At 61.6% G+C, this 57198-nt stretch carries 51 protein-coding genes and 1 pseudogene (1 of these 52 only partly in view); 16 read left to right on the plus strand and 36 right to left on the minus strand.

What is annotated here, in order from left to right; all coding sequences use genetic code 11:
• Both ACIP8I_RS22565 and hemE read left to right on the plus strand, forming a co-directional pair.
• On the plus strand, positions 1-1157 hold a 1157-nt coding region (locus ACIP8I_RS22565), incomplete at its 5' end, for an FAD-dependent oxidoreductase (protein WP_400764073.1).
• A gap of 240 nt (positions 1158-1397) precedes the next feature.
• Positions 1398-2465 (plus strand): uroporphyrinogen decarboxylase, encoded by a 1068-nt coding sequence (hemE, locus tag ACIP8I_RS22570; RefSeq protein WP_007952372.1) that lies wholly within the window; start codon positions 1398-1400, stop codon positions 2463-2465.
• Between the two features lie 176 nt (positions 2466-2641).
• Here hemE and ACIP8I_RS22575 read toward each other — a convergent pair whose 3' ends face one another.
• Positions 2642-3916, minus strand: coding sequence for an MFS transporter (locus ACIP8I_RS22575; RefSeq protein ID WP_400764077.1), 1275 nt, complete (start codon positions 3914-3916; stop codon positions 2642-2644).
• 118 nt (positions 3917-4034) lie between these two features.
• Here ACIP8I_RS22575 and ACIP8I_RS22580 point away from each other — a divergent pair, with 118 nt between their 5' ends.
• Positions 4035-4937, plus strand: a complete 903-nt coding sequence (locus ACIP8I_RS22580) for a LysR substrate-binding domain-containing protein (RefSeq protein WP_400764080.1) — start codon at positions 4035-4037, stop codon at positions 4935-4937.
• 105 nt (positions 4938-5042) lie between these two features.
• On the opposite strand, the gene ACIP8I_RS22585 is transcribed toward ACIP8I_RS22580, so the two are convergent.
• Complete coding sequence (locus ACIP8I_RS22585) at positions 5043-5480, minus strand: excinuclease (protein WP_400764083.1); 438 nt, start codon at positions 5478-5480, stop codon at positions 5043-5045.
• A gap of 297 nt (positions 5481-5777) precedes the next feature.
• Here ACIP8I_RS22585 and ACIP8I_RS22590 point away from each other — a divergent pair, with 297 nt between their 5' ends.
• Positions 5778-5981, plus strand: a complete 204-nt coding sequence (locus tag ACIP8I_RS22590; RefSeq protein WP_367082694.1) for a transcriptional regulator — start codon at positions 5778-5780, stop codon at positions 5979-5981.
• 109 nt (positions 5982-6090) lie between these two features.
• Here the strand turns inward: ACIP8I_RS22590 and ACIP8I_RS22595 are convergent, their stop codons facing one another.
• From ACIP8I_RS22595 to ACIP8I_RS22695, 21 genes are all read right to left on the minus strand, one after another.
• Positions 6091-6894: a hypothetical protein gene (locus tag ACIP8I_RS22595; RefSeq protein WP_400764086.1), complete on the minus strand. Its 804-nt coding sequence runs from the start codon at positions 6892-6894 to the stop codon at positions 6091-6093.
• 25 nt (positions 6895-6919) lie between these two features.
• Positions 6920-8146, minus strand: a complete 1227-nt coding sequence (locus tag ACIP8I_RS22600; RefSeq protein WP_400764088.1) for a beta-ketoacyl-ACP synthase — start codon at positions 8144-8146, stop codon at positions 6920-6922.
• Complete coding sequence (gene fabG / locus ACIP8I_RS22605; protein WP_400764091.1) at positions 8146-8874, minus strand: 3-oxoacyl-ACP reductase FabG; 729 nt, start codon at positions 8872-8874, stop codon at positions 8146-8148. Before fabG ends, ACIP8I_RS22600 begins: the two co-directional genes overlap by 1 nt.
• On the minus strand, positions 8867-9331 hold the full coding sequence (locus tag ACIP8I_RS22610) for a hotdog family protein (RefSeq protein WP_007967263.1): 465 nt from the start codon (positions 9329-9331) through the stop codon (positions 8867-8869). The genes fabG and ACIP8I_RS22610 overlap by 8 nt, the downstream gene beginning before the upstream one ends.
• Positions 9328-10524, minus strand: a complete 1197-nt coding sequence (locus ACIP8I_RS22615) for a beta-ketoacyl-[acyl-carrier-protein] synthase family protein (RefSeq protein ID WP_400764094.1) — start codon at positions 10522-10524, stop codon at positions 9328-9330. Before ACIP8I_RS22615 ends, ACIP8I_RS22610 begins: the two co-directional genes overlap by 4 nt.
• The gene (locus ACIP8I_RS22620; RefSeq protein WP_400764154.1) at positions 10521-11006 is read right to left on the minus strand and encodes a hypothetical protein; all 486 of its coding nucleotides are present in this window, start codon (positions 11004-11006) and stop codon (positions 10521-10523) included. The genes ACIP8I_RS22615 and ACIP8I_RS22620 overlap by 4 nt, the downstream gene beginning before the upstream one ends.
• Positions 11007-11131: 125 nt before the next feature.
• Positions 11132-11857, minus strand: a complete 726-nt coding sequence (locus tag ACIP8I_RS22625) for a class I SAM-dependent methyltransferase (protein WP_400764096.1) — start codon at positions 11855-11857, stop codon at positions 11132-11134.
• On the minus strand, positions 11854-13101 hold the full coding sequence (locus ACIP8I_RS22630; RefSeq protein WP_400764099.1) for an NAD(P)/FAD-dependent oxidoreductase: 1248 nt from the start codon (positions 13099-13101) through the stop codon (positions 11854-11856). The genes ACIP8I_RS22625 and ACIP8I_RS22630 overlap by 4 nt, the downstream gene beginning before the upstream one ends.
• Positions 13088-14251 carry a sodium:proton antiporter gene (locus ACIP8I_RS22635; protein WP_400764101.1) on the minus strand — a complete coding sequence of 388 codons (1164 nt, stop codon included), beginning with the start codon at positions 14249-14251 and terminating at the stop codon, positions 13088-13090. The genes ACIP8I_RS22630 and ACIP8I_RS22635 overlap by 14 nt, the downstream gene beginning before the upstream one ends.
• Entirely contained in the window at positions 14248-16587 is a 2340-nt protein-coding gene (locus tag ACIP8I_RS22640) for an MMPL family transporter (RefSeq protein ID WP_400764103.1), read from the minus strand. The genes ACIP8I_RS22635 and ACIP8I_RS22640 overlap by 4 nt, the downstream gene beginning before the upstream one ends.
• On the minus strand, positions 16571-17173 hold the full coding sequence (locus ACIP8I_RS22645; RefSeq protein WP_400764105.1) for an outer membrane lipoprotein carrier protein LolA: 603 nt from the start codon (positions 17171-17173) through the stop codon (positions 16571-16573). The genes ACIP8I_RS22640 and ACIP8I_RS22645 overlap by 17 nt, the downstream gene beginning before the upstream one ends.
• On the minus strand, positions 17170-17595 hold the full coding sequence (locus ACIP8I_RS22650; protein ID WP_003220936.1) for a thioesterase family protein: 426 nt from the start codon (positions 17593-17595) through the stop codon (positions 17170-17172). Before ACIP8I_RS22650 ends, ACIP8I_RS22645 begins: the two co-directional genes overlap by 4 nt.
• Positions 17588-19132, minus strand: a complete 1545-nt coding sequence (hutH, locus tag ACIP8I_RS22655; RefSeq protein ID WP_400764107.1) for a histidine ammonia-lyase — start codon at positions 19130-19132, stop codon at positions 17588-17590. The genes ACIP8I_RS22650 and hutH overlap by 8 nt, the downstream gene beginning before the upstream one ends.
• Entirely contained in the window at positions 19113-20060 is a 948-nt protein-coding gene (locus tag ACIP8I_RS22660; RefSeq protein WP_400764109.1) for a glycosyl transferase, read from the minus strand. The genes hutH and ACIP8I_RS22660 overlap by 20 nt, the downstream gene beginning before the upstream one ends.
• Positions 20057-20791, minus strand: a complete 735-nt coding sequence (locus ACIP8I_RS22665; RefSeq protein ID WP_400764111.1) for a glycosyltransferase family 2 protein — start codon at positions 20789-20791, stop codon at positions 20057-20059. The genes ACIP8I_RS22660 and ACIP8I_RS22665 overlap by 4 nt, the downstream gene beginning before the upstream one ends.
• A 128-nt stretch (positions 20792-20919) precedes the next feature.
• Positions 20920-22599 carry an AMP-binding protein gene (locus ACIP8I_RS22670; protein ID WP_400764112.1) on the minus strand — a complete coding sequence of 560 codons (1680 nt, stop codon included), beginning with the start codon at positions 22597-22599 and terminating at the stop codon, positions 20920-20922.
• On the minus strand, positions 22596-23141 hold the full coding sequence (locus ACIP8I_RS22675) for a hypothetical protein (protein WP_367082715.1): 546 nt from the start codon (positions 23139-23141) through the stop codon (positions 22596-22598). Before ACIP8I_RS22675 ends, ACIP8I_RS22670 begins: the two co-directional genes overlap by 4 nt.
• Positions 23138-23392: an acyl carrier protein gene (locus ACIP8I_RS22680; RefSeq protein WP_003220947.1), complete on the minus strand. Its 255-nt coding sequence runs from the start codon at positions 23390-23392 to the stop codon at positions 23138-23140. The genes ACIP8I_RS22675 and ACIP8I_RS22680 overlap by 4 nt, the downstream gene beginning before the upstream one ends.
• 9 nt (positions 23393-23401) lie before the next feature.
• A complete protein-coding gene (locus tag ACIP8I_RS22685; protein WP_400764115.1) occupies positions 23402-23662 on the minus strand; it encodes a phosphopantetheine-binding protein in 261 nt (86 codons plus the stop codon).
• Positions 23643-24452 (minus strand): lysophospholipid acyltransferase family protein, encoded by an 810-nt coding sequence (locus tag ACIP8I_RS22690; protein ID WP_400764117.1) that lies wholly within the window; start codon positions 24450-24452, stop codon positions 23643-23645. The genes ACIP8I_RS22685 and ACIP8I_RS22690 overlap by 20 nt, the downstream gene beginning before the upstream one ends.
• Complete coding sequence (locus tag ACIP8I_RS22695) at positions 24428-25147, minus strand: beta-ketoacyl synthase chain length factor (RefSeq protein ID WP_367082717.1); 720 nt, start codon at positions 25145-25147, stop codon at positions 24428-24430. Before ACIP8I_RS22695 ends, ACIP8I_RS22690 begins: the two co-directional genes overlap by 25 nt.
• A gap of 361 nt (positions 25148-25508) precedes the next feature.
• Between ACIP8I_RS22695 and ACIP8I_RS22700 the strand changes: the two genes are divergently transcribed.
• Positions 25509-26279 carry a ParA family protein gene (locus ACIP8I_RS22700; RefSeq protein ID WP_367082718.1) on the plus strand — a complete coding sequence of 257 codons (771 nt, stop codon included), beginning with the start codon at positions 25509-25511 and terminating at the stop codon, positions 26277-26279.
• A gap of 129 nt (positions 26280-26408) precedes the next feature.
• On the opposite strand, the gene trxC is transcribed toward ACIP8I_RS22700, so the two are convergent.
• A complete protein-coding gene (gene trxC / locus ACIP8I_RS22705) occupies positions 26409-26843 on the minus strand; it encodes a thioredoxin TrxC (protein WP_400764119.1) in 435 nt (144 codons plus the stop codon).
• Between the two features lie 193 nt (positions 26844-27036).
• Here trxC and ACIP8I_RS22710 point away from each other — a divergent pair, with 193 nt between their 5' ends.
• Both ACIP8I_RS22710 and ACIP8I_RS22715 read left to right on the plus strand, forming a co-directional pair.
• Complete coding sequence (locus ACIP8I_RS22710; protein WP_367082721.1) at positions 27037-27333, plus strand: type II toxin-antitoxin system HigB family toxin; 297 nt, start codon at positions 27037-27039, stop codon at positions 27331-27333.
• Positions 27330-27731, plus strand: coding sequence for a type II toxin-antitoxin system HigA family antitoxin (locus ACIP8I_RS22715; protein WP_108592757.1), 402 nt, complete (start codon positions 27330-27332; stop codon positions 27729-27731). The genes ACIP8I_RS22710 and ACIP8I_RS22715 overlap by 4 nt, the downstream gene beginning before the upstream one ends.
• A gap of 6 nt (positions 27732-27737) precedes the next feature.
• Here ACIP8I_RS22715 and selO read toward each other — a convergent pair whose 3' ends face one another.
• The 5 genes and pseudogenes from selO to ACIP8I_RS22740 form a co-directional block, all read right to left on the minus strand.
• On the minus strand, positions 27738-29201 hold the full coding sequence (selO, locus tag ACIP8I_RS22720; RefSeq protein ID WP_400764122.1) for a protein adenylyltransferase SelO: 1464 nt from the start codon (positions 29199-29201) through the stop codon (positions 27738-27740).
• A 48-nt stretch (positions 29202-29249) separates the two neighbouring features.
• Positions 29250-32603 carry a mechanosensitive channel MscK gene (gene mscK / locus ACIP8I_RS22725; RefSeq protein WP_400764123.1) on the minus strand — a complete coding sequence of 1118 codons (3354 nt, stop codon included), beginning with the start codon at positions 32601-32603 and terminating at the stop codon, positions 29250-29252.
• Between the two features lie 34 nt (positions 32604-32637).
• Positions 32638-34380, minus strand: coding sequence for a potassium/proton antiporter (locus tag ACIP8I_RS22730; protein ID WP_367082727.1), 1743 nt, complete (start codon positions 34378-34380; stop codon positions 32638-32640).
• Between the two features lie 315 nt (positions 34381-34695).
• Positions 34696-35568 carry a methyl-accepting chemotaxis protein gene (locus tag ACIP8I_RS22735; protein ID WP_371042268.1) on the minus strand — a complete coding sequence of 291 codons (873 nt, stop codon included), beginning with the start codon at positions 35566-35568 and terminating at the stop codon, positions 34696-34698.
• A gap of 30 nt (positions 35569-35598) precedes the next feature.
• Positions 35599-36351: pseudogene (locus tag ACIP8I_RS22740) on the minus strand (MCP four helix bundle domain-containing protein); the annotation flags it as partial.
• A 247-nt stretch (positions 36352-36598) separates the two neighbouring features.
• On the opposite strand from ACIP8I_RS22740, the gene ACIP8I_RS22745 reads away from it, so the two are divergent.
• From ACIP8I_RS22745 to ACIP8I_RS22755, 3 genes are all read left to right on the plus strand, one after another.
• Positions 36599-36829, plus strand: coding sequence for a hypothetical protein (locus ACIP8I_RS22745; RefSeq protein WP_007967306.1), 231 nt, complete (start codon positions 36599-36601; stop codon positions 36827-36829).
• Positions 36826-37128 carry a cell division protein ZapA gene (locus ACIP8I_RS22750; RefSeq protein ID WP_007967308.1) on the plus strand — a complete coding sequence of 101 codons (303 nt, stop codon included), beginning with the start codon at positions 36826-36828 and terminating at the stop codon, positions 37126-37128. The genes ACIP8I_RS22745 and ACIP8I_RS22750 overlap by 4 nt, the downstream gene beginning before the upstream one ends.
• A gap of 99 nt (positions 37129-37227) precedes the next feature.
• Positions 37228-39165: a methyl-accepting chemotaxis protein gene (locus tag ACIP8I_RS22755; protein ID WP_400764126.1), complete on the plus strand. Its 1938-nt coding sequence runs from the start codon at positions 37228-37230 to the stop codon at positions 39163-39165.
• A 91-nt stretch (positions 39166-39256) separates the two neighbouring features.
• Here ACIP8I_RS22755 and ACIP8I_RS22760 read toward each other — a convergent pair whose 3' ends face one another.
• Positions 39257-41059, minus strand: a complete 1803-nt coding sequence (locus ACIP8I_RS22760) for an acyl-CoA dehydrogenase (RefSeq protein WP_400764127.1) — start codon at positions 41057-41059, stop codon at positions 39257-39259.
• Positions 41060-41314: 255 nt separating this feature from the next.
• On the minus strand, positions 41315-45268 hold the full coding sequence (gene putA / locus ACIP8I_RS22765) for a trifunctional transcriptional regulator/proline dehydrogenase/L-glutamate gamma-semialdehyde dehydrogenase (RefSeq protein WP_400764130.1): 3954 nt from the start codon (positions 45266-45268) through the stop codon (positions 41315-41317).
• 457 nt (positions 45269-45725) lie between these two features.
• Between putA and putP the strand changes: the two genes are divergently transcribed.
• The 4 genes from putP (at position 45726) to ACIP8I_RS22785 (ending at position 50918) form a co-directional block, all read left to right on the plus strand.
• The gene (putP, locus tag ACIP8I_RS22770) at positions 45726-47210 is read left to right on the plus strand and encodes a sodium/proline symporter PutP (protein WP_086794202.1); all 1485 of its coding nucleotides are present in this window, start codon (positions 45726-45728) and stop codon (positions 47208-47210) included.
• 349 nt (positions 47211-47559) lie between these two features.
• Positions 47560-49575, plus strand: a complete 2016-nt coding sequence (locus ACIP8I_RS22775) for a type VI secretion system tip protein VgrG (RefSeq protein WP_400764133.1) — start codon at positions 47560-47562, stop codon at positions 49573-49575.
• On the plus strand, positions 49565-50269 hold the full coding sequence (locus ACIP8I_RS22780) for a DUF4123 domain-containing protein (protein ID WP_400764157.1): 705 nt from the start codon (positions 49565-49567) through the stop codon (positions 50267-50269). Before ACIP8I_RS22775 ends, ACIP8I_RS22780 begins: the two co-directional genes overlap by 11 nt.
• Before the next feature lie 331 nt (positions 50270-50600).
• Positions 50601-50918 (plus strand): hypothetical protein, encoded by a 318-nt coding sequence (locus ACIP8I_RS22785; protein ID WP_007967321.1) that lies wholly within the window; start codon positions 50601-50603, stop codon positions 50916-50918.
• Between the two features lie 68 nt (positions 50919-50986).
• Here the strand turns inward: ACIP8I_RS22785 and ACIP8I_RS22790 are convergent, their stop codons facing one another.
• Genes ACIP8I_RS22790 through ACIP8I_RS22800 form a run of 3 tightly spaced genes read right to left on the minus strand, consistent with a single transcriptional unit; the run spans position 50987 to position 52556 of the window.
• The gene (locus ACIP8I_RS22790) at positions 50987-51403 is read right to left on the minus strand and encodes a hypothetical protein (RefSeq protein ID WP_007967323.1); all 417 of its coding nucleotides are present in this window, start codon (positions 51401-51403) and stop codon (positions 50987-50989) included.
• Positions 51400-51972: a type VI secretion system amidase effector protein Tae4 gene (locus ACIP8I_RS22795; protein ID WP_400764136.1), complete on the minus strand. Its 573-nt coding sequence runs from the start codon at positions 51970-51972 to the stop codon at positions 51400-51402. The genes ACIP8I_RS22790 and ACIP8I_RS22795 overlap by 4 nt, the downstream gene beginning before the upstream one ends.
• The gene (locus ACIP8I_RS22800) at positions 51972-52556 is read right to left on the minus strand and encodes a PAAR domain-containing protein (RefSeq protein WP_007967327.1); all 585 of its coding nucleotides are present in this window, start codon (positions 52554-52556) and stop codon (positions 51972-51974) included. The genes ACIP8I_RS22795 and ACIP8I_RS22800 overlap by 1 nt, the downstream gene beginning before the upstream one ends.
• An 83-nt stretch (positions 52557-52639) precedes the next feature.
• On the opposite strand from ACIP8I_RS22800, the gene ACIP8I_RS22805 reads away from it, so the two are divergent.
• The gene (locus ACIP8I_RS22805) at positions 52640-52840 is read left to right on the plus strand and encodes a hypothetical protein (RefSeq protein WP_400764139.1); all 201 of its coding nucleotides are present in this window, start codon (positions 52640-52642) and stop codon (positions 52838-52840) included.
• Positions 52841-53156: 316 nt separating this feature from the next.
• Positions 53157-53996 (plus strand): 23S rRNA (adenine(2030)-N(6))-methyltransferase RlmJ, encoded by an 840-nt coding sequence (locus ACIP8I_RS22810; protein ID WP_204894362.1) that lies wholly within the window; start codon positions 53157-53159, stop codon positions 53994-53996.
• Between the two features lie 151 nt (positions 53997-54147).
• On the opposite strand, the gene msrA is transcribed toward ACIP8I_RS22810, so the two are convergent.
• Positions 54148-54813, minus strand: a complete 666-nt coding sequence (gene msrA / locus ACIP8I_RS22815) for a peptide-methionine (S)-S-oxide reductase MsrA (protein WP_108592094.1) — start codon at positions 54811-54813, stop codon at positions 54148-54150.
• A 210-nt stretch (positions 54814-55023) separates the two neighbouring features.
• A protein-coding gene (locus ACIP8I_RS22820) for a putative bifunctional diguanylate cyclase/phosphodiesterase (protein ID WP_400764143.1) crosses the window boundary here: on the minus strand, positions 55024-57198 show its 3' portion. 522 nt of this gene lie beyond the right edge of the window; only the last 2175 of its 2697 coding nucleotides appear in the window; its start codon lies off the right edge, out of view; it ends in the stop codon at positions 55024-55026.

Below are 57198 nucleotides of genomic sequence, written 5' to 3' on the forward strand. Positions count from 1 at the left end.
TCCAGACCAACACCCTGCCGGAAGTCTGCGGCCGGGTGTGCCCGCAGGATCGTCTGTGCGAGGGTGCCTGCACTCTCAACGACGGCTTCGGCGCGGTGACCATCGGTTCGGTCGAGAAGTACATCACCGACACCGCGTTCGCCATGGGCTGGCGCCCGGACATGTCCAAGGTCAAACCGACCGGCAAGCGCGTCGCGATCATCGGTGCAGGCCCGGCGGGTCTGGGCTGTGCCGACGTGCTGGTGCGTGGCGGCGTGACCCCGGTGGTGTTCGACAAGAACCCGGAAATCGGCGGTCTGCTGACCTTTGGCATTCCCGAGTTCAAGCTTGAGAAGACCGTGCTGAGCAATCGCCGCGAAGTCTTCACCGGCATGGGCATCGAGTTCCGACTCAACACCGAGGTCGGCAAGGACGTGACCATGGAGCAACTGCTCGCCGAATACGATGCGGTATTCATGGGCATGGGCACCTACACCTACATGAAGGGCGGTTTTGCCGGTGAGGATCTGCCGGGCGTCTATGACGCGCTGGACTTCCTGATCGCCAACGTCAATCGCAACCTGGGCTTTGAAAAGTCGCCGGAAGATTTCGTCGACATGAAAGGCAAGAAGGTCGTGGTACTCGGCGGCGGAGACACGGCGATGGACTGCAACCGCACCTCGATTCGTCAGGGCGCCAAGTCGGTGACCTGCGCCTATCGTCGTGACGAAGCGAACATGCCTGGCTCGCGCAAAGAGGTGAAGAACGCCAAGGAAGAAGGCGTGAAATTCCTCTACAACCGCCAGCCGATCGCGATCGTTGGCGAGGACAAGGTCGAAGGCGTGAAGGTGGTCGAGACCCGTCTCGGCGAACCGGACGCCCGTGGCCGCCGCAGCCCCGAGCCGATCCCGGGCTCCGAAGAGATCATCCCGGCCGACGCCGTGGTCATCGCGTTCGGTTTCCGTCCAAGCCCGGCACCGTGGTTCGAACAGTTCGAGATCCAGACCGACAGCCAGGGCCGCGTCGTCGCGCCTGAGCAGGGTCAGTACAAGCACCAGACCAGCAACCCGAAAATCTTCGCCGGTGGCGACATGGTGCGCGGTTCCGACCTGGTGGTGACGGCGATCTTCGAAGGGCGCAATGCCGCCGAAGGGATCCTCGACTACTTGGGCGTCTAAACAAACAACGCAATACCTTGTAGGAGTGAGCCTGCTCGCGATAGCGGTGTTTCAGTCACCTGATGCATTGACTGAAACACCGCTATCGCGAGCAGGCTCACTCCTACAGTTGTTTTGCGGTGTTGCAAAATCAGCATTCCAACGCAATAAATTGACCCGATAGACAAAAGGCTGACCTGCATCCGTGCCTTTTGCGTCGCGCTCTGAGAAAATGCCCGCACTTTTTTTCCGGATGCCGACATGACTGCCCTGAAGAACGACCGTTTCCTCCGCGCCCTGCTCAAGCAACCCGTTGACGTCACCCCGGTGTGGATGATGCGCCAGGCCGGCCGCTACCTGCCTGAATACCGCGCCAGCCGTGCCCAGGCCGGTGATTTCATGAGCCTGTGCATGAATCCGGAATTCGCTTGCGAAGTCACGTTGCAACCGCTCGACCGCTATCCGCAACTCGATGCGGCGATCCTGTTCTCCGACATCCTCACCATCCCCGATGCCATGGGCCAGGGCCTGTACTTCGAGACCGGTGAAGGTCCGCGCTTCAAGAAAGTCGTCAGCACCCTGGCCGATATCGAAGCCCTGCCGATCCCCGATCCGCACAAGGATCTCGGCTACGTGATGGATGCGGTCAGCACCATCCGCCGCGAGCTGAACGGCCGTGTGCCGCTGATCGGTTTCTCCGGCAGCCCGTGGACCCTCGCCACCTACATGGTCGAAGGCGGCTCGTCGAAAGACTTCCGCAAGACCAAGGCGATGCTCTACGACAACCCGCAAGCCATGCACCTGCTGCTGGACAAGCTGGCGCAGTCGGTGACCTCGTACCTCAACGGCCAGATCCAGGCCGGCGCGCAAGCGGTGCAGATCTTTGATACCTGGGGCGGCAACCTGTCGGCGGCGGCGTATCAGGAATTCTCCCTGGCCTACATGAAGAAAATCGTCAGCGGCCTGATCCGCGAGCACGACGGGCGCAAGGTGCCGGTGATCCTGTTCACCAAGAACGGCGGCCTGTGGCTGGAAAGCATCGCCGACGCCGGCGCCGACGCACTGGGCCTGGACTGGACCTGCGACATCGGCAACGCCCGCGCCCGTGTTGGCGACAAGGTCGCGCTGCAAGGCAACATGGACCCGACCGTGCTCTACGCCAAACCGGAAGCGATCCGCACCGAAGTCGGGCGCATTCTGGCCAGCTACGGCAAGGGCAGCGGCCACGTGTTCAACCTCGGCCACGGCATCACCCCTGAGGTCGATCCAGAACACGCCGGCGCCTTCCTGCGCGCGGTGCATGAGTTGTCGGCGCAGTACCACGAGTGATCGACGCGCAATAGAAAACGCCCGGCCAATGCCGGGCGTTTTTGTTTCCACAATTCAACGTCGGACTCGGATCAATTGTAGGAGTGAGCCTGCTCGCGATAGCGGTAAGTCAGTCGCCCGATGTGTTGGCTGACACACCGCTATCGCGAGCAGGCTCACTCCTACAGGGTTTTGTATCAGGCTTTGACACCCTGCAACGGCGGCAACTTCGCCAGTTTCAACGCCACCAGCAGCGCCACCAGCAACAGCGCACCAATGAACAGGCCAATCCCGTTCCAGCCGCCCAGATGCCAGAACACCCCACCCGCCGTCCCGGCAATGCTGGAACCTGCGTAATAGCTGAACAGGTACAACGACGACGCCTGGCCCTTGGCCTTCAGCGCCCGCCGGCCGATCCAGCTGCTCGCCACCGAGTGCGCGCCGAAGAAGCCGAAGGTGAAGATCAGCATGCCGACGATCACCAGCAACAGCGGCGTAAACATGGTCAGCGCAAGGCCGGCGAACATCAGCGCGATGGTTGCCCATAGCACCTTGCGCCGCCCCAGTTTGTCCGCCAGCGAACCGATCTTCGCCGAGCTGTAGATGCCCGACAGGTACACCACCGACAGCAAACCGACGAACACCTGGTCGAGGTTGTACGGCGCGGCCAGCAGGCGATAGCCGATGTAGTTGAACAGGGTGACGAACGCGCCCATCAGCACGAACGCTTCAAGAAACAGCAGCGGCAGGCCGGCGTCGCGAAAGTGCATGGTGAAGCCATCAAGCAGGCTGCGTGGGTGCAGCGAGCGCGAGCGGAAGTTGCGCGACTCGGGGAGGATTTTCCAGAACACCGCTGCCGCGACCAGCGCCAGGCCGCCGATCACCAGCATCGCCGTGTGCCAGCTGACGAAGTCGATCAGCACCCCGGTGATCAAGCGTCCGCTCATCCCGCCAATCGCGTTGCCGCCGATGTACAGGCCCATCGCCAGACCGATGTGCTGCGGATGGATTTCCTCGCTCAGATACGTCATCGCCACGGCCGCCAGGCCGCTCAGCGACAGCCCGATCAACGCGCGCATGATCAGCACACCGTGCCAGCTCGGCATCATCGAACTGGCGATGGTGCATAACGCGGCGGCGAACAGTGCCGCGACCATCACCGGTTTGCGCCCGACGCGGTCGGAGATCGGCCCGGTGATCAGCAGACCAAAGGCCAGCATGCCGGTCGCCACCGACAGAATCAGGCTGCTCTGCGCGGCGTTGATCGAATATTCGTGGGACAGCAGCGGCATCATCGGCTGCACGCAGTACAGCAGGGCGAAGGTCGCGAAGCCGCCGCTGAACAGCGCCAGCACCGTGCGCATGAACATCGGTGTGCCTTTTTCGATGTAGATCTCCTGCAGCTCGGCGACGACATCGTCTGCGGCGGCAGGCGGGACTTCATGGGCCAGGGGGGCGACAGCTGTTTTCACTTCAGACCTCGGAGGGCACGGCCAGGCAGGCAATGAAAAAATCATATAGCTGGCTAATGTTTCTATCCAATATATTGTTCGACCTGTTTGATAGCTTTAACGACCTAATGGGGTATCCATGGAATTGCGTCATGTGCGCTACTTCATCGCCGTCGCCGAAGAACTGCATTTCGGCCGCGCCGCACAGGTGCTGGGGATCTCCCAGCCGCCGCTGAGCCAGCAGATTCAGGCGCTGGAGCAAGAGGTCGGCGCGCGGTTGTTCGAGCGCACCAATCGTCGGGTCGAGCTGAGCGAAGCCGGCCGATTGTTTCTGCAGGAGGCGCGGCTGGTGCTGGCGCAGGTCGACAAAGCGGCGGACGTCGCCCGGCGTGCGCAACTCGGCGAACTCGGCGAATTGAAGATTGGCTTCACCTCGTCGGCGCCGTTCAACTCGACCATTCCCCAGGCGATTTTTGCTTTTCGTCAGCGTTTTCCGGCCGTGCACCTGAACCTGCGGGAGATGAGCAGCACCATGGTCGCGGACGCGCTGGTGGATGAGTCGATCGAAGTCGGCATCATGCGTCCGCTGGGCCTGCCGGATTCGCTGAGTGTGGTCGAACTGATGCGTGAGCCGCTGGTGGCGGTGCTCGGCTCCAAACATCCGTTGGCGCAAGGCAGCGAGGAAGGGCTGTTCCTCTCGGCGCTGGCGCTGGAGCCGTTTGTGTTTTTTCCGCGCAGCTACGGCAGCGGGCTGTATGCGCAACTGCTCAGTCTGGCGCGCGATGCCGGGTTCAGCCCGCACTTTGCTCAGGAGGCTGGCGAGGCGATGACCATCATCGGACTGGTCGCAGCGGGGCTGGGAGTTTCGGTGTTGCCGGCGTCGTATCAGCGGATGCGTATTGACGGTGTGGTCTATCGACCGCTGCTCGATCCGGAGGCGGTGTCGGCGGTGTGGCTGGTACAGCGCAAGGATCAGAAATCGCCGATGGCCAAGGCGTTCGTCGAACTGCTGACGCGTAAGGTTGAGCCTTCAAAAGCTTGATTGCTGCGCAATCAAATCGCGAGCAGGCTCGCTCCCACAGGGGAACGCATTCCAAGGTGGGAGCGAGCCTGCTCGCGAAGGCGTCAACTCAAACACCAACGCCCCTCAGGGCAACCGCACCAGATCCCCCTTCAACGCCACCCGCGTCACAAACACCCCGGCCCGGCACTCATAGGTATTCAAATCCTTGCGCACATGCTGGTCGTAATAACTGACGATATTGACCACCGCATTCGCCCCGACCCGCTTGGCGTCGGCCTGCAACTTGATCAGGTTCGACTGCAGCACCCACTCGCAGGAATCGTGATCACTCTTGTTGAAGCCGTTGGTCTTCAGATCACTGACCACATCCCGACGCAACAACTGCTGCGTGCCCTGCGGCCCGTTGCCGATCAGATAGAACTTCACACTGCCATCCAGCCGCCCGGCGCGAATCGCGTCCGAGAGCACCGTCTCGAACGGCATGTACATCAGATTGGTGGCGTGGCTGGCGCCGGGCAATAGCCCGAGGAGTGCGGCGGCGATCAGGGCTTTCACTTGCATGGTCATCTCCTTGACGGTGAAAGAGAACCGCGAGTGCAGGGCTGATAGGCTCGCCGTTCAAGCAGGCGCGGTGCGACGGCCTGTCAGGACGAGTGTAGAGCTGAAATGAGCAGGGCGCCGAATAGTGCCCTTGTGGCGAGAAAATTTATCCTCGCGTTATCGCGGATTTTAAGGTGATTGCGATCTGGACTACACAAGGTCAGTGCATTCCCTACAAAAACATCAGAAGTGATGTGCCTTGTGTGAATAACCTAAGGACGCTAATTTTCATAACGCCAGAAATCATCAAGAAAAAACATGATCGAAAAATTCACGAACTGGGACTCTATCGATTATTTGAAAAATGAAGAGGACTTGGTGAGCTATCTTGAGGTTTGCTTGGATGAAGCCGGGGGAGATCTTCGGTTCATCGCCAAAGTGCAAGAGACGATTGCCCGTGCCCGCCTCAAGATGTTGGGCGATGCCCAAAAATGTTCCCCCAAGGGGCTTGTGAGACTCTGAGGATCCTGGGCAACCAGCCATCACAGAGCCAGACAGGTGAACGGCGATGACAAGCCAACCTGTTTGTGAAAGGGCGCCGTAAGGCGCCCTTTGTCGTTTCTACTGTCAATCAATCAACGTGTGCCAAATCCCCACGCAACGCCACGCTCGACACCACAAGGCCCGCACGGCACTGGAATTTCTCGGTGTCTTTGTACAGGTCGCGCTGGTCGACGCTGGCGATGTTGATCACGGCGTTGGCGTCGGCTTTTTTCGCGGCGTTCTGCAAGGTGGCGAGGGCCGACTGCAGGGCCCAGAAGCAGGCGTCGGTATCGGATTTGTTCGAGCCGTTGGTCTTGCGGCTGCTGCTGACGGTGTCGAGTTTGCGCACCTGTTTTGGCAGGGTTTCGCCGGCCAGGTAGAACTTCACGCTGCCGTCCAGCAGGCCGGCGTCGGTGGCGCGTTTGACGCCCTCGCGAAAGCTCAGGTAGGTCGGTTCGTCGGCGCCTTGCTTGACGATGCCCAGGTCGTTGACGAACTCGATGTCCGGGTTGATCGACAGCTCCTTGAGTACGTTATCGCGCAGGCGGTTGACCCAGCGGTTGTAGTTGCCGTGGATCTTGCCGTCCTTGGCGTCGAGGCCGTAGCTGCTGCGGTAGTCGATTTCGAACGAGGTCGGGCTGAACGGGATGTCGACTTCGGCGTGGTGACGGCCGCGTACGGTAATCGCTGCCTTGATCATGCCCGGACGCACCGACTGCACCACCCACTGGCGATCATTGAGCGCGGTGACGATGGCGCGGCTCATCTGTTGCTGGGTGAAGCCGAGGCTGGGCGAGAACTCTTCCTTGGCGTTGTAAACCGGTTTGCTGGTGCAACCGCCGAGCACAAAGGCCAGGGCCAGCAGGGCGGCGATGCGGTGAAACTGAGTCATTCCCTTCACTCCAAACGTGTTGCGGTCAGTGCCAGCGGCGGAAAATCAACGAGGTGTTGACGCCACCAAAAGCGAAATTGTTGTTCATCACGTACTCGTGATGCATCTGGCGGAATTCGCCGCGCAGGTAATCGAGCTTGCCGCAGTGCGGATCGACCTCGTCGAGGTTGAGCGTGTGCACATACAGGTCGCGATTGAGCATTTCGATGCTGAACCACGACTCCAGCGCGCCGCATGCCCCCAGCGTGTGGCCGAGGAAACTCTTCTGCGAGCTGATCGGCATGTGTTCGCCGAACAGACTGCTGGTTGCCAGTGTTTCGGCAATGTCGCCCTGTTCTGTAGCGGTACCGTGACCATTGACGTAACCGATGGCGTCCGGCGCCAGCCCGGCGTCTTCCAGCGCCAGTTCCATGGCGCGGCGCATGGTTATCTGCTCCGGGCGGGTGGTGTGCTGGCCGTCGGCGTTGCTGCCGAAACCGACAATCTCCGCATGGATGCGCGCACCGCGCGCCAGCGCATGCTCCAGCTCTTCGAGCACCAGCATGCCGCCACCTTCGCCGATCACCAGACCGTCGCGGCCCTTGTCGTACGGACGTGGGCTGGTCTGTGGCGCGTCGTTTTTCAGGCTGGTGGCGTACAGCGCGTCGAACACCATGGCTTCAGTCGGGCACAGCTCTTCGGCACCGCCGGCGAGCATCAGCGGCAGCCGTCCGAACTTGATCGCCTCGTAGGCGTAGCCGATGCCTTGGCTGCCACTGGTGCAGGCGCTGGACGTCGGGATCAGGCGTCCGGTGAGGCCGAAGAAAATGCTGATATTGGCCGCGGTGGTGTGCGGCATCATCCGCACGTAGGAGTTGGCGTTGAGCCCCTCGGCCACCGAGTTCAGCAGCATGTTGCCGAAGGCCTTGATCTCGTCGGTGCTGCCGGTGGACGAACCACACGCCACACCCATGCGCCCGTCCTTGATCGATTCGTCACCGAGCAGGCCGGCGTCGGCCAGTGCCTGTTCCGCCGCGCCCACCGCCAGCCGTGACACCCGGCCCATGCTGCGCAGTTGCTTGCGGGTCCAGTGCGGCGGTACGACAAAATCATCGATCGGCCCGGCCAGGCGGGTGTTGAGTTCGCTGAAGCGGTCCCACTCGTCCATCCGGCGGATGCCGCTGCGGTTGGCCGCGAAGTTACCGGCGATGGTCTGCCAATCGCTGCCCAGCGAGGTGATGCCGGCCATGCCGGTGACGACAACGCGCTTCATCAGCACAAGCCTCCGTTGACCGCCAGGACCTGGCGGGTGATGTACGAGGCTTCCGCCGACATCAGGAAATTCACCGCAGCAGCGACCTCTTGCGGGGTGCCCATGCGTTGTGCGGGGATCATTTTCATCAGCTCTTCCACCGGCACGTTTTCGTCGAGCATCGCCGTGTCGATCAGGCCCGGCGCGACGCAATTAACCGTGATTTTGCGCTTGCCCAGTTCAATCGCCAACGCTTTCGCCGCACCGATCACCCCGGCCTTGGAGGCGCTGTAGTTGACCTGGCCGCGGTTGCCGATCAAACCCGACACCGAGGTGATGCAGACGATCCGACCGGCGGCGCGACGACGGATCATCGGCATCATCACCGGGTGCAGGACGTTGTAGAAACCATCGAGATTGGTGCGCAGCACCACGTCCCAATCGTCATCGCTCAGCGCCGGAAAAGCGCCGTCGCGGGTCAGCCCGGCGTTGAGTACCACGCCGTAATAGGCACCGTGGGTTTCGACGTCGGCTTCGAGGATGGTTTTGCAGGCTTCGCGGTCGGCGACGTCGAATTGCAGGATGCGCGCGTGACGGCCCAGCGCTTCGACTTCGGCTTTCACTGCCTGGGCTTCAGCCATGCCGCTGCGGCAATGCAGGACGATGTCATGCCCCGCCTGCGCCAGACGCAAGGCAATGGCGCGGCCGATGCCACGGCTGGAGCCGGTGACCAGTACGGATTCAGTCATCGTTCGACTCCCGGTTTTGTTCAAGGTATTGGCTGGGCTGCGGCGGGCGGAACACGTTCAAGCGTGCGCTGGCCTCGATGCCGGGCCCGTGGATGTGGCATTCGAACACGCCCATGCCGTTGTCGTCTTCCAGCGAGCGGATGCCGTGGATGGTCAGTTCGCTGCCGGCCGCAAACGCCTCGACGTTGCACTCGAATTTGCGCGTGCCGAGGAGGAAACCCAGCTCCACCGGATTGCCCTTCTGCCGCGCATGGCAACCGGCGAACGCGGCAACGCTTTGCGCCATCAGCTCGACACCGACCCACGCCGGCAGGCTGCCGTCGGGCAGGTTGAACAAGCCGTCGGGCTTGACCGTGAGGCGGGTGTGGATCTGTTCCTCGTCGAAACTGAGGATGCGGTCGATCAGAATCATGTCGCCAGCGTGGGGCAGCAGTTCGGCGAGCGGCCAGTCGTTCATGGGGCGTCTCCGATAATCAGGCTGACGTTGTTGCCGCCGAAGGCAAACGAGTTGCTCATCAGGTAGCGGGGTGCAATGGACGACAGGCGTTCGCTCGCGGTCACCCACTTCAGCGCCGGCAAGTCGGGGTCGGGCCGGGCGTCCCAGACGTGTGGCGGCAAGGCGTGCTGCGGGTTGTCGGTGCTCAGGCTCAGCCAGCAGAACGCCGCTTCCAGCGCACCGGCCGCGCCGAGGGTGTGGCCGGTCATCGGCTTGGTCGACGAGCAGGCCACGCCTTCAGGAAACAGCGTGGCGACCGCCAGACTTTCCATCGCATCGTTGTGCTGGGTCGCGGTGCCGTGCAGGTTCAGGTAGCTGATTTGCGCCGCTTGCAACTGTGCGCGGCTCAAGGCTTTCTGCATCGCTTGCAGGGCGCCGCGGCCGCTCGGTTCCGGGGCGGAAATGTGGTGCGCGTCGGAGCTGGCGCCGCTGCCGAGCAGGGCGATGGCCGGGCTGTCGCCGCGCTGTTTGCTCATCAGGAACAGCACCGCCGCTTCGCCGATATTGATGCCGTTGCGGTTGGCCGAGAACGGATTGCAGCGCTCGTCGGACACCGCTTCCAGCGCGCTGAAACCGTTGAGCGTCAGTTTGCACAGGCTGTCGACCCCGCCGCACAGCACCGCATCGCACAGGCCCAGATCGAGCAGGCGCTGCGCGCTCATCAACGCCCGAGCGCTGGACGTGCAGGCGGTGGAAATCACATAGGCCGGGCCGCTGAGTTGCAGCCAGTCGGCGAGAAAATTCGCCGGGGCGCCGAGTTCCTGTTGCCGATAGTCGTACTCGGTGGGGAACTGCTGCTCGCGAAGGTAATGCGCCAACCCGCGACTGGCTTCGTCGATCCCCGAAGTGCTGGTGCCGAGCACCACGCCGATGCGCTCGCGGCCATAGGTCTGGATCGCCCGGTCGATGTCCTCGCGAATCTGCAGCGCGGCTTCCAGCAGCAGTTGATTGTTGCGGCTGCTCTGCTCGGCCAGTTCCGCCGGAATCGCCGCCAGCTCACCGTGCACCGCCGCCACCGGCAGCTCACGCCCGGCCACCCAGCCAGACTCGCGGCGCATGCCCGAGCAGTCACCGGCAAACAGGTTGTGCGCGACCTGTTGCTTGTCGCGGCCCAGCGCGCAGATCACGCCGAGGGCATTGAGGTAGGCAGTCATGGCGTCGGTTCACCGAGGGGAGAAACCCGATAGTGCGGGCCTTGGGGCAGGTTCAATTCAAAACTCAACGGTTGTGCATAACGGATCGTCCAGCGCGGCGCCAGCGTGCGTTGCTTGCCCTGCTGCTGCGCGGCGGGGTAATTGCGCGCCAGTTCGCCGGACGGGGTCAGGGCGAACAGCAACGCGGCAAACAGCTCCCGGGCTTCCGGGTTGGGCGGCAGCAGCCCGTCGGCCTGCCAGTGCCCATCGATCAGTTGCTGACGGGCCTGGGGAATGCCCAGCGGATCCATCATCGACCAGCGGATGCCAGGGCCTTCGCGCTGGATCACCAACAGCCAGTCCTGGCGCTGATCGGCCTGTTGGCGTTCGATGTGCAGTTGCAGCGGTAACGGCAGCGTCGGACTGCTCGCGGGCAGCGGGGCCTGGCTGGCGCAACCACTCAGCAGCAGAGAGCAAAGCGCCAATATCAGCCACCCCAGAATCCCTGTGGGAGCTGGCTTGCCAGCGATGGCTTTGGCACATCCAAAATTGAGTCCGACTGACCCACCGCTATCGCTGGCAAGCCAGCTCCCACAGGGGGACAGGTGTGCAGGTCGATAGCGGTGCATCAGATATCACCTTGCAATGGCTTGCGCGCGACGACATTCACCAACGTTTCCTCACGCTCGCCAAACGGCTTCGGCTTGCGCACCCCAAACCGCTCCAGCAGTCCAAAATCCTGCGACCGGCTCCACCACAGATACGGGTACGAGACATTGCGTTCGTCGAACTCGAAACCCTGCAGGCGAATCATCTCCAGGTACTGCGCGGCGCTCTTCTGCACATGCATCGGATGGCGGAACAGCCAGCGAATCACCCAGGTATCAATGTAAGCCTCGGTGGACTCGGCGAACAGCAGATAACCGCCCGGCTTCAGTACGCGGTAGAACTCGGCGAGGGCTTTTTCCTGTTCGACCAGATGATGAAAGGTCTGGTGGCAGAACAGCAGATCGACACTGGCGTCCGCCACGTTGAGCGTCGCGCAGTCACTGCCGATCAGCTCCACATCGAAACCCTGACGCGCCGCTTCTTCGGCGCTCAATTCAAGGCTGTGCGGATCGGCATCGACGCCGATCAGACGCTGTGGGGCGAAGGTCTGGCGCAGGTGGCGGAACGATTTGCCCTGACCGCAGCCGGCATCCAGCACCACCGGATGGGCCGGCAGCGACTCGCTGAACAATCCGCGCAAATCGTTGATCGCCACGCGCAGCACGTGGTGCTGCCAGGTGTGGCTGCGCAGGAACCAGAAACCGAAGCGGGTTTCCTCGACGTAGCTGTCGCTCAAGTAATTCATGGGGCGTCCTTTGCACAGAGTTCGGAAATCATCTTCAGCCGGCGGCGTGCTTCGCTGACGAACGGATTGCGTTCATCCCAGGCGTAACCGGCGAGGATCGAGCAGATCATTCGGCGGATCTCCGCCTGACTGTCTTGATAAAAAATCACGTCCTGAAAGGTGCCGGCGTACCAACCCTCGACGTAGCAGCGGAAGGTATCGACGCCACGCTTGAGCGGGTCGGCGAACTCGCGCTGCCAATCGACGATTTCCCCCTGCAACTGCCGGTGCAGGACAGCGGCGGCCATGCTCGCCGAGCGCATGGCGATGGTCACGCCGGAAGAGAACACCGGGTCGAGAAACTCCGCGGCGTTGCCAAGCAGGGCGAAGCCCGGTCCGTGCAGGGTTTTCACATTGGCCGCATAACCGCCGAGGGTGCGCGCCGGGGTGTCCCACACCGCGTTGTTCAGCACGCCGGCGAGGCTCGGGGTTTCGCCGATGAAGCCGCGCAGGCAGGCGTCCAGATCGCTGTCGCGACCCTTGAAGTGTTCGGCGGCAGCCACCACGCCCACCGAGCAGCGACCGTTGCTGAACGGGATCGTCCAGAACCAGACGTCGCGGTGTTCGGGATGGGTGGTGACGAGGATCTTCTCGCGGTCGAAGGCCGGGTTGTCGATGTGATCTTCAATGTGGGTGAATACTGCCTGGCGCACCGGGAAATTCGATGGCGCTTCCAGCTCGAGCAAACGCGACAGCACGCGCCCGTAGCCGCTGGCGTCGAGCACGAAATCCGCTTCGACGCGGTACTCGCTGCCATCCTCGCGCAGCACGTCGAGCTGCGGTCTGGCCCGATCGAAATCGACGCGGACGATGGCGTCGCCGTAGCGGATTTCGGCACCCTGCAATTCGGCCTGATCGGCCAGCAGCTTGTCGAAATCGGCGCGCTGCACCTGGAACGTGGTGGGTTTACCTGCGGTGAAGGTGTCGCCGAAATCGAAGGCGCTGTAGCGCTCGCCCCAGGCGAACGCAGCACCGGTCTTGCGCTGGAAGCCGGCGGCGTTGACGGCGTCGAGCATGCCGGCTTCTTCGACGAAGTCCAGGCAATGGCTGAGCAGGCTTTCACCAATGGAAAACCTCGGGAAGTGCTGGCGCTCGAGCACCAGCACATCGTGGCCCTTGCGCGTGAGCAGCGCAGCGGCGATGGCGCCGGACGGGCCGGCACCGATGATCACTACCTGACGACGTTGCATTTCAACGGTTGGCACGTGAACTCCCGGGCGCAGTGGCGGTGGTTTTCAGGGGCGCGCGGTGCAGGCCGATCAGGGCCGGCAACAGCGTCGCGATCAGGCCCATCAGCATCAGCGCGAAGTACAGCGCCGGGCTGATGAGCTGTTGTTGCAGCAGCAGGTTGAGAAAAACGATTTCACTCAGCCCGCGAATGTTCAGCAGCACGCTTTCACGCCAGCGGCTGGCGCCTTCGAACGACGCACCGGCCCAGCCCAGCCCAAGCCAGTTGCCGAGCAGTTTACTGGCAATCGGCAACAGCAGCAGCGCCGCCCATTGCACCGCGCCGAGGCTGGCGAGGGCGCTGTGAACGTCGATCTGCACGATGCCGAAGGTGAGGATCAGCGGGATCGCGATCCATGTCTGCAAACGGCTCATCCACCGCGCCGGCAATGGCAGCACCAGCGGCACTTTCAGCAAGGCCATGCACAGCAGATAACCGATGCCGAAAATCAGCGCGTTGAGTTTGTAGTGCTCGGCCAGCACCAGCAGCGCAAAGAAACCGAGGCTGTAGGTCAGCGGTCGACGCACGCGCAGCAGATGCAACAGCAGCGGCACGCAGGCCAGTCCCAGCGGCAGCAACAGGCTGCTCAAGTGCAGACTGCCCTGAGCGAGGCCGAACAGCGTCCAGCAGGTCAGGTCGATGAGGATTGCGGTTTGCACCAGACGCCGGGTGGCGGCGGGCGGGTAATCGATGTGGCGCAGGTACAGGTACAGCACCGGGATCGCGGTGATCGCGAACACCAGCCCAATGGCCAGCGAGTTCAGCCACGGCTGCGCCGGCAGCAGCCAGCAGGCGGCGGCCAGTCCGCAGGCGAACGGCACGGCAAAACTCGGCACGGCGATTTTCACGCTCTGGCGGTCCAGCCGCAGGTCGATCACATCGCTGAGAATGTGCCCGAGCAACAGCGCGAAACTCAGGCTGTAGAGATCTTTCAGCCACCCCGGCGCGATCAGTTGAGCACCGCTGAGCTGCCAGCCCGGTTCGATCCAGAAGTACATCAGCAGCGGCAACCCGAAGCTGGCCAGCAGCAACTGGCTGACGATCGGGATCAGGCCGAAATGCCGACCGACACGGGTCGCCACAGCGAACAGCGCCAAGGCCATCAGCCAGAAGCCGACGACCATCACGCTGCCGGCTCCACGACGGCGGCGCGGTGGACGTGACGTCCGGCCCACGGCGCCAGAATGAAACTGAAGGCCAGCCCCAGGCTCACCGCCAAGCCGAAGTTGCTCACCGCTGGCGTACTGGACACCGCCAGCAGACCGAACGACAGCCAGGTCGTCAGCGCCGCCAGCAAGGTGCCCAGCAGGCTGACCGCCGCACCGCCAACCTGCTCACGCATGAGGATCGCGTAATCGACGCTGATCGCCGTCACCAGCAGCAGGCCGAACAGACTGAACAGGGTCAGCGGCTGACCGAGCCAACCGAGACTGGCCAGGCTGCACAGCGCCGCCAGCAACGGCAGCGAAACAATACGCAACGCGCCACCGAAGCCGAACGGCACGATCAGCACCAGCACAATCAACACGCAGGAGGCGAGTTTCAGCTCGGCGGCGCTGATTTGGGTCGCGGCGAATACGTTGTTCAATTCGCCGAGACGATCCACCAGCATCACCCCCGGCAAGTCCAGGGCCTGGACCCGCAGCAGTGACGGATTGTTCAGGCCTTGCAGGCTGGTCATTGCCGCCACACCGTCAGCGGTCGGGCCAAGCCACAGCGTGCGGTAAGGCTCGCCCAGCGGCCCGGCGAGTGCCGCGTCGATGTCCTCGGCGGGCAGGCTCTGCAATTGCTGCAACTCGGTCTGCAGCGCCGCGAGCGGTACGCCGAGGTCGAGCAATGGCTGCCAGAACTGCGGCAGTTTGCTCAGTGCTTCGCGTACCTGTTGTTGCTGGCTCGGCGGGCTGAGCAGTTGATCGAGGGCCAGATAGCCTTGCAGTTTGTCGAGGTTGACCAGTTGCTGCAAACGTTCGCTCAACGCGGCCTGACGCTCCAGCAGTTGCTGCTGATTGGCGCCGCGTACGAGGAAGAACTGGCTGGTCGGCTGGTAGCCGGTGATGCGCGCGATGGTCTGCGCTTCATCGGTCAGGCGTTGTGGCGCACCGACCCACTGGCGGATGTCGTTCTTGCTTTGCAGCTGCACCAGACCGCCGGCGCAGAAGGCGATCACCAGCGCCAATAGCACCGGCGTGCGCACATGTTCGAGCAGGTTTTCGCGCAGCTTTACCAGACGCTCGGCCAGGCGCAGCGGCCATTGCGCCGGCTGCAATTCCACGTTTTTCAGCAGGGCCGGCAACAAGCACACCGCCGACAGATATGCACCGAGCAAGCCGGCGGCAGAGAACACCGCGATTTGTGTCAGCGCCGGGAAGGGCGTCCAGGCCAGCGCCAGATAACCGATGGCGCTGGTGATCAGGCTCAGCGTCAGCCCGGAGAGCGTCAGGCGCAGCGCCGGCCAGCTGCGCCACGGCTTGAGACTCCAGCTCTTCGACAGATAGTGCAGCGGGTAATCCACCGCCACACCGATCAGGCTGGAACCGAGCACCAGCGTCATCACGTGCATGTGGCCGAACAGCGCCACGCAGGCCACCGCGCCGAACAGCATGCCCACCAACACCGGCACGAACGCCAGCAGCACCCGCCAGCGCCGAAACGCCAACAGCAGCAACAGCAGAATACCGAGGGTGGCGCCACCGCCGACCCAGGTCATTTCGCGGGTGGCTTGTTGCTGGCCGTTGGCGGCGTACAGCAGACCACTGGCAGCCAGCAGTTGCACGTCGGCTTTCGCCGCCTGCTCGCGACTGTGCTGCAGCAAATCGGCGACTTTCAGCGGCAGGTTCATGTCGAAGGCATTGCCGGTGGTGCGCGCGCGCAGCAGCACCCAGCTCTTGCCGTCGGCATCGGCGACCAGTGCGCCGCTGCCGATGTCCAGTTGCACCGCGCCGTGTTTCGGCTGACTGTTCTGGATGCGTCCGGTCAGGCCCAGCCAGTCGTCCTGGCTCGGCACCAGGGTGAAGCCGTTGAACGGATCGAACAGCGCCTGCACCCGTTGCTGAATGAACGCATCGGGATGCTCGGTCAACAGTTGCCGATCGTCCGCCGAGAGCATCGCCAGTCGCCCTTGCAGCAATTGCGAGCGCAGCGCCGGCAGATCCGCCTGCAGGTTCCACTGGACCTTTTCGAACAGCCCGCTGGCCTGCCATTGCTCGCCGAGGGTTTGCGCCATGGCCACCGCTTGCTGGCGATCAGCGTGGCCGACCAGCACCAGCATTTCCCGATTGAGCGGCTCCTGCATGCGCTGTTCTGCGCGCAGTTCGAGGGCGTCAGGGTTGGTTCCGGGCACCAGTTCCATGAGGTTGGCCGACAGCGGCGCACCGTCGCGCCACTGCCATCCGGCCAGCGCGATGACTGCCAGCAGCAGGATCAGGAACAGCCACGGCAGCCTGCGCTCACTCGGCAAAGTCATGTTGCTCCGCTTCGCTCAACGGTTGACCGGAGGTGCTGTCCTGCATGCGCAGCACGGTGCTGTCGCCCTGGGTTTCCAGCAGTTCGATGGTCTGCACCAGCTCACCGCCATCGATGTTGATCTGATTGAACACTTGCTTGAGCAGCACTGAACGCGGGGTCAAGGTGAGTTTCCACTGCTGTGCGTCGCCGCTCAGGGCCAGTTCGAAATCCCGTTGCAGACCGCTGCTGTCACCTTGCAGCACAGCGAGGAACAGACGGTTCTGCTCGGTACCGGCGCTCTTGTTTGGCAGCAGTTGCCACGTGTTGCCGTCGCGACGGGCGATGCCGTTGGCGGTGATGCGGTAATCCTGCTGCAGCGGGGTCTTGAGCAGCCAGAGCAGGCCGTGATTTTTCGCCAGGACGAAGTTGCCCTTGCTGATCAATGGCTGAGGCAGGGCGCGCAGGTGTTTTTCCTGAATGAACTGGCCGTGGATCACTTCCGGTTTCGCCAGTTGTTCGCTGAGCTGTTGCAGGTCGAAGGCGTTGGCCAGCATCGACACGGCGAGCAGCGCCATCGCGCCAAGGCATTTGCAGAACAGGTTCATCGCAGCATCCTTTCCACCGCATCGGTGAACACTTTGGGTGAGGCCAGTTGCATCTCGCGGCTGCTGATCTCGACCGCTACCTGCACCGAGCTGGCACGGGTCAGGCGTTCGCCGGTCTGCAGGTCGGTGATCAGATAATTGATCTTCAAGCGGTTCTCCCACTCCACCAGACTGGCGCGCACGTTCAAGCGCTGGCCGAACACCGCGCCACGCACATAACGCAGTTGCAGGTCGATGATCGGCCACGCGTAACCTGACTCGGACATCTGGGTGTAGTTATGACCGATCTGATCCAGCAGCGCGCAGCGCGCCACTTCCAGGTATTTGACGTAATGCCCGTGCCAGACCACGTGCATAGTGTCGATGTCAAAAAACGGCACGAGGATTTCCGTGTCGGCGTGCAGCACTCCGGCGCTACGCATGCAGCCTCCAGTGTTGCTCGGCGATGCGTTGCAGGCACAGGCGCAGTTCGCCTTCGAGTGCACGGTCTTCGATGACCGGCGGGAAGTCCTTGGCCAGCTCTTCGTGCATGGCGGCCAGCGAAGGTGGCAGCGCGCGTGCGTCTTCATCGCGACCACGCAGCCAGACGCCCTGATTGGCCGCGAGCAACGTGGCGGCGGCGACCTGTTCGGTCAGCTCCAGCACGCGGATCGCGTCACGGGCGGCGATGGTGCCCATGCTCACCTTGTCCTGGTTGTGGCACTCGGTGGAGCGCGAGAACACGCTGGCCGGCATGGTGTTTTTCAGCGCCTCGGCGGTCCAGGCGCTGGCGCCGATCTGCACGGCCTTGAAGCCGTGGTTGAGCATGGCGCGATCCGCCGGGGCGCCGGACAGGTTGCTCGGCAAACCATGGTTGTAGCGCTCGTCCACCAGCAGCGCGAGTTGCCGGTCGAGCAGGTCGGCGACGTTGGCCACCAGATTTTTCAGGCTGTCCATGGCGAACGCGATGTGCCCGCCGTAGAAGTGCCCGCCGTGCAGCACGCGTTCGGCTTCGGCGTCGATGATCGGGTTGTCGTTGGCGCTGTTGAGTTCGGTCTCGATAAACGAGCGCAGCCAGTTCAGGCTGTCGGCCAGCACCCCGAGCACGTGCGGGGCGCAGCGCAGCGAATAGCGATCCTGCAGACGATGCAGCGGCGCGGTCGGCGCGTCGATCGCCAGATCCTTGCGCAGCCACGCGGCAACCTGCATCTGCCCCGGATGCGGCTTGGCAGCGAACAGACGCTCGTCGAAGTGTTCCGGATTGCCTTGCAGCGCGACCACGTTGAGCGCGGTGATGCGCGTGGCGAGTTGCAGCAGATAATCGGCGCGGGCGAAGGCCAGGCACGCAAGGCCGGTCATCACCGCCGTACCGTTCATCAAGGCCAGCGCTTCTTTCGGGCGCAGCACCAAAGGCGTCCAGCCTAGCTCGCGATGCACGTCGGCAGCCTGGCGATGCTCGCCACGAAACAGCACTTCGCGCTCGCCGGACAAGGTCGCGGCGACGTAGGACAGTGGCGTCAGATCGCCGCTGGCGCCCACCGAACCTTCTTCGGGGATCAGCGGCAGGATGTCGTGTTCGAGGAAGGCGTGCAGGCGCTCCAGCAATTCGATTCGCACCCCGGACACGCCGTGGCACAGCGACTGCAAACGCGCCGCCAACACCGCGCGGGTGGCTTGCGCGTCGAGCAGTTTGCCGAGGCCGCAGCCGTGGAAGGTGTAGAGATGACGCGGCAGTGCCTCGACGTGATGCAGCGGCACCGCGACCACGCAGGAATCGCCGTAACCGGTGGTCACGCCGTAGATCACGCCTTCCTTGTCCAGCAGCGAGTCGAGGAAGCGCGCGCCTTTGGCGATGCGCTCGCGGTAAGCGGCGTCGCTCTGCAACTGCACGGGCGCCTGACGGTTGGCCAGGGCCAGCACGTCTTCGATGCGCAAAGGGCGTTCGCCGAAGGTTACCGGCTCATGGGTTGGCGTCGTCATCGGTCTTCCAGAAAGGGTAAAAGTTGAACCATTGGTGCGGGGCTTCGAGGCAATAGTGACTCAGGCGCTGCGCGTAACGGGTGGCCCACTGATGAATGACCTGCTCGCGCTCGCGGCGTGTCCACGTCACGCTGTCGGCGAACGGCTCAAGGGTCAGGCGATAGTGGCCGTCCGGCTGTTTCAGGCACATCAGCAGATTGACCGGGCATTTGAGCAAACCGGCCAGCAGCCACGGCCCCTGCGGGAACGCTGCCGGGTGGCCGAGAAAGTCCACCGTGACGCTGCGCCCGCCATGCAACGGCACGCGGTCGCCGGCAATTGCCAGCCATTCGCCGCGCTCCAGGCGTTCGTGCAGTTGCAGCATGATCACCGGGTCCAGTTCGCTGACCTGAATCAGCCGCAGATTGGTCGCCCCGGCCTCGCCCAGCAGACGATTGAACTGCTCGGCGTGCTTGGTGTGCACCAGCACGTTCATGGTGACCTTTTCGCCGATCTCCGCCAGCGCCCGGCACACCTCCAGGTTACCCAGGTGCGCGCCGACCAGCAGTTGCCCGCGACTGCCGCGCAACTGATTGCGCAGCAATGCCGGGTCGATGATTTCGATCTGCTCGATACGGATCTTGCCGTTCCACACGTCGAGCTTGTCGAGCAGCGAATCGGCGAACGCCATGAACTGACGGAACACGCGCCAGTAACTCGGGCGCAATTCGCCGCGGTTGCTCCAGTCGGCCAGCCGTTGCTGGTATTGCCAGGCACTGTTGCGCGCGGTGCGGCCGAACAGGAAGAAGTACAGGACGATGCCGTACAGCAGCGGACTGAGCAGGCGCCGGCCAAGCACCTTGGCGGCGAACGCGGTGAACTTCATCAGCAGGAAGCTGCCGCGTTCTTCGCGGTCGGCCCAATGCTTCTTGTCGGTCTCGACGCTCATGGGCGCCACCGGCGCCAGAGGATGACCGGCAGGCGCAGCAGCATGCCGAAGAACAACCGGGTATGCATGCTGGAAATCAGTGCGTTGTCATGCAACAGACGGAAGTGCGAGACGCCGTCCAGCGGGTAATGCACGCTGGTCTGCAGCCAGCGCATCGGCTGGTTGCGCCACGCCAGACGCACGAGGATGTCCGAGTCGAAATCCATGCGCTTGCCGACCCGCGCCGAGTCGATCACCGCCAGCGTCGGGGCCAGCGGATACACGCGAAAACCGCACATCGAATCGCGGATCTGCAGCGACAGCGTATTGATCCAGACCATCACGTGGGTCAGATAACGTGCGTACAAGCGGCCCTTGGGCACGCTCTCGTCGAACAGCGGATAACCGCAGATCATCGCGTCCGGGTGGGCGCGGGATTCCTCGACGAAACGGGCGACGTCGTGCAGGTCGTGCTGGCCGTCGGCGTCAACCTGCAGGGCATGGGTGAAACCCAGGCGCGCCGCTTCGCGCAGCCCGGTCATCACCGCGCCGCCCTTGCCCTGATTGAGGGTCAGACGCACCAGATGCACGCTTTCGCGTTCGGCCAGCGCATCCAGCACGCGCGCGCAGGACGGGGTGCTGGCGTCATCCACCAGAATGCACGGCAGTCCTTGGGCGAGCAGCGCGTCGACCACGCTGCCGATCGCGGCTTCATGGTTGTAGACCGGAATTACCGCGCAAGGGTTATGCATGATTCACGCACCCATTGTGGCGAGGGAGCTTGCTCCCGCTGGGCTGCGAAGCGGCCCCAAATCCAGTCGACATAAAATTGCTGGCGAGCGCTTCGCACTCGAGCGGGAGCAAGCTCCCTCGCCACAGGTTATGCATCGGCGGCTCCTAGCAGGATTCGCCCGCTGGAGCAGGTCGCGGTGTCGTTGCGGTAAGCGAAATACAGCTTGCTGCGCTCGGGATCGAAACGCAGGTGCAGCTGGATTTCATCGCCGGGGCGCACCAGTTGCTGGAATTTCAGCACTTCCATACCGGCGAATTTGCCGGGCAGATCCAGCAGTTGTCGGCCGAGGTTCAGTGCCCATTCGACCTGCACTACGCCGGGCAGCACCGGGGCCTTGGGGAAGTGACCGCTGAAATAGGCCAGGTCCGGCGGAACACTCAATTGCAGGCTCCACTCACCGTCGGTTTCGAGCTGTTCCAGCACTTCCGGAGTTTTCGGCCGTGGCGCCAGCAACAGTGCTTCGATGTCGGCTTGCGGCAGCTTGCCCTGACTGTTCAGCGGCAATTGCCGCACCAGACGCCAGCGCCGGGGCAAGGCCAAGGCTTCGCAATGCTCGCTCAGATGTTTGCGCAGCGCTTCGGTCAGGCTGCGGCGGCCGTGTTCGCGCAAGGCGAACAGACCTTGCTCACTGAGCACCAGCAGCGCCCCGAGCATTGCGCGGTTTTCCTGGACCACGCCCAGCCGCGCTTCGGCGACCCAGGCGTGGGCGACCAGCGCCTGCTCCAGCATCGGCAGGGAAATGCGCTTCTCTTCGAGTTTGACGATGCGGTCCAGCCGCCCGAGCAGTTCGAAACGTCCGTCGGCAGCGATACGCGCGGCGTCGGCGGTGTGCTCGACATGCCCGGCCGGCAGATAGGGGGAGGCGATCAGCAGGGCGCCGTCGCGGTCCTGACTCAGCTCAACCCCGGCGAAGGGCTGCCACAGGCTGGCGCCGTGACGCCAGGCGATGCCGCCGGTTTCCGAGCTGCCAAGGATTTCCGTCGGCCACTGTTGCAAACGATCATGCAGGCTTTGCGCGGCATCTGTCGGCAATGCGCCGCCGGAAGAAAACACCCGGCTCACGGCGCTCAGGGCCGGCCAGTCGAGGTTGTCACCCATGCGTTTGAGCAGTGCCGGGCTGCCGACCCAGACGAAGGCCGGGTGTTCGCGGCTGGCGCGCTGCAGGTCTTCCGGAAACGCCAGTTGCCTGCGCACGAACGGACGTCCGGCGCACAGCGGCCACAGCACCCGGAACAGCAACCCGTAGATGTGCTGGGTGGCGACGCTGCCGATGATCCAGGCTTCACCGAGATCCGCGCCCCACAGTTGCTCCAGTGCCTCGACCTCGTTGGCCAGTTGGCGCAGGGTCTTGTCGATACGCTTGGGCTCGCCGCTGGAGCCGGAGGTGCACAGGCTCAGGTGGCACTGCTCGAGATCCAGTTCAGCGCCGGGCAGGGCAGGCTGCAGCAGATCGTTCAAGTGAACATCCGCGCTGTGATCGGTCAGCCATAGATCGACTTCATTCGACCAGCGCTGGCGGGTCTGCGCTTGCAGGTCCGAGGGCAACAGCACACTGACACCGGCGCGCCAGGCACCGAGCAGGGCGATGGCGAGGTCGGCGGCATCTTCCAGATGCACCGCCATGCGCCGCACGCCGCGAGCCTGCAGGCCGGCGGCAACGCTCAACGCCTGCTCACGCAATTGCGTGTGGTCGAGGGCCGGGGCGGCGCTGATCGCGCGCTCCGGCAGGGCCTTGAGCAACAGTTGCTCAAGTTTTATCCAGTTCATTTACGGCCTCTTACCCGTTGTCGTATCAGCCATTCAATGGCAAACATCAGGCCGATCAATCCATAGGAAATCAGGCCGGTGTACAACATCCACCAATGCAGCGGCGCCCACAGGGTCAGGAGCGCGGCGCACAAACCGTTGCAGAAGAAAAACACGCTCCAGGCCACGGTGACCTGGCGGGTGTAGCGGATGGCTTCGGGCGGCAGTTGCGGCTCGCGCAGCCGCGCCAGGCGCTCGACCATCGGCGGTCCGTATTTCAGGCTCAGGCTGAACAGCACCAGCATGAAGCCGCTGATCAGCACCGGATACCAGCGCAGCAACAGCGGACTGTCGAACAGCGCCAGCAGCAGGCAGAACCCGATCGCCACGCAGGCCATCCACAGGCTGCCGGGCTTGCGCTCGCCGGTCAGCGCACGCGCCAGCCACAACCCGCCCAGCAGCAGTCCGAACTGCCACGGGGCGAAGTGCTCCATGCCGAAATACACCGCAAAGGGGTACAGCAGGCCCGCCAGCAGCAGGCCGAGGCCGATCAATCGGCTCATGCGGCCGGTTGAACCAGACGGTAGACCGCCTCGACCACGTCACCGACGGTGCGCACCGACTTGAATTCTTCGGCGGCGATTTTCTTGCCGGTCTGGCGTTTGATGTGATCGATCAGGTCGACCGCGTCGATGCTGTCGATCTCCAGATCCTGATACAGGTTGGACTCCAGGCTGATCCGCGCCGGATCCAGTTCGAACAGCTCGACCAAGGCATCGCGCAGGGTGTTGAAAATGTCGTCACGAGTTTGCATGGTCCGGTCTCAAGCTGCCTGTTTTGCCGTGACGAACGCCGCAAGGCTCGCCACATTGGTGAAGTGGTTACGGGTGTCTTTGGCGTCGGCGTCGATCTTGATGCCGTATTTTTTCTGGATCGCCAGACCCAGCTCCAATGCGTCGACGGAGTCCAGGCCAAGGCCTTCGCCAAACAGCGTCTGCTCGTCGCCGATGTCGTTGACGCTGATGTCTTCTAGGCCCAGGGCATCGATGATCAGCAGTTTTATTTCACGGTGCAGATCGCTCATCTTCGGCGAGCTCCTTGATGTAGTAAGAGTGCAAATAATCATTGAGCTTGCGCGAGGCCTGCGGTGCCGGGCCTTGCGTGGCGAAAGTCTGTGGATCTATATCGGCCCCGACACGGAAACTGAAGTGCACGCGACGGCGGGGGATGCGATACCAGGGCTCGGCCTTGGTCAGGGTAGTCGGGCTGACCTTGATAACCACTGGCGTAAGGATTTTCGCACCACGCAGGGCAATCGCCGCAGCCCCCCGATGAAAGGCTGGCGCCTGACCGGGTTGAGTGCGCGTGCCCTCGGGGAAGATGATCAGGGTCTGGCCGTTTTGCAGGCACTCGGCGGCGGCATCGAGCATGTCCATGCTGCCGTCGTTGCTGATGTATTCGGTACGGCGCAGCGGGCCGCGGGTGAAGGGGTTTTCCCACAGGCTTTTCTTCACCACGCAATTGGCCTGGCGCACCAGGCCGATCAGGAACACCACGTCGATCAGCGACGGGTGGTTGGCGATGATCATCTGCCCCGGTCGGCCGAGGCGTTCGGCCCCTTGAATGTCGTAAGTCAGCACGCCGGTGCGGGCCATGAACCGCACAAAAAACCAGAACAGCCGACTGACGGTCTGCCGCGCGCGCTGACGATGCCTGAGCGCGTCACCCGGCAGACAGCCGAGCAGCGGAAATACCAGCAAGCGCAGGCACAGCCCGCCCAAGCCGAACAGGGTGAAACTGGCGGCGGTGGCCAGCAAGCGCCAGTAATAGGCGTCGCGGTTCTTCTCGGTCACGGGTTGCGTTGCCAGGTCCATACACGATTTTTCCAGGCATGTTGGCAATGGGTTTGCTGACCGAGCAGGGTGCGCAACAGATTCAGCGCGTGCGGCCAGTGCGCTTTGGACACAGCTTTCTGGCCGCTGTTCAGGGTCAGCCGCCAGTCGGTACCGGGAGTGAGCAGCAGACCCAGCGCATAAGGGAACGGCACGTCATCGACCCACTGCGAATAGGCCTCGGGCGGCTGTTCTTCGGTGATGATCAGCAACACCGCCGGCGCGCCTTCGTCGAGCAGGGCGGCGGCTTCGAGGATGCCGTGTTCCAGGCCATCGCCTGCGGCCGCCAGGGCCGTCATTTCGCTGGTTTCGCCGCGCATGATCGACCACAGACCGATGATCGCGTTGTGCACCGACAGGCTGAACTGGGTCGGCGACAACGGCTCGTCCTTGGCCAGATCACTGAGGATCTCGAAGGTGCGCGGGGTTTCGCCGTGTCGTGAAACAAACACCAGCGGCAGGTTCTCCCGTCCGTCGGCCAGCGGCCAGCCGACACTGAACGCCATCCGCGCCAGACGGCTGAGTCGTCGGCGCTGCATGGCTGGCAGAAACGACACATCGGGCGCGGCATCGCTGTCCGGGAGCACGACCGGTTGTCGGCTCCAGGCCTGCCACGCGTCCACGCTGTCGAGCCCCGGGGCCCACGCGCGCCATTGGGCGATGTTGAAGTTGATCACGGATGCTCATCCCGCCCCTGCGGGCTTTTATGACGCTTTGAGTCGCCAAGGCCGCGGCTGACTTGACGTGGCGCTTGGCGCCGGGTGGCGCGCATTATCCCGGTGCGACGAGTGTGTAGCAAATGTTGGTTACGTTTTGCGCAACGAAATGTACTGAGTGGTTCGTGGAAAAACTGTCAATTGGCCATTATCCAGATCGTGCGGGATTTGTCTGTCGGGCATATCAGCGCACTCGGGAGGTTTTTGCCCGCTGTGCCCGCTGATTTTTGCGCCTGACTCTGTAGTCCGCGTCGTTGAAGGTAGCGAAGCGCACGCACAGGCAACTACACTCGGTCATTCTTTGATACACGGAGGTTTTGTCATGCGGCGCGTGGTGTTCAATCAGAAAGGTGGCGTGGGCAAATCCAGCATTGCCTGCAATCTGGCGGCGGTGAGTGCCAGCGAGGGCTATCGCACGCTATTGGTCGACCTTGATGCCCAGGCCAACTCCACCCAGTATCTGACGGGGCTCACCGGCAATGACATTCCGATGGGCATTGCCGACTTCTTCAAGCAGACCCTGTCTTCCGGGCCGTTCTCGAAGAAAAACCAGGCCGACATCTACGAAACCCCGTTCGACAACCTGCACATCATCACCGCTACCGCTGAGCTGGCCGACCTGCAGCCCAAGCTTGAGGCCAAACACAAGATCAACAAGCTGCGCAAATTGCTCGATGAGCTGGACGGCGAATACGACCGGATTTATCTGGATACGCCGCCAGCACTGAATTTTTATGCGGTGTCGGCGTTGATCGCCGCCGATCGTGTGCTTATTCCCTTCGATTGCGACAGCTTCTCGCGCCAGGCGCTATACGGTCTACTGGCGGAGATCGAAGAGTTGAAGGAAGACCACAACGATGGTCTGGAAGTTGAAGGCATCGTGGTCAACCAGTTCCAGGCCCGGGCCAGCCTGCCGCAGCAGATCCTCGATGAGCTGATTGCCGAGGGCTTGCCGGTGCTGCCGGTGTATCTGACCAGCTCGGTGCGTATGCGCGAGTCGCACCAGGCCAGCACCCCGCTGATCCACCTCGACCCACGGCACAAACTGACGCAGCAGTTCGTCGAACTGCACAACCTGCTCGAAGACCACTGACCCCTGATCTATTCAGATCCCCTGTAGGCCTTCGCCTGCTCGCGATGGCATCCTGTCCGCGAGCACCTGAGTTGCCTGAAAAGACGCCATCGCGAGCAGGCGAAGGCCTACAATTGAATTTGTGTTGGGTCAGATGCCCTGGCTACGCAGCCACGCCAGCAACTGCGGCAACGGAAACGCCCCGCTCTGACGCGCCACTTCCCGACCGTTCTTGAACAGAATCAAACTCGGAATCGAACGAATCCCCAACTGCGCCGACAACTGCTGATTGGCTTCGCTGTCGAGCTTGGCCAGCCGGCACTTGCCCGCCAACTGCGCCGCCGCCTGCTCGAACACCGGCGCAAAAGACTTGCACGGCCCACACCAGTCCGCCCACACATCCACCAATAGCGGCAGATCGCCTTTGATCTGGCTGGCGTAGTCACCTTGCTTGAGTTCGAACGGCTTGCTCAACAGCACCGCGGATTTGCAGCGCCCGCATTTTGGCTGGTCGGCGAGGCGTTCGGCGGGGATGCGGTTGAGGCCGTTGCAGGCGGGGCAGGGGATCAGCAGTGGAGTGGTCATGAGAGAGGTCCAGGGAAGGGCGATAAACTCTAGTTGGAGACTTTTGCTCATATTTTCAATCATGCGGATTTCAATGTTGGATCTAGGCTGAATCGTACCGATGCAGACCGTTGGTCTGCATGGGTCTATCGCAAGTTGCGATAATTTTATTTTGTGATTAACTCCCCATAGCAGAATGCGATAAGGATGTTGCATGCATGTGTTCAGTGAAAAACCCATTCGAGAGGCCAAGGAGCAGTGGCCACAGGCAGCAAGCGCGCTAGCGCAATGGTTTCGTCTGGCAAGCAGGAGTTATCCAAAGGACTTTGCGGCAATGAAGTCGATATTTCCTGCCATCGACAAAGTGGGTGATCTCCACGTTTTCGACATTGGTGGCAACAAACTGAGGCTAATCGCTTTTGTCAGTTATCGGTCACAAAGGCTCTACATCAAGCATGTGCTCGACCACCGCGAATACGATCGGGGCAAATGGAAGGAGAGAAAGGTATGAGTAGTTTGATCAAGACAGTTGCCGAGCACTGGGAGTTTGTCTCTCCGTTGTTGCGCAAACCGAAAAATGAAGAGGATTACGACGCCTTGGTTCAGGCCGTCGACGAGATCCTTGAGATAACCGGTGATGATGGCTCGCATCCACTCGCGAGTCTGCTGGACATCATCAGTGACTGGATTGCCGAGTGGGATCGCACACACCATCCGATGGCCGATGCGAGCGGCGAAGAGGTCCTCGGCTACATGATGCGCGAACATGGTCTGACTCAAAGCGATCTGCCGGGTGTGGGTACTCAATCCGTTGTTTCAGAAATTCTGAACGGCAAGCGCAAATTGAACCTGCGGCAGGTTCGCTGGTTGGCCGACTACTTCAAGGTGCCTGTAGAGGTGTTCATCTAGTCTGCTTCAAGACGAACAACTGATCTCCAGATGCTTGCCCCACTCCGGCGGCCGCTCGGCATAACCCTCCATCCCCGGCTGCTCGTCGAACGGTTTGCTTAGCACCGCATGCAGCCGGCGCACCTCGGAGTAGTCGCCTTGTTCGGCGGCGTCGATGGCTTTTTGCGCCAGGTAGTTGCGCAGGATGTACAGCGGATTGACCGCGTGCATCCGTGTGCGGCGTTGTTCCTGATCGCTGTCACCATCGCGGGCAACCCGCGCCACGTAGCGCTCGCCCCAGGCATCGAAGCCTTTGATGTCGACGAAGTCATCGCGCAAGCGGGCGACAGCCTGTTCTGCTGACTCTTCGCCGAGATGGCGGAAGAACAGCGTGTAGTCGACGCCGCTGTTCTGCATCAGTTGCAGCAGGTCTTCGAGCAGTTTCTGGTCGTCATCTTCGGCGGTGGTGAAACCGAGGCGGCGGCGCATCAGGTCCAGGTAGTGCGCCTGGAACAGTGGCAGGTACAAGCCGAGGGCTTCGCGCAGGGCCTCGACGCTGATGAACGGTGTCAGGGCCTGGGCCAGTGCGCTGAGGTTCCACTGGCCGATCGGTACTTGATTGCTGAACGAGTAGCGGCCCTGATCATCCGAGTGGTTGCAGATGAAGTTGGCATCGAAATCGTCGAGGAAGGCGAACGGGCCGAAGTCGAAGGTGATGCCGAGGATCGACATGTTGTCGGTGTTCATCACCCCGTGGCAGAAGCCGTAGGCCTGCCACTTGGCGATCAGTTCAGCATTGCGCTCGACGATCTCGCGGAACATCGCCAGATACGGTTCCGGCTGCTCCAGGCATTCGGGGAAGTGCATCGCCAATACATGTTCGCCGAGCTGCTTCTGCTGCTCGGGACGCTTGGTGTAGTAGAAGTATTCGAAGTGGCCGAAGCGGATGTGGCTCGGTGCCAGACGCAGCACCATCGCTGCACGCTCCTGCTTCTCGCGCCACACCGGAGTGTCGGAGCCAATCACGCAGGCGGCACGTGAAGACGGGATGTTCAGCGCGTGCAGCGCCTCGGAGGCGAGAAACTCACGAATCGAAGAACGCAACACCGCGCGGCCATCGCCCATGCGCGAAAACGGCGTCTGCCCGGCGCCCTTCAGATGCAGGTCCCAGTGTTCGCCGGCGTTGTTGTAGACCTCGCCGAGCAGCAGCCCGCGACCATCACCCAGTTGCGGCGTGTAGCCGCCGAACTGGTGCCCGGAATAGACCATCGCCCGTGGCTCGGCATCGGCCCACAACTTGTGGCCGCCGAACAGCTCGGCAAATTCTTGAGTGTCAGCCGTTGTCGGGTCGAGATCGAGCAGGGCCAGCGCGGCGGGGCTGGCGACGACCAGACGCGGGTTGTCGATCGGCTCGGGCAGCACATGGGCGGAAAACGCATCACCCAGACGGGCGAAGCGGTTGTCGAAGGTCAGTTCGTCGAGGGCTTTCACGGGCCGGCTCCAGCAGAATGTCCGAGCATTCTGCTGGGATCAGACCGGTTAGTCGAGTTTGGCTGGCGGCGGCTCTTGCAGCGGCTTTTGCTCACCGCTGATCGGCACGATGGTTTTGTTCTCGTCCTCGATGGGCACCAACTTGTATTCCTGGCCATGAAGGTTTTTCAGGTACACCTCCATCTGCCGGAACGAGATGTTGATGTGCTGCTTCTTGAACTCGCGGTTGATGAAGCGGTTCACTTCGTCGATCACCGGGTTACGGTCGCCGAGGTCACGCACGTGCATGCGCAGTTCGTGATCGAGGGTGCTTTCGCCGAAGTTGAGGAAGTACACGTGCGGCTCGGGCTCTTTGAGCACGCGCGGGTTTTCCCGGGCAGCCTTGAGCAGCAGTTCCTTGACCAGATCGAGGTCGGAGCCGTAATCCACGCCCAGCTTCAAGGTGACGCGGGTGATGGTGTCGGTCAGCGACCAGTTGATCAGTTGCCCGGTGATGAACGTCTTGTTCGGGACAATGATGTCCTTGCGGTCGAAGTCGGTGATGGTCGTGGCGCGGATGCGGATCTTGCTCACCGTGCCCGACAGGTTGCCGATGGTGATGGTGTCGCCGATCCGCACCGGGCGTTCGAACAGGATCATGATGCCGGAGATGAAGTTGGCGAAGATCTCCTGCATACCGAAACCGAGGCCCACCGACAGCGCCGCCACCAGCCACTGCAGCTTGTCCCAGCTCACACCAAGGGTCGACAGGGCCGAGACGAAACCGACGCCGGCGATCACGTACGACAGCAGCGTGGTGGTCGCGTAGGCGCTGCCCTGGGCGAGATTGAGTTTCGACAGCACGAACACTTCCAGCAGACCCGGCAGGTTGCGCGCCAGGGCGAACGTGATGCCGATGATGATCAGCGCGCCGAGCATGTCGCCGATGCTGATCGGCACCATGCTCATGTTGGCGCCGGTGCCGCTGGTGTATTCGTAAAGGGTGATGTTGTCGAGGTACGAGAACACCGAAATCAGGTCGGCCCAGACCCAGTACAGCGCGGCGATGAAGCCGCCGAGCAGGGCCAGACGGATCAGGCGCAGGGACTGTTCGTTGACCTTTTCGATATCCAGCGTCGGCTCTTCGATCACCGCTTCGCCGTCGCCGGCCTCTTTGGCCGCCTGACGCTTGGCCAGGGCGCGCTGGTAGGCCAGACGCCGTGCGGCGACCGCCAAGCCACGGACGAAGGTGGCTTCGATCACCAGCCAGAACATCAGCAGGTACAGGGTGTTGATCAACCGGTCGCTGAGTTTCAGCGCGGTGTAGTAGTAGCCGAAGCACACCGCGACGAACAGGGCGATCGGCAGCAGGGTGAACATCACGCCGACGGCCTTGCGGAACAGCGAGGTGTTTTCGTGCGCCGGGCTGCTGATCAGCAGACGGCTGAGCAGCCACGCCATCAGGGCGTAGCAGGTCAATACCACCGGCATGCCGAGCACGTCGTCAGCCAGCGCCGCCGGTTGCAGCTCGGCGACGGCCACCACGGTCACCAGCGCCATCACCACCAGCCCGAGGCGACGGATCCAGCCCTGCAGGAACTCGACCTGCGGCTTGTCCCAGCGGAAATGCAACTCGGCCACGCCGCCCGGCGAGAGAATCCGGTAGGCGGTGTAGAACACCAGCCACGCCTGACCCATTTGCAGCAACGCCGCGCCCATGTTGGCGTTCTGCCCGCGGGCATCGATCTGCAGGGCCAGACCGCACAGGCCCAGACCCAGCGCCACCGGCATCGCCAGCAGAATGTTGATCAGGATCGCCTGCGGCGTGTGCCACTGGCTGTCACGCTTGAAGTGCCCGATGTCCTGGTGAACCTTGTTCAACCGCGCGTACAGCGCCTTGCGCCGCCACAGCAGAGCGCCGATCAGCAGGGCCAGTGGCAGGAACAGCAACGGGCGCTGGGTCAGGCCATCGGTCAGCTCGCTCAGGCTCGAGGCCAGCGGCAGGGTGTCGATCTGGCGTTTGAGTCGCTCCGGCACGCTGCGTATCCATTCAGCGTCCAGTGGCTTGTTGCTGGGAATCCAGAACATCTGCTCATCGAGGGTCGCGCGCAGGCTTTGTGCAGTGCTCAGCAGTTGCTTCTGGTTGAGCTGCAGGGTGATCGATTCGTTGAGCACCGCACTCAGTTCGCGATTCAGACGCTCCAGCAGGTCGGCGCGGGTGTTGGCCAGATCCAGCAAGCTTTTGCGCAGTTGCGGGGTGACCTGCTCCGGCGGTTGAGTGGAAAGCAGGTTGTCGACGTAGGTTGCCGGGTTGCTCAGCAGTTCGCGCTGCTGGCTGACTTCGAACTGATACAGGCGAATATCGGCGATCTGGTCCGCCAGATCGCGGTCGACCTTGAGTCGCGGCAGCGCCTGTTTCTGCTTATAGAGAATCTTCGACAGCAGCAGGCTGCCCTTGAGCACGTTGATCTGCTCGTCGAGAGCCGAGTCGCTCTGGGTCAGGCTGTCGAGTTGCTGTTTGGTCTGCAGGTTCTGCTGGGTGACTTCGTTGAGGCGGTCGGTGCTCTTGAGCAGGTAGTCGGAAAGCTTGAGGTTGGCGGCGCTTTCAGTGGCGAGCAGGCTGCTGCCGCCGGCCTTTTGCGCTTCGATCGATTGCTGGGTGACGGTTTCCTGCGACTGCGCCAGACGCTTCTGGTTGATCAGCGTCTGCAGTTCCTGGATCTCGCGGTCGAGGCGGTCGGCTTTCTCCGAGAGCAGGTCATGCTGGCTGTTGCCCAGATCCTGCAACTGGCTGTTGCCGGCCAGTTCCTGACGGCGCAGCGGGATCAACGCGTTCAGCGCGGCGAGTTCCGCATTCAGCTGGTCGCGCTGTTCGGCACTGACAGTCTTGCCGCTGTCCTTGCCGGACTTGAGGATGTTATTGATCTGCTGGATGCGCGTCTGGCTGGCGGAGATTTCCGCCTGCGCACGCTCGGGACGGGTCTGCGCGGTGATGATCAGGCTGTTGGCATCGGCCAGGGCTTTTTGCAGATCGCTTTGCTGGGTCGAGCGATCCGTGAGGATCTGCTCCAACTGCTGGATCGACTCTTTGCTGAAGCGCTGCGCCACCGGTACTACCGCCGTGGCCTTGAGGCGTGCCAGTTCGCGGGTGTTCTCGATGGTCTGCCGAGGGGCAGAGGCCAGTTGTTGCTTGAGGTCGATCAGTTTCTGGTCGTAATCACGCCGGCTGTTGAGCTGATTGAGCGTGGTTTGCAGGACCGTCTGCAGGCTCTTTTTATCGGCATCCGGCAGTTTGCTGTCGGCCAATTTGTCCAGGCTGGCCTGCACGGCTTCGCTGGATGGCGGTTCGGCGGCGTACAGCGGGCCGACGGAAAGACTCAGGCCCAGCAGGGCCGCAAAAAAGAAGGAGCGCAGGGTAGGCATAGAGACCGGTCAAGCAAGTGAGAGTGGACGCAGTTTAGAGGAAGAGCCCGGGGCCCGGGCGACTTCCTTCGGGGAATCTGACGCCCACTTTGCCGATCTTGTTCCCGTCCATGACCGCAACCGTCCAGTGGGTGTTGTTCCATTCCACCTGGTCACCCACGATCGGTGCGCCACCGACTTTGTGCGCAATGAACTCGCCCAGGGTCATGTCCGGATCGATGCCCTCGGCCGGCAACCCGTAAAGCGCTGCAACCGCTTTAAGCTGGGCGTTTCCTTCGAGCACGAAGTCGCCGAAGAAGCGCAGATCCAGACCGCGTTGCGGCGCCTGGCTGAACAGTTTTCCGAGCGCCGGCAAGTTGTGTTCATGGCCGATAACACACAGCAAATCATCGACTTCCAGCACCGTACTACCCGACGGATGGAGCAGTTGCTGACCACGAAACAGCGCGGCGATACGGGTGCCTTCGGGCATTTTCAGCTCGCGCAGGGGCGAACCGATGCACCATTTCTCCGCGCCGAGCTTGTAGACGAACAGCTCCCACTCACTGGTGATGTGCACTTCCAGCGCCGAACGGGAGATCGGCGCAGGCTCCGGCGGCACCGTCACCTTGAGCAGTTTGGCGACCCACGGCAGGCTTGTGCCCTGCACCAGCAGCGACACCAGCACGATGAAGAACGCGAGGTTGAAGTACAGCTGCGCATTCGGCAGCCCGGCCATCAACGGGAACACCGCGAGAATGATCGGCACCGCGCCGCGCAGGCCAACCCAGGAAATAAAGGCTTTCTCGCGGCCATGGAACGCCTTGAACGGCAGCAGGCCGACCAGCACCGACAGCGGCCGGGCGAACAGAATCATCCATAGCGCCAGACCGAGAGCGGGCAGGGCAATCGGCAGCAAATCATGCGGGGTGACCAGCAGTCCCAGCACGAGGAACATGCCGATCTGCGCCAGCCACGCCATGCCGTCGAGCATGTGCAGAATGCCGTGACGGCTGCGCACCGGGCGGTTGCCGATCACCAGACCGCACAGGTACACCGCGAGGAAGCCGCTGCCGTGCAGGGCGTTGGTCAAAGCGAACACCACCAGGCCGCCGGCGATCACCAGAATCGGGTACAGGCCGGTGGCGAGGTTGATCCGGTTGACCAGTTGCAGCATCAGCCAGCCGCCACCCAGACCGATCACGCCGCCGATGCCGAACTCGCGGATCAGGTGAGTCAGCAGGCTCCAGTGCAGGCCGGTCTGGCCGCTGGCGAGCATGTCGATCAGGGTCACGGTGAGGAACACCGCCATCGGGTCGTTGCTGCCGGATTCGATTTCCAGGCTGGCGGTCACCCGTTCGTTGAGGCCTTTGCCGCCGAGCAGCGAGAACACCGCGGCGGCGTCCGTGGAGCCGACGATGGCGCCGATCAGCAGGCCCTGAATCAGGTTCAGGTCGAACAGCCACGCCGCCGCCATGCCGGTCAGCCCGGTGGTGATCAGCACCCCGACCGTCGCCAGCGACAGCGCCGGCCACAAGGCCACACGGAAACTCGAAACCCGGGTACGCAAGCCACCGTCGAGGAGGATCACCGCCAGTGCGAGGTTGCCGACCAGATAGGCCGTCGGGTAGTTATCGAAAATGATCCCGCCGCCATCGACCCCGGCGGTCATGCCGACCGCGAGGATGATCACCAGAATGGGGATGCCGAGACGGGAGGAAAGTGAGCTGACAAGAATGCTCGCACCTACCAGCAACGCGCCGATCAAGAACAGGCTGTTGATGGTCGTCGCATTCAAAGGCAGTACTCCAGAAGCGTAAAGACGGGCACAAACTGACCATGCAGTCTGCGTGCCAGCGATTCTAACCTGTTGAAATGTGATGCTGTCAAAAAGGTTTTTGCGCCGGCGTGTTCGGAATTTTGGTTCGGCTGGGGATTGCTGCCCTCACCCTAACCCTCTCCCGGGGGGAGAGGGACTGACCGGGGGGGTCGTTCAAGCTGCACCGACCTGAGATATCGAGCCGAACTCAGGTCTTGAAGTGCATGAAGATCGGCTCCCTTTCCCCCTCGCCCCTTGGGGGAGAGGGCTGGGGTGAGGGGGTAGCTTTTGATCTTAAAGGCTAAACCGCCCAACCATATTGTTCAGGTCCAGCGCCAACCGCGACAGCTCGTTGCTCGCCGCACTGGTCTGATTCGCGCCGGTGGCCGATTGCACCGACAGGTCGCGGATGTTCACCAGGTTGCGATCCACTTCGCGGGCCACTTGCGCCTGCTCTTCGGCGGCGCTGGCGATCACCAGGTTGCGCTCGTTGATCTCGACGATCGCGGTGTTGATGGTGTCCAGCGACATCCCGGCGCCGCGGGCGATGTTCAGGGTCGATTCGGCGCGCTCGGTGCTGTTGCGCATCGAATCCACGGCGTGTTCGGTGCCGCTCTGGATGCTGCCGATCATGCGTTCGATTTCGCTGGTCGACTGCTGGGTACGATGCGCCAGGGCACGAACCTCATCGGCCACCACGGCAAAACCACGCCCGGCTTCACCGGCACGGGCCGCTTCAATCGCTGCGTTCAGGGCCAGCAGGTTGGTCTGATCGGCCAGGCCACGAATCACGTCCAGCACCTTGCCGATGTCGCGGGATTCATTCGCCAGATCACCGATCAGGCTCGCGGTACTCTGCACATCGGCGCTCATGCGTTCGATGGCGCTGACGGTTTCCTGCACCAGATCGCGGCCATCGCCCGCCGAGGTGGTGGCGTTCTTCGAGGCTTCCGAAGTGCTGACCGCGTTGCGGGCGACTTCTTCCACGGCGCTGGTCATTTCGTTGACGGCGGTGGCGGCCTGTTCGATTTCGTTGTTCTGCTGAGTCAGGCCACGGGCGCTTTCGTCGGTGACGCTGTTCAGCTCTTCCGCCGCAGACGCAAGCTGGGTGGCCGAGCCGGAGATGCGCTGCAAGGTGTCGCGCAGCTTCGATTGCATCTTGGCCATGGCCGCCAGCAGACGCCCGGCTTCGTCGCTGCCGTCGACGTGGATCGGCTGGGTCAGGTTGCCTTCGGCAATGGTTTCCGCCGCGTCCAGTGCTTTGGAGATCGGCTTGGTGATGCTGATGGTCAGCAGCCAGGCGAACAGGAAGGTCAGGCCGGTGGCGATCAGCAGAAGCGTCACGACCAGATTGAAGGACATCGAGTACTGGTTGGCTGCACCTTGATTCGTCTCGGCGATTTGCTGGGTGTTGATTTCAAGCAGGCGCGCCAGGGCGGTGTTCACCGCTTCCGAGTTACTCAGCAGGTCCGAGTTGAGCATCTGCCGCAGCTCATCGATCTGATTGTTGCGCGACAGGGTTTTCATCCGCTCTTCGAGTTGACGGTACTGAGCCAGGAGCTGCACGTACTGGTCGTAGGCCGCGCGCTCCTGCGGGCCATCGATCAATGGCTCATAGGCACGCTGAGCGTCGGCGATCTGCCGGTTGCGCAACTCGAACAGCTCGATGGTTTTCTGCTGCACGTCCGGTTCGCGGTTGATCAGCAACCGATACGACAGCACCCGTAGGCGCAGCGTCAGTTGAGTGAATTCATCAACGGCCTTGACCGATGGCACGCTGGCAGTGGCGATGTCTTCGCCAGCTGCACGGATTTTGCTCATCTGGTTCAAGGCGAACACGCCGAGAATCAGCATCAGGCCGCCGATCAGGGCGAAACCGGTGAACGCCCGGGGGGCGATATTCATATTGCGAAGGGACATGGCGCGGATACCAGAAAGGGCCGCATCCATGCGGGCTGAGACTGCTGTTGGATGACTTATCGGTCATACGACTAAAGTCTTGAGGCACTGTGCGTATTTGTCGCATATGGCCCCGGGCGACGAAGTGCAGGAACCAGATCGGCAGATCACAGTCTTTTAAACTCGCGAGAACGGTCGGCCGCCAGGAAAATCAAGGCCTTGCGCCGGTATAACCCTGGCATCCGCAGTGACTTTTCTTTATCGTACGCGCCCTTTGAAAAACGCCTGGAAGATCAAAATGTTGGAAGCATCCCTCAGCCAATTGGAACAGCTCGTCAGCGATCTGGTGCAACAGAACCAGACCCTTGCGCAAACCAACCAGACCCTGTCCACGGAACTTGCCCAGGCCAAGGATGAAAACGAAAGCCTGCAACTGAGCCTGATGGAACAGGAAGAGAAGCACGGCGCCACCGCAGCGCGCATCCAGGCTCTGGTTGATCGCGTCAACGCAGGTCCTGTCAGCGCATGAACCACGGCACCGCAGGGGTAAAAGTCATCTCCATTCTCGGGGAGGACTATTCGATCAAGGCACCGGCCGGGGAAGAACAGACCCTGCTGGACGCCGCACTGATGCTCAAGGCCGCCCTGGCCGACACCAAACGCAAATACCCGACGCTGATCGGTGACCGCTTGCTGGTGCTGGCTGCGATGAACCTGTGCTCGCAGCAGATCGAAATGAAGAAGCAGCATCAGCAAGAACTCGACCGTTACCAAGAGCAAGTCAGCGCCACGGTCGACACCATCGCCAAGACCATCAATCAGGGCTGATGGGGTTGCGCACAACCAAAGAATAGATTGTCGATCAGGTTGTATACAATCGGCACGGCTGTTGCATTGTTTCGGCCACTTATTCTTTGGGGGTGCTCCATGCAGTTGTGGCGACGCAGTATTCAATGGCAGCTGATTCTCAGCATGGGCACCGCCCTGCTGGTCAGTATCCTGATCGTGGTTGGCATTTATACCCTGGTGGTCAACCGCCTCGCCCAGAGCTATCTGGTCGAACAAGCGCTGCCGTCGAGCATCGAAGCGACGCGCAACGACATCGAACGCATCCTCGTCCAGCCGCTGACCGCCGCCAAGGATATTGCCAGCAACAGCATGGTCCGCGACTGGCTGGCTTCAGGTGAAGACAGCAGCAAAACAGCGGCCTTCGCGCAGTATCTGGAAGGCATCCGCGCCGAACATAAAGCGTTCACCGCTTTGATCATCGGCACCGAATCCAATCACTACATCACCGAAAAAGGCCTCGACCGTACCCTCAGTCGGGCCAAACCGGCGGACGCCTGGTTCTATTCCTTCCTCGACAGGAATCAGCCGCGCACCCTGAATATCGACAACGATGGCGCCACCGGAGAATTGGCGCTGTTCATCGACTTGAAGGTCGAGCAGGCCGGCAAAGTGGTCGGCGTCGCGGGGCTGGGCCTGAGCATGAAAGAGCTGTCGGAGCTGATCCACAATTTCAGCTTTGGCGAGCGCGGCAAGGTCTATCTCGTGCGTTCCGACGGTTTGATCCAGGTCCATCCCGAGGCGCGGTTCAGCGGCAAGCGCACCCTCACGGAGCAGATTGGCGCGTCGGCTGCGCAAGCGGTCATGGGTCAAAAAGTCGCCACCAACAGCTCGTTCCAGCGCGATGGCGAAGATTTCCTCGCCTTCAGCCTGCCACTGCGCGATCTGGGCTGGACGCTGGTGGCCGAAGTGCCGCAATCACAGATCTACGCCGAGGCCCGCAAGGCGATGTGGATGAGCGGCGGCATTGGTCTGGCTGTGGCGCTGGTGTGCCTGGCGCTGGTAGTTTGGCTGGCCCAGGGGCTGGTGCGACCGATTCGTCAGGTAACAGCCGCGCTGGTAGCAATCGGTAGCGGCGGTGGAGATTTGACCCATCGGTTAGATTCCAGCCGCGCCGATGAGCTGGGCGATCTGGCCCGGGGCTTCAACCGTTTCCTCGACAGCCAGCGCGGGCTGATTGGCGAAGTGCTGACCACCAGCGAGCGCTTGCGCACGGCGGTCGGCCAAGTGGCGAAAGTGGTGGAAAACACCGCCGAACGCTCCGGGCGCCAGCAGGAAATGACCGACATGGTCGCCACGGCGGTGCACGAGATGGGCCTGACCGTGCAGGAAATCGCGCAGAACGCCGGCAACGCCGCGCTGGCCTCGCAAACCGCGCGGGATGAAGCGCTGCAGGCACGGGAAGTGGTCGGCGGCTCGATCCGTCATATAGAAAGCATGTCCGATGAGATCGGCGTGGCGGCGGGCGCGGTGGGTGAGCTGGCGCATCAGGTGGCGTCGATCGATTCGGTGCTGGCGGTGATTCGCGGGGTATCCGAGCAGACCAACTTGCTGGCGCTCAACGCGGCGATTGAAGCGGCGCGCGCCGGAGATATGGGGCGCGGGTTTGCCGTGGTGGCGGATGAAGTGCGCACCTTGGCGCGCAGGACTCAGACGTCCACCGACGAGATTCAGCAAATGATCGGCAGCCTCAAGCAAGGCGCCGAGAATGCCGTGTCATCAATGCGCACCGGGCAGGCGGCGACCGGTACCGGGGTTGAATCGAGTCAGCGTACTGGCGCGTCGTTGACCGCGATTACCGGGCAGGTCGAGCGCATCAGCGACATGAACCATCAGGTTGCGACCGCGACGGAAGAACAGTCGGCGGTGACTGAAGAGATCAACCGCAACGTGCAGGGAATTTCCGATCTGGCCCGGGCCACGGCGGGCGAGGTGCGGGCGTGTCGCGAGGATTGTCAGATGTTGCAGCGGTTGGCGGATGATCTGGCAAGGCAGATGGGTGGGTTCAAGCTGAGCTAAAGGATCAAGATCAAAAGATCGCAGCCTTCGGCAGCTCCTACATGGGAATGCGTTCCCTGTAGGAGCTGCCGAAGGCTGCGATCTTTTGCTTTTAGAACCACCCATCCCGCATCGCCAGGCACGTATCATCCCGCGCCTCCAGCAACGCCAATTCATGATGACAACCCGGCACTTCCCACGTCAGGAAGTACCGCGCTGCCTGCAACTTGCCCTTATAGAAGTCAGCATCCGCCGCATTGCCCTTGGCCAAACCTTCCTCGGCGCGAATCGCCTGCTCCAGCCAGCGCCAGCCAATCACCGTGTGCCCGAACACCTTCAGGTACAGCGCCGAATTCGCCAGGCTGCTATTGACCTTGCCCTGCGCCAGATCGGTCAGCAGGCCGATGGTGACTGTTTGCAAGCGAGCCACCAGTTGCTCCAGTGGCTCACGCAGTGCGGTCAGCGATTCATACGCGATCGCGCGCTCGGCGGTGTTGGCGATCAGACGGATCAGTTGCTTCAAGCCGGCGCCGCCGTTCTGCGCCAGTTTGCGCCCAAGCAAGTCCAGCGACTGGATACCGTGGGTGCCTTCGTGGATCGGGTTCAGGCGGTTGTCGCGGTAATACTGCTCCACCGGGTATTCGCGGGTGTAACCGTGACCGCCGAGAATCTGGATCGCCAGTTCGTTGGCCTTCAGGCAGAACTCCGACGGCCAGGATTTGACGATCGGCGTCAGCAAGTCCAGCAGCTCGTGGGCCTGTTTGCGCTCGGCTTCGGTTTCCAGCGTGGTGGTGTCATCGAACAAGCGTGCCGCGTACAACCCGAGATCAAATGCCCCTTCGACGTAGGACTTTTGCGTCAGCAGCATGCGTCTTACGTCGGCGTGCTGAATGATCGCCACCGGCGCGGTGCTCGGATCCTTACTGTCCGGCACTCGACCCTGCGGGCGTTCGCGGGCGTATTCCAGCGAGTACAGGTAACCGGCGTAACCGAGCATCACCGCGCCCATGCCAACGCCGATCCGCGCCTCGTTCATCATCTGGAACATGTAGCTCAAGCCATGATGCGGCTTGCCCACCAGATAGCCGACACACTCGCCGTTATCGCCGAAGTTCAGCGCGGTGGAGGTGGTGCCACGCCAGCCCATCTTGTGAAACAAGCCGGCCAGCAGCACATCGTTGCGCTGGCCGAGGCTGCCGTCAGCGTTGACCAGAAACTTCGGCACGATGAACAGCGAAATACCTTTCACCCCCGGCGGCGCGTCCGGCAGCTTGGCCAGGACCATGTGCACGATGTTTTCCGACAGCGGATGATCGCCGCCGGAAATGAAGATCTTGTTGCCCTTGAGCCGATAAGTGCCGTCGGACGCAGGTTCAGCGCGGGTACGAATATCCGACAGCGATGAGCCGGCGTGCGGTTCGGTCAGGGCCATGGTGCCGAAGAAGCGCCCGTCGATCATCGGTTGCAGGAAGCGCTGTTTCTGCTCGTCGCTGCCAAAGCTTCCGATCAGGTTGGCCGCGCCCATGGTCAGGAACGGGTAGGAAGTGGTCGCCGCGTTCGCCGCTTGAAAGTGCGCGAAGCAGGCTTGCGACAGCAGCGTCGGCAGTTGCATGCCACCGGCTTCGAAGCTGCGCGCGGCGTTGAGGAAGCCGGCCTCGAGGAACGCCTCCACCGCCGGTTTGACTTCGGGAATCAGCATCGCCTGACCGTTCTCGTAGCGCGGCTCGTTCTCGTCGCCCTTGCGGTTGTGCGGCGCGAAGTATTTCTCGGCGATGCTGCGCGCAGTGCCGATCGCCGCGTCGAAGGTCTCGCGGTTGTGCTCGGCAAACCGCTCACGCCGGGTCAGGCCCTCGGCATCGAGGACTTCGTACAGCTCGAAAGCCAGATTACGGGAACTGAGCAACGTCTCGGACATGGCGGCCTACCTGAAATTTGGGGTTGGGCCGAGTCTAGGCTGCCTGATAAAGGTTGAATACGATGATTGATGACGGTGATGTTGGGGCCCATCAAGAACTTTGCAAACACCAAAACCACTGTGGGAGCTGGCTTGCCAGCGATGGCGGCAGATCAGTTAGCATTAATGCTGGCTGACACATCGCTATCGCTGGCAAGCCAGCTCCCACAGGGTCTTGCGTACCGGGCAGCCATTGCGGCTGCCCGGGTATCGGTATTAACCGATAGTCATCAGGCTGGCATTACCACCCGCCGCCGCCGTGTTGACGCTCAATGCCCGCTCGATCACCAGACGCTCCAGCGCAATGTTGGTCTCGCCCTGGGACAGGCCCTGAACCCCGACAATCGCACCGGCACGCTTGGCAATCTGCTGGCACACGCCACGCAACTGGTCGGAATGGCCGTGATGCAGCACCGCATCAAACACCACTTCGTCCTTGTGCCAGTCGGCGACCCGTTTGATCCGCGCCTGGACGTCCTTCGGCAGGCGTGCGAACAATGCCTTGCTGATGTCGGTCTCCGGCCATACCGCCGAACCGCCGACAGCCAAGACCGCCGCCAGTTGGGTCAGCAGATCGCCTTCGACGTCGGCCAGGCACAGCACGTGTTCACGCGGCAGGATCGCGTAGCTGTTCTTCTCGCCGGTCGGGCCGGCCAGCACACGGGTGATGCCGCTTTGCGACTGGGCGGCGTACTGCACGCACAGGGCGCTCAGTTCGGCGTACTGGTTGCTCTCGGCCCAGGCCTTGAAGGCGTTCAGCGGTTTGCTCATGGCATCACGCAGACGCACGTCGGGGGCGACGAGCGCATCACCGCGCGCGAAGGATTGTTCGATGGCGTCAGTAGGACGCGTCGACAGCAAACGGTACAGGTACAGCGGACCACCGGCCTTCGGACCAGTACCCGACAGGCCTTCGCCGCCGAACGGCTGCACGCCGACCACGGCACCGACGATGTTGCGGTTGACGTAGACATTACCGGCGTTGACGTTGTCGATCACCTTGGCGATGGTCTCGTCGATGCGGGTGTGTACGCCGAGGGTCAGGCCATAACCGGAGGCATTGATCTGGCCGATCAACTGGTCGATGTCCTTGCGCTTGTAGCGCACCACGTGCAGCACCGGGCCGAAGATCTCGCGTTGCAGTTCGTCGAAGCTTTCCAGCTCGATCAGGGTCGGCATGACGAAGGTGCCGCGTTTGACTTCCTCGCTGTCGGCAATAGCCACCTGGTACACGCTGCGACCTTTATCGCGCATGGCCTGGATGTGCTTGTCGATACCGGCCTTGGCTTCGGCGTCGATCACCGGGCCAATGTCCACGGACAGACGTTCAGGGTTGCCGAGACGGCTTTCCGCCATCGCGCCCTTGAGCATTTCGATGACACGGTCCGCGGAATCTTCCTGCAGGCACAGCACGCGCAGGGCCGAGCAACGCTGACCGGCGCTGTCGAAGGCCGAGGACACCACGTCGATCACCACTTGTTCGGTCAGTGCCGAAGAGTCGACGATCATCGCGTTCTGGCCACCGGTTTCGGCGATCAGCGGAATCGGACGGCCCTGGCTGTCGAGGCGACCGGCGATGTTGCGCTGCAGCAGACGCGCGACTTCGGTGGAACCGGTGAACATCACGCCTTTGACGCGCTCGTCACCGACCAGACCGGCACCGACGGTTTCACCGCGACCCGGCAGCAGTTGCAGCACGCCTTCGGGAATCCCGGCTTCCAGCAGCAAACGTACGGCTTGCGCGGCAACCAGCGGGGTTTGCTCGGCCGGTTTGGCCAATACCGGGTTACCGGCCGCCAGTGCCGCAGCGACTTGGCCGCTGAAGATTGCCAGCGGGAAGTTCCACGGGCTGATGCACACCACCGGGCCCAGTGGGCGGTGGGCGTCGTTGCTGAAATCGTTGCGTGCCTGCACCGCGTAATAACGCAGGAAGTCGACGGCTTCGCGGACTTCGGCGATGGCGTTGGCGAAGGTCTTGCCGGCTTCGCGAGCCAGCAGACCCATCAGCGGCTGGATCTCGCCTTCCATCAAGTCAGCGGCACGCTCCAGAATCGCCGCGCGCTCGGCCGGCGGGGTGGCCTGCCAGATCGGTGCAGCGTTGAGGGCGCACTGGATGGCGTTGTCGACGTCCTCGACGGTGGCTTCCTGAACGTGACCGACCACATCACGATGGTCTGCCGGGTTCAGTACTGGCGCAGGCGTTTCGTTGCTGGAAGCGCAACCGAGCATCGGCGCGGCTTTCCAGTTGTTGTGCGCAGTGGCGAGCAGGGCGCAGGACAGCGAGGCCAGACGATGTTCGTTGGCCATGTCGATACCGGCGGAGTTGGCGCGCTCGGCGCCGTACAGGTCACGCGGCAGCGGAATGCGTGGGTGCGGCAGGCCGAAACCACCTTCTACGGTCGCCATCTGCTCGATCTGCGCCACCGGATCGGCCACCAGCTCCTGAATCGAAATCGACTGGTCGGCGATGCGGTTGACGAACGAGGTGTTCGCGCCGTTTTCCAGCAGACGACGTACCAGGTACGCCAGCAGGGTTTCGTGGGTGCCGACCGGTGCGTACACGCGGCACGGACGGTTCAGCTTGCCTTCGGAAACTTTACCTACAACCTGCTCGTAGAGCGGTTCGCCCATGCCGTGCAGGCACTGGAATTCGTACTGGCCCGGGTAATAGTTCTGACCGGCAATGTGATAAATCGCCGACAGGGTGTGGGCGTTGTGCGTGGCGAATTGCGGGTAGATGACTTCCGGCACCGACAGCAGTTTGCGGGCGCAGGCGATGTAGGAAACGTCGGTGTACACCTTGCGGGTGTACACCGGATAGCCTTCCAGGCCTTCGACCTGGGCGCGCTTGATTTCGCTGTCCCAGTACGCGCCTTTCACCAGACGGATCATCAGGCGATGACGGCTGCGGCGGGCCAGATCGATCACGTAGTCGATCACGTATGGGCAACGCTTCTGGTAGGCCTGGATGACGAAACCGATGCCGTTCCAACCGGTCAGTTGCGGCTCGAAGCACAGGCGTTCGAGCAGATCCAGCGACAGTTCCAAGCGGTCGGCTTCTTCGGCGTCGATGTTCAGGCCGATGTCGTATTGCTTGGCCAGCAGGGTCAGCGACAGCAGGCGCGGGTACAGCTCGTCCATCACACGCTCGTACTGGGCGCGGCTGTAACGCGGGTGCAGGGCCGACAGCTTGATCGAGATGCCCGGGCCTTCATAAATCCCACGGCCGTGGGAGGCTTTGCCGATGGAGTGGATGGCTTGTTCGTACGATGCCAGGTACTTCTGCGCGTCGTGTTCGGTGAGTGCCGCTTCACCGAGCATGTCGTAGGAATAGCGGAAGCCCTTGGCTTCGAATTTGCTCGCGTTGGCCAAGGCTTCGGCGATGGTTTCGCCGGTGACGAACTGCTCGCCCATCAGACGCATGGCCATGTCGACGCCCTTGCGGATCATCGGCTCGCCGCTTTTGCCGATGATGCGGCTCAGCGACGAGGTCAGGCCGGCTTCGTTGTGGGTCGATACCAGTTTGCCGGTCAGCAGCAGGCCCCAAGTGGCCGCGTTGACGAACAGCGACGGGCTGTTGCCCAGGTGTGGCTGCCAGTTGCCGGTGCTGATCTTGTCGCGGATCAGCGCATCGCGAGTGCCTTTGTCCGGGATACGCAGCAGTGCTTCGGCCAGGCACATCAGTGCCACGCCTTCCTGGGACGACAGGGAAAATTCCTGCAGCAGACCCTGAACAATGCCTGCACGACCGCCGGCACTTTTCTGGTTACGCAGTTTTTCCGCGATGGTCGCGGCGAGTTTGTTGGTGGCCTCGGCCATCGGAGCCGGCAGGCGCGCCTGCTCGATCAGCATCGGCACCACTTCCGGCTCGGGGCGACGGTAAGCGGCGGTGATCGATGCGCGCAGTACCGATTGCGGCAGGATGCTTTCAGCAAATTCGAGGAAGCACTGGTGGGCGTGATCGGTATGGACTTCGCCAGCGTCATCGCTGTCCTTGGCGGTCAAACCATTCAGCTCGGTCAGGGTTGCACCACCCTCGAGTTTTTCCAGGTAATTGAAAATTGCCTGCTTGATCAACCAGTGCGGCGTGCGATCAATCGAGGTCGCGGCAGCCTTCAGGCGCTCGCGGGTCGGGTCATCGAGTTTGACCCCAAGGGTGGTGGTAGCCATATTTTTATCCTCATGGTTGCCACAGTTGCGTGGCATCAGCTGGCGGCAAGATTAGCCGCGCGCCGAAAGAGGTGCAACCGGGTGCAACCCTTTTTTTGTCGGAAAAATAAGCAGTTCATCAGGAAATATTTTCTGGTACGAAAGTGCCGCTCTTGCTTGGTGCTTTTACTTCTAGCGGAGCGCCGTGACTGCGCTAAAAAGGAGCAAAAACGGCGTATTTATCGGTATATCCGACTAGGTGCAACTTAATCGCCAGAAACTGGTTGCACCTTTTTTACTTTGTTGCATAGCATTCGCGCCCAAGGTGCAACCGGGAATACCCGGTGCATCGGCTGGTGGCTTTCCTGGGGAAACATCAGTCCTAAATGCGCGGGATCCCGATTCGTCTGCCAAACGTCGTCGTTTGAGCGCGAGCAATCACCGCTGCAACATAAAAACAAAGCCAGGGCGTAACTTAATGAGCGTAAGCAATCCAACACTGATCACGTTCGTGATCTACATCGCAGCAATGGTGCTGATCGGCTTCATGGCCTATCGCTCCACCAACAACCTTTCTGACTACATTCTTGGCGGCCGCAGCCTCGGCAGCGTGGTAACGGCGTTGTCTGCCGGTGCTTCCGACATGAGCGGCTGGTTGCTGATGGGCCTGCCGGGTGCCATCTACATGTCCGGTCTGTCCGAAAGCTGGATCGCCATCGGCCTGATCGTCGGCGCCTACCTGAACTGGCTGTTCGTCGCCGGCCGTCTGCGTGTGCAGACCGAGCACAACGGTGATGCGCTGACCCTGCCGGACTACTTCTCCAGCCGTTTCGAAGACAAGAGCGGCCTGCTGCGCATCATTTCGGCGGTGGTGATTCTGGTGTTCTTCACCATTTACTGCGCTTCCGGCATCGTTGCTGGCGCCCGTCTGTTCGAAAGCACTTTTGGCATGTCCTACGAGACGGCGCTGTGGGCCGGTGCTGCGGCGACGATTGCCTACACCTTTGTCGGCGGTTTCCTCGCGGTGAGCTGGACTGACACCGTACAAGCCACACTGATGATCTTCGCCCTGCTGCTGACGCCGATCATCGTGCTGCTGGCCACCGGTGGCGTCGACACCACGTTCCTCGCCATCGAAGCCCAGGATCCAAGCAACTTCGACATGCTCAAGGGCACCACTTTCATCGGCATCATCTCGCTGATGGGCTGGGGTCTGGGTTACTTTGGTCAACCGCACATCCTCGCGCGCTTCATGGCTGCTGACTCGGTGAAGTCGATTGCCAACGCCCGTCGCATCTCCATGACCTGGATGATCCTGTGTCTGGGCGGCACCGTCGCCGTGGGCTTCTTCGGTATTGCCTACTTCTCGGCGCACCCGGAAGTGGCCGGTCCGGTGACCGAGAACCACGAGCGGGTATTCATCGAGCTGGCGAAAATCCTCTTCAACCCGTGGGTGGCCGGTGTCCTGTTGTCGGCGATTCTCGCCGCTGTGATGAGCACCCTGAGCTGCCAGTTGCTGGTGTGCTCGAGCGCCCTGACCGAAGACTTCTACAAAACCTTCCTGCGCAAATCCGCTTCCCAGGTGGAACTGGTGTGGGTCGGTCGCGCGATGGTATTGCTGGTGGCGCTGATCGCTATCGCCATGGCCGCCAACCCGGAAAACCGCGTACTGGGCCTGGTGTCCTACGCCTGGGCCGGTTTCGGTGCCGCGTTCGGCCCAGTGGTGCTGATCTCGGTGATCTGGAAAGACATGACCCGCAACGGCGCACTGGCCGGCATCCTGGTCGGCGCGATCACCGTGGTGGTGTGGAAGCATTTCGAGGTGATGGGTCTGTACGAAATCATCCCGGGCTTCATCTTCGCCAGTCTGGCGATCTACATCGTCAGCAAAATGGGCGAGCCAACCAAAGGCATGGTGCAGCGCTTCGAAGCGGCGGAAAAAGATTTCCACCTGAACAAGTGACGCACTGAGCTGCGGCTCACAGAAAAACGGCCCGTTTCCTATAAGGAGGCGGGCCGTTTTTTATGTCTGTGATTTCTCAAGAACATGGAGAACCCTGTGGGAGCTGGCTTGCCAGCGATGGCGGTGTGTCAGTGAGCGAATAAGTTGAATGTGCCGGCCTCATCGCTGGCAAGCCAGCTCCCACAGGTTCAGCAATGAGTTTCAGAGATGTGTCTGTAGTCGAAAACGTCGATTTCTGAAGGGGCTTTCGACAGCAAAAGTAGGGCAAATCTGATTTTTCTGTCACCCACCCAACATCCCTTGCCCCTCATGCAGAATCGCCCGCCCTCATTCTGCAGAGACACACCGGATGTTCGCGCCTGCCAATCAACCGCGTTTCACGTTGACCTTCGAAGGCGCCCAATTTGATCTCAAAGTCCTTGAGTTCACGGGCAAGGAAGCCATCAGCCAACCCTTTCGTTTCGAGCTGGAACTGGTCAGTGAACGACCGGATCTGGACCTCGAAAGCCTGTTGCACCGTCAGGCGTTTCTGAGTTTCGAGGCCGATGGCGGCGGTATCCACGGCCAGATTTATCGGGTCGGGCAGGGGGATTCCGGGAAACGTCTGACACGCTATCACCTGAGCCTTGTGCCGCGTCTGACTTACCTCGGCCACCGCACCAATCAGCGGATTTTTCAGCATCAGACGGTGCCGCAGATCGTTGCGCGCATCCTCAAGGATCACGCTATCCTGCGCGATGCCTTCGAGTTTCGCCTCGGCAGTGACTACCCGGTGCGTGAATATTGCGTGCAGTACGCCGAGAGTGATCTGGCGTTCATTCAGCGCCTGTGTGCCGAGGTCGGCATTCATTACCATTTTCAGCACAGTCCCGACGGGCATGTGCTGGTGTTCGGCGACGATCAGACGGTGTTCCCGCGCCTGGCCGAACCAACGCTGTACTTGCCGGGCAGCGGCATGGCGTCTGCGGCGCCGGCCATCCAGCGCTTCAATGTCCGGGTGGAAACCCGCACCAGCGTGGTCACCCGGCGTGACTACAACTTTGAAAAGCCGCGCCTGCAACTGCAAAACCGCAGCGAAAGCGAGCAACGTCCGGTGCTCGAGGATTATCACTTTCCCGGCCAGTTCAACGACCGGGAGACCGGCAAGCACCTGGCGCAGCGCGCGCTTGAGCGACATGTCGCCGACTACCGTCAGGCTGAGGGCGTCAGCGACGTATCCGCACTGGTTTGCGGACATTTCCTGCAACTGACCGAGCATCCGCGACAGGACTGGAATGACCTGTGGCTGCTCACCGCCATCGAGCACCATGGGCGACAGCCGCAAGTGCTGGAGGAATCGGTCACCAGCGATGGGGAAGCATTCCAGGGTTACCGTAATACCTTTCTTGCCACGCCGTGGGACGTGTTCTTCCGCCCGGCTCTCGGCCCGGAAAAACCACGGATGCTCGGCTATCAACCTGCCGTCGTCACCGGGCCGCAGGACACGGAAATTCACTGTGACGAGTACGGTCGGGTCAAGGTGCAACTGGCCTGGGATCGCGATGGCGAATTGAATGAGCATTCCAGTTGCTGGCTGCGTGTCGCCACGGGTTGGGCCCATGACCATTACGGCAGCGTGCTGATCCCGCGGGTCGGGATGGAGGTTCTGGTCGGTTTCATCGACGCCGATGCCGACAAACCGTTGGTCATGGGCTGTTTGCCGAATGCCGCGACCCCAGTGCCGCTGGACCTGCCGGCAGACAAGACCCGCAGCATCTTCCGCAGCCAGAGCAGTCCGGGTGGCGGCGGTTACAACGAATTGCGCATCGAGGACAAACAGGGCGCCGAAGAAATCTACCTGCGCGCCCAGCGCAACTGGACCCAGCATGTGCTGCATGACCAACAACTGCAGGTCGACAACCAGCGCAGCGTCGTCGTCACGGGCCTGGCGAAACATGAGTTGAAGGCTGACGAGCAGCGCATCACCCACGGCCAGCGCCAGACCGAAGTGAAGCAGGACGATCACCTGACGGTTGCGGGTGACCGGCATATTCGGGTGAGCAATCAGGCGACCAGCGCCAGCGCGCAAATTCACCTCAGTGCCGGCCAGCAAGTGGTGATCGACGGCGGCGCGAGCGCGACCATTCAGGCCGGCGGGCAGTGGATCAACATCGGCCCCGGCGGGATCTTCAGCAGCGTACCCATCCAGGTCGGTGGCGCGCCGATGGCTGCGATGAGCGCGGCACCGAGTGTGCCGGGACTGCCGGCGAAACTTGCAGCGGCACCGGCGGCCATGCTCACCGCCGCACAAATCATGAGCTTCAAAGGTGATGCGCCATTCTGCGAAGAGTGTGAGCGTTGCAAGGACGGTGTCTGTGCGGCCTGAGTGCCTGACGCCTTCAGCGTGGCTGGCGCGTGAGCCGCTGAAACCTGCGGAGCAACTGTTCGCGATTTTCAGTAATGCCAGCGACGCCAGGCCTCCGTTGGTTGCACCGAGCCCGATCTGGGCGGACACGATCTACGCCGAGTGGGACGCGGTGATGCCCTTCGTGGGAATTGTCGCGGCGGGCAGTGAGCTTCTCGATTGGGTGGCCTCTACCGAGTCTCGCGACTGGGGTTGGCTGGCAGTGTCTTCCGCGAGCCTTGAAGTGCTGGTCGAGCACTTTCGCAGCCTGACTCAAGTGCTGATGCCGGACGGCACAGCGGTGTTTTTTCGGTTTTGGGATGGGCGGTTTATGTTGCCGATCTTGCAGTCCGATGCAGTGGATGCGGCGCAGCTGTTGCCGGTGATTTCACGTGCACTCATCAATGGCCAGGCCTTGGATGTCGGGGGGCGGGCGCAGGTATCGGGGTGTGTGTTTCCTTGGTGGAAAGTGCCTGAACCGGTGTTGGCTTCGGCGGGGGATGAAGTCCGCACAGGCAATGCGGTGCAATGGCTAAGCGAGGAGCTTCCCGCATTGTTCGAGGGTTTTCCCGAGCCTGTGCTGCGCTGCAAGGTCGGGCGGTTTTTTCAGATTTCAACGTCGGAAGAATCGTCGCAATCGGCATTGGTGGAGTATTTGCTGGCAGAACTGGAGTGAGTTTTCCGGGCGAAGGCTTCGGACGTTTCCTTCGAGTTGCGGCGGCTTTCATGAACTGGTGGGCGTTGGGTAGCAGGGATAGTCTTGCATTGTCACCGCAGATGCGGCGACAGGGTGTAGGAGCCCTGATACTAGAAGAGCGCATAAACGTCGTCGCCCGGTTTGCGGCAGTCTATGTGCGTCCGTAAGATCATTTGCGGCGGTTATGCGCGGGCATGCTTCGGCGTGGCCGAGTTCTCTGGTCTCGGTTCTCCTACCCCGCGCATGGCTGCCACCCAAACCTGTAGGAGGGAGATGGTGGAAGCTCATTTCACTACTAGAGGTTCAATAGATGACAGCGCTGAAACCCGACCCACCCTACGAAAAAATCATCCCCCATCCCGACGCCCGCTTCATGGCCCTGACCGGCAACTGCAGCGACATGCCCACCCTGTTCATCGACACCCAAGTCCCCCTCGACATCCTCATGGACGCCGCCAACCACCGCATCCGCGCCGTGATTCAGGTGCTGGAAAACATGTGCATGCGCGGCTCGGTCGAGTGCGACTCGATCATCCTCAGCGACTTCGCCATGCTCTGCGCCATTCCGCTGCGTGACGGCTGCGATGTGCTGGATGTGATCGGCAAACGCTTGAGCGCGATGCCTTAACGTCACAATTATGAATAGATCCTTCCAGCCTCTATCGATGGAAGGATCACTAGCCTGCTGAGAAGAATTTAGTTCTGCAGATACTGATCTTGTGACTTGATAAAGGCGTCGAATGCAGGGGAGTTGTAAATTTCAAGGCAAGAATAGAACACGATATTTTTTCCAGATTGCTTGCTGGTTGAAGAAGTCTTGGCGTAAGCATCCGCCACGTATTTCTCTGTTTCCACATAGGGATCATGGATGACTTCAAGCGTGTCTTCGTTCTGCAATATCGCGTGTTGTCCCTTGCCCATTACGGAGTAAGCGCCAATAGCGAGGCCGAGATCCGATTTGATATCTGATTCACTCTTGAATTGATTTGATATGCAGTTGGCGAGGCCGTAATTCTTCAATGAAACTCTTGCGGTGGTTAGATCTGCTTCACTTGAGAAGGCATTTACAGATGCGCCAAGAATGCCTACCGCAATGAATAGCTGGAATTTCATCCCTTTAGCTCCCAGAAATTGATTTTTTCGAGTTTTACGTCTGGCCGATCATAAGTGTGGCTATTCGGGCGATGGTAGTCGCTGTTGTCTCCGGTGGAGCTACCGTTCCACAAGGTCGCATGACCGGTCGCGTCGGTCCACCCGGTGATTTCCATAATAATCACGCCTTTCTTGCCATTGATGAAGTCAGCCTCACTGAGTTTCAATTCATGATCCGGAGCCCCCCAATTGTGTTTCAGGAAGGCAAGGAAATCTGCGACCTTCATGATGTACGGGAGTTGGTCTGCGCCGGCAAGGCGATAGATGGATTTGCTGGGAATGATCGTTCCTTTCGGGATTTTGTAGCCGCCATAGTTAAATCCTCTACTTATTCTAAGGGCGCAAGCGTTCGCGTAAGCATCAGGCTTTTCTGCTCTGGCCGCTTCGACATTACCTCCAACCAGTGCATAAACATCAATCGAGTTTTTGAGGCCGACCTCTGCGTAGGCAGTCCATAGGGTGCTGAATTTTGGTCTTTTGACAACTATGTTTGAGGTTACGCCACCGGCACTGATATTGAGCCGAGCCACTAGACTTCTCCTTCCATGTCGAAGAATTCACCTTGAAAAGCGTTTGGAATGATCGCTATGCCTTTTGCCCCCACCGTCCCGGTCAGTTTTTTTTCTGTCGTACCGCTGATCGTTACAGCCACGGTCTCTCCCGGTAAATAGCCGGAAGTTTTCACATGAATATTCAAGTCGCAATAGAAGCGCGATATCGAATCGACGGGTGTCTGGTTTTCTCCATACGAGAACGTTATGCGCTGGATGCTCTTCGGTTCAGGGATCAAAGGGACGATGGGAGAAAAGCTCGCAGCGCTATGTTCCCCGCCACCAAAGACAGAGGATTGAGCAAAGAGAACAGTGTTGGATTTTGGCGGGCAGCCACACGCGACATAGTCGCCCTCAAGTGCAACCAGGCCAGCCGGTAAAGTGATTGTTCGTGGGCCGACAGCTACGATGGGACCTTTGCCTGGAGGGCATACAGGACAACTTGCCATGTGGCCGATGGATGAAGTGCTCACCGCGTAATCAATGTTGATTCCAACGTTTCCTTCCAGAACCACACCACCAGTTGATGTAGGCGCGCCGATTCCGACCACTTTCCTTCCCATGTAAATTTCCCTCTTTACAAGTTTTCAGTGGAGCGGATATTCGCACTCCCTTCGCTCGTGAGACGACGGTTATCCTGAGGGAGATGTTTCTTTATGTTGCTCATAGAGTTGCGGGAGACCGCCCAAAACTACCGCAGGTGCTGGAAAACATGTGCATGCGCGGCTCGGTCGAATGCGACTCGATCATCCTCAGCGACTTCGCCATGCTCTGCGCCATTCCGCTGCGTGACGGCTGCGATGTGCTGGATGTCATCGGCAAGCGCCTCGGCAACCTGTCCCTTTAAGCCTGAGAGCGTTTTTGTGGCGAGGGAGCTTGCTCCCGCTCGGCTGCGTAGCAGCCGCAACCCGGTTGTCGCGGTGTCAGATGAAATGGGGGATTGAGATGCTGGGGCCGCTTCGCAGCCCATCGGGGATGAATCCCCTCGCCACAAGGCAAGGGCAAAAGATCGCAGCCTTCGGCAGCTCCTACAGGGGGGAACGCCAATCCCGTGTAGGAGCTGCGTGACGGCTGCGATCTTTGCTGTTGAGGCCCGCTCGGCCGCCAACCCCTGACTTGCCGCCCGGTAAAAGGTAAACTTTGCGCCCTTCGCAGGAGCAGCCATGAATTATCGTCACGCCTTCCATGCCGGCAATCACGCCGATGTGTTCAAACACCTGACCTTGACCCGCCTCATCGCCCTGATGTCGCGCAAGGAGCAGCCGTTTGCCTATCTCGACACGCACGCCGGTATCGGTCTGTATGACCTGCAGGGCGATCAGGCCAACCGTACCGGCGAATACCTGGAAGGCATCGCGCGGTTGTGGGATCAGCCGGATCTGCCGGCGCTGACCGCCGATTACATGAAGGTGCTGCACGAGATGAACCCGGATGGCCAGTTGCGTTACTACCCGGGTTCGCCGGAGCTGGCGCGGCGTCTGACCCGGCCGCAGGACCGGGTGATGCTCAACGAGAAGCACCCGCAAGACGGCGTGCTGCTCAAGGACAACATGGCCGGTGATCGTCGGGTCAAGGTGCATCTGGGCGAGGGCTGGCATGTGGCGCGGGCGATGTTGCCGGTGCAGGAGAAGCGTGCGGTGATGTTGATCGATCCGCCGTTCGAGCAGCTTGATGAGATGCAAAAGTGTGCGGCGTCGCTGAAAGAAGCGATTGGCCGCATGCGTCAAACCGTGGCGGCGATCTGGTACCCGGTGAAGGATCAGCGTGCGTTGCGCCGGTTCTATCAGGATCTGGCCGGTACCGGCGCGCCGAAGTTGCTGCGCGTGGAGCTGCTGGTGCATCCGCTGGATACGCCGAACAGCTTGAACGGCTCCGGGATGGCGATTGCCAATCCGCCGTGGGGGCTGGAGGAAGAATTGCGTGAACTGCTGCCGTGGTTGTCGAAGAAGCTTGGGCAGACTCAGGGTGGGTGGCAGATGGATTGGTTGATTGCTGAAAGCTGAGTCGCAGAACTTGTGGCGAGGGAGCTTGCTCCCGCTCGGCTGCGCAGCAGTCGTAAAATCGGAGAGCCGGTTCTTCCTGAAGAACGCGTTCACCAGTTTTGGGGGCGCTTCGCACCCCAGCGGGAGCAAGCTCCCTCGCCACAGTTTTAAGTCAGTTACCCGCCAGACTCGCTGGCATGCACACACCGGTGCCGCCAATCCCGCAATAACCCTCAGGGTTCTTCGCCAGATACTGCTGGTGATACGCCTCAGCGAAGTACACGGTCGGCGCCTGCTCGATCTCGGTGCTGATGTCGCCCAGACCCGCCTTCGACAGTTCAGCCTGATACACCGCCTTGCTCTTGAGCGCCGCGTCCAGTTGCTCAGGCGAGGTGGCGTAGATCACCGAACGGTACTGAGTGCCGATGTCGTTGCCCTGGCGCATGCCCTGCGTAGGGTTGTGCAGTTCCCAGAACATCGCCAGCAGCTCTTCATAGCTGACCTTGGCCTTGTCATACACCACCAGCACCACTTCGGCGTGGCCGGTCAGGCCCGAGCAGACTTCTTCGTAGGTCGGGTTCGGCGTGTAGCCGCCGGCGTAGCCGACCACCGTGCTGACCACACCTTCGCGCTGCCAGAAGCGGCGTTCAGCGCCCCAGAAGCAACCCAGACCGAAAATGGCGAAGTCGACGTCCTGGAAGAACGGGCCGAGCAATGGGGTTTCTTCGAAGACGAAGTGCTTCTCAGGCAGGGTCATCGCGGTTTCGCGGCCGGGCAGAGCTTGATCTTTGGTCGGTAGCACGTTTTTGTTCACCAGAATTTCCGAGCGCAGAACCATGATCGTTCCTCTCAGTCAGGATGGGATGTAAAAAGTCAGACCGCCAGTGTGCCCAATGATGCCCGTTTAATCACTACCCAAAATGTGCGGGTACTCGCCCCCACTGTAGGAGTGAGCCTGCTCGCGATAGCGGTAGGTCGACCAGCTTATTTGTTACTGAAATACCGCTATCGCGAGCAGGCTCACTCCTACAAGGGATCAGCGGTGTTTTTAGAGGCAGAGCGGCCCGCGCGGGTAGCGCTTGAGCGCCTGGATCAGCTCGGCGCCGGGGATCGGCCGGTCGAACAGATAGCCCTGGCCGACGTCGCAGCGGTGGCGACGCAGGAACGCCAGTTGCTCGGCGGTCTCGATGCCTTCGGCCACGACTTTGAGTTTCAGGTTGTGGGCCATGGCGATCACCGCGGAGGTGATTTCCATGTCGTCCTGGTTGTCGGGGATTTCGTGGATGAAGCTTCGATCGATCTTGATGATGTCGATCGGGAATTTCTTCAGGTAGCTGAGCGACGAATAACCGGTACCGAAATCGTCCATGGCCAGGGTCAGGCCCAGGCGCTTGAGCTGGTCGAGCTGCAAGTGCGTGTCTTCGGTGGCTTCCAGCAGCAGTCCTTCGGTCAGCTCCAGTTCGAGCAGATTGGCCGGCAGCGCTTCTTCCTTGAGGATGTTGGCGATGGACGCGACCAGATCCGGGTCGGAGAACTGCTTCGGCGAGAGGTTGATCGCCACTTGCAGATTGCCCAGGCCAGCGGCGGTCAGGGCCTTGCTCATGCGGCAGGCCTGGCGCGCAATCCACTTGCCGATCGGGATGATCAGGCCGGTTTCTTCGGCGACGCTGATGAACTGGTCCGGGCGGATCATGCCGCGCTCCGGGTGGTTCCAGCGCAGCAGCGCTTCCATGCCCAGCAGGCGCCCGCTGCGCAGGCACAGCTTGGGCTGGTAGAACACGTCCAGCTCGTTCTGGGTCAGGGCGCGGCGCAGGTTGTTCTCGACGAACAGCTTGTAACTGGCCTCGGCGTTGAGTGCTTCGGTGAACACCTGGACCTGATGTTTGCCGTTAGCCTTGGCCTTATGCAGGGCCAGCCCGGCGTTGCGCATCAGAGTCTGCGGATCGCGGCCGTGCAGCGGCGCGCAAGCCAGGCCTACGGAGCCGGTGACGCTGATCAACTGGTTGTCGACGAACATCGGTTTGTCGAGGGTTGCCAGCAGTTGGTTGGCGATCTGTTGGCCGGTGGCGAGGTCGGTGTCGTCGAGCAGTACCGCAAATTCATTACTGGCGAAGCGCGCGAGGCTGCCGCTCGGGCTCAGACTGTTGCGCAGACGCCGGGCCAGGCTGATCAACAGTTTGTCGCCGGTCTGGTGACCGAGGCTGTCGTTGATCCGCTTGAAGTTGTCGATGTCCACCAGCAGCAGGCTGATTGGGGTGTCGCTATCGCGGGCGAAGCGTTCGTCCAGATTGCGGATAAACGCCGGGCGGTTGCCGAGGTTAGTCAGGTTGTCGGTGTACGCCAGACGTTCGATGCGCTGCTGCGCCAGTTTGGTCTGGGTGATGTCTTCGTAGATGCCGATGTAGTGCGTCAGCTCGCGGTTGTCGCCATACACCTTGGAGATCGACAACTGGCCCCAGTACGGTTCGAGGTTTTTCCGACGGCTCTTGAATTCGCCCTGCCAGCTGTTGCTCTTGGCCAGCGCCGAGGGCGCGTCGAACAGCAGCTCGCTGAGGTTCTCCAGGGCCGGGAGTTCCGACAGACGCTGGCCGTGGACTTCCTCGGTGGAGTACTGGGTAATCGCGGTGAAGCTTGGGTTGACGTACTCGACCACGCCGTCGCAATTGACCAGCAGAAAGGCGTTGGCACTTTGCTCGACCGCACGCTGGAACAGGTGCAGGGCGCTGGTGGCGGTGCGCCGGTTGTGGTTGTTGATGACCTGGGCGAACTGGTCGGCCAGCTCACCGGCAAAGGCGATTTCGTCGGACTGCCAGGCGCGGGTGACGCCGGTCTGCTCCAGGCACAGCACGCCGACCACCTGGCCGTCGACGCGGATACTGGCGTCGAGCATGGCGTTGACGTCGCGCGGGCGCAGGGCTTCGGCCATCTCGCGGGTGCGCGGGTCGCGCATCGCATTGTGCGCGTCGATGGCGCGGCTGCCGTGCAGCGCTTCCATGTAGTCGGGGAAGCCGCTGATGTCGATCACCTCGGGCAGGATGTATTCCTGCGTCGCGCGGTGATACGCGGAAATCGGCACCAGCAGATTGCCTTCGAGGTTCCACAGGCTGGCGCAGTCGATTTCATAGATATCGCAGGCGCAGCGGGTGATCAGTTCGGCGGCTTCCTGCAGCGAGTTGTGGCTGCTGTAGCGCTGGCGGGCCAGCAGCAGAATCAGATCCTGCTG

Source organism: Pseudomonas sp. NPDC088414 (assembly GCF_044753325.1).
GTDB lineage: Bacteria > Pseudomonadota > Gammaproteobacteria > Pseudomonadales > Pseudomonadaceae > Aquipseudomonas.

Bases quoted from the DNA above. Each gene is read 5' to 3' on its own strand.
- putP (WP_086794202.1), top strand. From the start codon at position 45,726: ATGAGCGTAAGCAATCCAACACTGATCACGTTCGTGATCTACATCGCA.
- ACIP8I_RS22645 (WP_400764105.1), bottom strand. From the start codon at position 17,173: ATGAACCTGTTCTGCAAATGCCTTGGCGCGATGGCGCTGCTCGCCGTG.
- ACIP8I_RS22800 (WP_007967327.1), bottom strand. From the start codon at position 52,556: ATGGGAAGGAAAGTGGTCGGAATCGGCGCGCCTACATCAACTGGTGGT.
- ACIP8I_RS22745 (WP_007967306.1), top strand. From the start codon at position 36,599: ATGTTGGAAGCATCCCTCAGCCAATTGGAACAGCTCGTCAGCGATCTG.
- ACIP8I_RS22615 (WP_400764094.1), bottom strand. From the start codon at position 10,524: ATGACTGCCTACCTCAATGCCCTCGGCGTGATCTGCGCGCTGGGCCGC.
- mscK (WP_400764123.1), bottom strand. From the start codon at position 32,603: ATGCCTACCCTGCGCTCCTTCTTTTTTGCGGCCCTGCTGGGCCTGAGT.
- ACIP8I_RS22585 (WP_400764083.1), bottom strand. From the start codon at position 5,480: ATGCAAGTGAAAGCCCTGATCGCCGCCGCACTCCTCGGGCTATTGCCC.
- hemE (WP_007952372.1), top strand. From the start codon at position 1,398: ATGACTGCCCTGAAGAACGACCGTTTCCTCCGCGCCCTGCTCAAGCAA.
- trxC (WP_400764119.1), bottom strand. From the start codon at position 26,843: ATGACCACTCCACTGCTGATCCCCTGCCCCGCCTGCAACGGCCTCAAC.
- ACIP8I_RS22590 (WP_367082694.1), top strand. From the start codon at position 5,778: ATGATCGAAAAATTCACGAACTGGGACTCTATCGATTATTTGAAAAAT.
- ACIP8I_RS22700 (WP_367082718.1), top strand. From the start codon at position 25,509: ATGCGGCGCGTGGTGTTCAATCAGAAAGGTGGCGTGGGCAAATCCAGC.
- hutH (WP_400764107.1), bottom strand. From the start codon at position 19,132: ATGACGACGCCAACCCATGAGCCGGTAACCTTCGGCGAACGCCCTTTG.
- fabG (WP_400764091.1), bottom strand. From the start codon at position 8,874: ATGACTGAATCCGTACTGGTCACCGGCTCCAGCCGTGGCATCGGCCGC.
- ACIP8I_RS22785 (WP_007967321.1), top strand. From the start codon at position 50,601: ATGACAGCGCTGAAACCCGACCCACCCTACGAAAAAATCATCCCCCAT.
- msrA (WP_108592094.1), bottom strand. From the start codon at position 54,813: ATGGTTCTGCGCTCGGAAATTCTGGTGAACAAAAACGTGCTACCGACC.
- ACIP8I_RS22790 (WP_007967323.1), bottom strand. From the start codon at position 51,403: ATGAAATTCCAGCTATTCATTGCGGTAGGCATTCTTGGCGCATCTGTA.
- ACIP8I_RS22625 (WP_400764096.1), bottom strand. From the start codon at position 11,857: ATGAATTACTTGAGCGACAGCTACGTCGAGGAAACCCGCTTCGGTTTC.
- ACIP8I_RS22665 (WP_400764111.1), bottom strand. From the start codon at position 20,791: ATGCATAACCCTTGCGCGGTAATTCCGGTCTACAACCATGAAGCCGCG.
- ACIP8I_RS22690 (WP_400764117.1), bottom strand. From the start codon at position 24,452: ATGGACCTGGCAACGCAACCCGTGACCGAGAAGAACCGCGACGCCTAT.
- ACIP8I_RS22775 (WP_400764133.1), top strand. From the start codon at position 47,560: ATGTTCGCGCCTGCCAATCAACCGCGTTTCACGTTGACCTTCGAAGGC.
- ACIP8I_RS22805 (WP_400764139.1), top strand. From the start codon at position 52,640: ATGTTTCTTTATGTTGCTCATAGAGTTGCGGGAGACCGCCCAAAACTA.
- ACIP8I_RS22640 (WP_400764103.1), bottom strand. From the start codon at position 16,587: ATGACTTTGCCGAGTGAGCGCAGGCTGCCGTGGCTGTTCCTGATCCTG.
- putA (WP_400764130.1), bottom strand. From the start codon at position 45,268: ATGGCTACCACCACCCTTGGGGTCAAACTCGATGACCCGACCCGCGAG.
- ACIP8I_RS22675 (WP_367082715.1), bottom strand. From the start codon at position 23,141: ATGAGCCGATTGATCGGCCTCGGCCTGCTGCTGGCGGGCCTGCTGTAC.
- ACIP8I_RS22755 (WP_400764126.1), top strand. From the start codon at position 37,228: ATGCAGTTGTGGCGACGCAGTATTCAATGGCAGCTGATTCTCAGCATG.
- ACIP8I_RS22760 (WP_400764127.1), bottom strand. From the start codon at position 41,059: ATGTCCGAGACGTTGCTCAGTTCCCGTAATCTGGCTTTCGAGCTGTAC.
- ACIP8I_RS22680 (WP_003220947.1), bottom strand. From the start codon at position 23,392: ATGCAAACTCGTGACGACATTTTCAACACCCTGCGCGATGCCTTGGTC.
- ACIP8I_RS22610 (WP_007967263.1), bottom strand. From the start codon at position 9,331: ATGAACGACTGGCCGCTCGCCGAACTGCTGCCCCACGCTGGCGACATG.
- ACIP8I_RS22710 (WP_367082721.1), top strand. From the start codon at position 27,037: ATGCATGTGTTCAGTGAAAAACCCATTCGAGAGGCCAAGGAGCAGTGG.
- ACIP8I_RS22750 (WP_007967308.1), top strand. From the start codon at position 36,826: ATGAACCACGGCACCGCAGGGGTAAAAGTCATCTCCATTCTCGGGGAG.
- ACIP8I_RS22810 (WP_204894362.1), top strand. From the start codon at position 53,157: ATGAATTATCGTCACGCCTTCCATGCCGGCAATCACGCCGATGTGTTC.
- ACIP8I_RS22735 (WP_371042268.1), bottom strand. From the start codon at position 35,568: ATGGCCAAGATGCAATCGAAGCTGCGCGACACCTTGCAGCGCATCTCC.
- ACIP8I_RS22670 (WP_400764112.1), bottom strand. From the start codon at position 22,599: ATGAACTGGATAAAACTTGAGCAACTGTTGCTCAAGGCCCTGCCGGAG.
- ACIP8I_RS22660 (WP_400764109.1), bottom strand. From the start codon at position 20,060: ATGAGCGTCGAGACCGACAAGAAGCATTGGGCCGACCGCGAAGAACGC.
- ACIP8I_RS22580 (WP_400764080.1), top strand. From the start codon at position 4,035: ATGGAATTGCGTCATGTGCGCTACTTCATCGCCGTCGCCGAAGAACTG.
- ACIP8I_RS22595 (WP_400764086.1), bottom strand. From the start codon at position 6,894: ATGACTCAGTTTCACCGCATCGCCGCCCTGCTGGCCCTGGCCTTTGTG.
- ACIP8I_RS22600 (WP_400764088.1), bottom strand. From the start codon at position 8,146: ATGAAGCGCGTTGTCGTCACCGGCATGGCCGGCATCACCTCGCTGGGC.
- ACIP8I_RS22685 (WP_400764115.1), bottom strand. From the start codon at position 23,662: ATGAGCGATCTGCACCGTGAAATAAAACTGCTGATCATCGATGCCCTG.
- ACIP8I_RS22715 (WP_108592757.1), top strand. From the start codon at position 27,330: ATGAGTAGTTTGATCAAGACAGTTGCCGAGCACTGGGAGTTTGTCTCT.
- ACIP8I_RS22650 (WP_003220936.1), bottom strand. From the start codon at position 17,595: ATGCGTAGCGCCGGAGTGCTGCACGCCGACACGGAAATCCTCGTGCCG.